This is a genomic window from Streptomyces sp. BRA346, from assembly GCF_052851135.1.
Window position 1 is genome coordinate 173014 of the sequence record NZ_JAIWIH010000002.1, and the last position, 57671, is coordinate 230684.

A 57671-nucleotide genomic window follows, 5' to 3' on the forward strand; every position below is an offset into this window, starting at 1 on the left:
CCGGGGGCCAGCCGGGAGGCGAAGGGGTCGGGGCCGGGGCCCGGCAGGCGCTCGATCGTCGAGTGGACCCGCCAGTTCAGCAGGAGCGTGACGGGGTTGAACAGCAGCGCGGACAGCGGATGCCACCACCCCTGCCACAGTGTCATGGCGGTGTGCTTCCGGAGCAGCGCCGTGCCACAGGTCCGGCAGAAGTGTCCCTTCCGCTTCCGGAACAGCATGAAGACGACCAGGCCCTGGTGGTGGCGGATCGCCATCTCGGCCGCGGGCGACCCGCCGCACATCCGGCAGGCGAGCTGCTCCGGCGCGGCATACGGGGCCTCCGGCCCGGCCTGGCGCGCCGAGGGGGCTGGGCGAAGGGGATACCCCGGCAGCGGCGGCCGATCGGTCACGGGTGAGCCCGTTCCGTACCCCGTACCGGGAACCGCGCCATAAGGGTTGCTGCCGGGCAGTGTCGGCGGCGACAGAGACTTCCTCACGGTGCAACCCTATGCGACGCGCCGCGGGGGTGGCCGAGGTTGCCCGTACGGGGCCGGACGCACCGGCCCCGTACGGGTGTTGTCGTCACTTGGGGGCGGCGTCCGCGCGCATCATCACGCAGTCGAACTCCACCACGCGTCCCGTGGTGTCCTCGCGTGTCACCGGGTACATGCCCGTGATCCCGAAGCCGCTGTCCTCGTACGCGGCGATGGCCTCGCTCATCGCGGGGCTCCCCTCGTAGAGACGCAGCACCGCGACCTCCGACTGCAACCCCACGAACTCCTCGATCCGGTCCCCGGCGCCCGCGAACACCTCCAGGTCGTAGCCCTGGGTGTCCATCTTCAGATAGGGGCGGGGGTCGGTGAGTCCGGCCAGCGCCTTGTCCATCACGCTGTCCAGCCTGCGGATCTCGATCTCCTCCGTACGGTCCTTGGCGAACCGCCGGTAGCGCTCCTTGCCGTAGTCGCTGGCGCCGAGCAGGGAGTTCATGGTGGCCCAGCCCACGTGCATGGACTGGGTGGCCTCCTCGCGCCCGAGCGCGAAGGGGAACACCCACCACTCGGGGTCGTCCTTGGCGGCCTTCTCCAGCTTCGCGAAGGCTTCCTCGGTGGGCTCGAAGGAAACGATTCTGCCCGTATAGCCGAGCCGGCGGAGGCGCCTGCCGTACTGACCGGCGTTGGCCCCCACGTCGAAGACGCAGTTCACCTGGTATTTCTCCAGCAGCCCGGCCACATGGTGGCCGCACAGATACGTGGCGGCCGCCAGCTGGAGCGTCCGTTCGTCGGAGCCGGCGTCGTAGAGCAGATGGGCACCGGTGTCGCCGAGGCGCACGTTCGTCCACGCGTCGGAGGGGTCGCCCCGGCCACGGGCCACCACCCAGGTATCAGGCCGCACCTTCGTCACGGCATAGCGGCCGCCGCCGCGTGTCACCAGATCGGCCTCCCGGTCCACCGCGACGCGCTTCCGCTTGCCGCGCCGGGAGAGCACCGCGGTGCCCGAGCCGAGGTCGAGCACCTGCACGCCGAGCCGGGGAAGCACATTCAGCAGACTTCTGTAAAGGGTTTGCATCCAGACAGCCTCGCAGGTCTCAGCCGTCTCGGCTTCCCCTTACGGCCAATTGATTGATTTCTCTCTCGCTTCCTGGGATCGGCCTGCTGTTTTTTAAGAAAAAGTGTGCCAAGCGGCTCGTCCGCCGAGAGCGGCCGGGCCGTGCTCGGGTTAACGGGAAGTGGCCGAAATTGGCCGGGATCGGGCAGCCGCGGCCGCTGCCCGATGTGCCCCGACGGTGGTGGTCGCCCGGACGGTGGTGGTCGTCCGGGCCGTGGTGGTCAGAGCGCCGGGCCCACCCGGAACCAGTCGAACTCCGCCGCACTGCTCCGGCGGCCGCCGGTCCGGTGGCGCAGAGTCCCACGGTCGCCCCGATCCAGGTGCCCGCGGTCGCCGTGAACGGCGCGCCGAGCGGAGCGAACCCCCGGCCGTCCGTGTCGACCGCGAACCGGCACACCGCGCCCGGACCCACGGTCACCCGCAGCCGCACCGCGGCGCGCCCCTTCCCCGGCGGCACCGGCGGGGTGGCGTCCACCTCGGCGGCGTCCTCGTCGGCGGTGCGGCACACCAGGGCGATCCGGTCGCCGTCGTGGCGCAACCCCGCCCAGCAGTACGTCGCACCCAGCATGCCCAGCCCGGCGCGGGCCTCCGCGGTCCTGGCGGACAGGGCCATCGAGGTCGTCGCCGTGAAGGGCTCGGCGGGCAGCCGCTGACCCAGCACGTTCGGCAGCAGCCGGAGAGTCCACGCTGGAGGGGCCGCGCCCAGTACCGCCGACGCGGCCGCCGCGCCGAGGCCGGTCCGTATCACGTGCCTGCGACTGTGCCGGCTCACGGTTGTCTCCGCATCTCGACATCTCGACATCTCGACATCTCGATATCTCGACATCTCGAACGGGGATGAGTGCGTGTACTTGTTCCAGTAGGCGCTTACCGGCGGGAGCGTGGCAGCGGGGGAGTTCATGGGCAAGAAGCCCGGACATCCTGATATCGCGTCAGATCCACCTGGCTGAGCGTCACATGACGCGCACCGGGACAATGGGGCGCGCACGGTCCGCGCAGTCTCGGTCGAAGGAAATCGGATGAACACTCACGACTACGTCATCGTCGGCGCCGGATCCGCGGGGTGTGTGCTGGCGGCCCGGTTGTCGGAGGACCCCGAGGTCAGGGTGGCGCTGATCGAGGCGGGAGGGCCCGACACGGCTGAGGAGATCCATGTGCCCGCCGCCTTCCCCCAGTTGTTCAAGGGCGAGCTCGACTGGGATCTCCATTCGGGCCCCGAACCGGGGCTGGGCGGCCGCCGGACCTATCTGCCCCGCGGCAAGGTGCTGGGCGGATCCAGTTCCATCAACGCGATGATCTATATGCGCGGCAACCGTGCGGATTACGACGGCTGGGCCGCCGCCGGGGCCACCGGCTGGTCGTACGGCGAGGTGCTGCCGTACTTCCGGCGCGCGGAGGACAACGAACGCGGCCAGAACGTGTTCCACTCGGTGGGCGGGCCGCTCGCCGTCAGCGACAGCAGGTCCTGCCACCCGCTCGCCAGCGCGTACATCGAGGCCGCCGTGCAGGCCGGACACCCGCGCAACGAGGACTTCAACGGCCCGACCCAGTTCGGCGTCGGGCGGCACCAGCTGACCCAGCGGGGTGGCATGCGCTGTAGCGCGGCCGTCGCCTATCTGCACCCCGTGCTCGGGCGGCCGAACCTCACCGTGTTCTCGTCGGCCCGGGCCCACCGCGTGCTGATCGAGGGCGGCCGGGCCGGGGGAGTGGTGGTGGAGCGCGGCGGCACGGTCGAGGTGATCCGCGCCGAGCGCGAGGTGATCCTGTCCGCGGGCGCCTACGAGTCCCCGAAGCTGCTGATGCTGTCCGGGATCGGGCCCGCCACCACGCTGTCGTCCTTCGGCGTCGACGTGGTGCGCGACCTCCCGGTGGGGGAGGGCCTCCAGGACCACTACATGGCCCTGCTGAACTTCCGTACCGATGTCGAATCGCTGATGACCGCGGCGACCCCGGAGAACGCCGCACTGCTGGCGAACGAGGGGCGCGGCCCGCTGACGTGCAACATCGGCGAGGCCGGTGGCTTCTTCCGCAGCCGGGACGGACTGGAGGCCCCGGATGTGCAGTTCCACATGGCACCGGTGCTGTTCCACCAGGACGGGCTCGCCCCCGCCACCGAGCACGGTTTCGCGCTGGGCCCGTGCGTGCTCGCCCCGACCAGCCGCGGCCGGGTGACGCTGGGGTCCGCGCAGCCGGACGCCGAGCCCAGGATCGTGCACAACTACCTCACGACGGCCGAGGACCAGCGCTGCATGGTCGAGGGCGTCCGCATCGCCCTGCGGATCGCGGCACAGGACGCGTTGGCCCGGGTCACCACTGGGCCGTTCGACGTGCCGGACTCGGACTCCGACGCGGATCTGCTCGCCTTCGCGCAGCGGGCCGGGCAGACGCTCTACCATCCGACGTCGACCTGCGCCATCGGCTCCGTGGTCGACCCCGAGCTGCGGGTGTTCGACGTGGCGGGGCTGCGGGTCGTCGACGCCTCGGTGTTCCCGACGGTGCCGAGGGGGAACACCAACGCGCCCGTCATCATGGCCGCGGAGAAGGCCGCCGACCTCATACGGGGCTTCCCCGCGGCGATACGCTGACGCCTCCCTCCGCCCGCACCCGTACGGCCCTTCAGCCGTTCCAGCTCTCGTCGTACGGGTCGCGCGGGGCCGGGACCGGTGTGGCGCGGCTGACGTCGATGTACGGGATGACACCCCCGCCCACCGGGTCCTTGGTCCGCTTGCCGGTGTAGGTGCCGGTGACTTCGAGCCAGGTGTCGGGCCGCAGGACCGGGGGAGTCCGCCCGGACAGGCCGACCTTGACGGGCTGTGCGTCGGCGGCGCAGCAGTTGAGCGCCATGCGCACCAGATAGGGCGCGCCACGGCGGTCGAGGGCGACGAAGCCGGTGATCCTGACGTTCCGGTCGCGGAGGGAGCGGCCGTGGTCGTAGACCGCGCGGCCCGCGTAGTCGGCCACGTTGAGGGAGAGCGGGTCGCGGGCGGGGAGGGTGGGGAATCCCCAGGGCGGCCGTTGCAGCGCCGTGCCCGCGTGCATGGCGCTGTAGGAGCCCAGCGCGGGCGGGGCGACCAGGATGAGGGCGAACAGGGGCAGCACCAGCAGCCAGGAGACACGTGGTTCGCGGTGGCCGTGCCCGTCGCCGTGCTCGTGGCCGTCGCGCGGGTGCCGCAGTTCGTACCAGACGGTGGCGACGGCGGTGCCGATCAGGACGACACCGGACGCGAGCAGCAACGGCCGCAACCCGGCCTTGACGTACCGCAGATAGAGGTCGGTGAACCCGGCGTGCAGCACGGCCACGCCGAGGAGGAACAGTACCGCTGCCTGGGCCTGTCGGTTCACAGCAGCACCGCCCCGACCAGGGCCGACGCAACGATGGCCACGGCGAAGGTGGCGGGCGCGAACCGCAGCGCGAACCCGCGGCCGAACGTCCCGGCCTGCATGGCGAACAGCTTCAGGTCGATCATCGGCCCCACGACGAGGAACGCCAGCCGGGCAGTGAGCGAGAACTGCGACAGCGACGCGGCCACGAACGCGTCGGCCTCGGAGCAGATCGACAACACCACCGCGAGGAGCCCCAGGGCGAGGATCGCCACCACGGGATTGCCCGCCGCGGTGTGCAGCCAGCTCGCGGGCACCACGGCCTTGAGGGTGGCCGCGGTCATCGCGCCCACGACCAGGAAGCCACCGGCGTGCATCACGTCGTGCCGTATCGACCCCCAGAACGCCGCCCCCTTGCCCAGGCCGTCGAGCGACGGATGGGCCGGTGGCCGCATCCAGTCGGTGCGGCCCAGCCGCTGCCACAGCCAGCCCATCACGCACGCCACGAGCAGGCTCGCCGCGAACCGGGCGAGAACCATGCGCGGTTCGCCGGGAAACGCCACGGCCGTGGCGGTCAGCACGATCGGGTTGATGGCGGGGGCGGACAGCAGGAACGCCAGCGCCGCCGCGGGGGTGACACCCCGTCGTACAAGCGCCCCGGCCACCGGCACGGAGGCGCATTCGCAGCCGGGCAGCACCGCCCCGGCCACCCCGGCGACCGGCACCGCGAGGGCGGGGCGCCCGGGCAGCGCGCGGGCGAAGAACGACGGCGGCACGAACACCGCGATGACGGCCGACAGCAGCACCCCGAGGACGAGGAACGGCAGGGCCTGCACGACAACCGCCACGAACACGGTCATCCAGCTCTGCATCACCGGCGCGGACAACGCCCCGCGGACCGGCCCCTGGAGCGTCACCACCAGGACCAGCAGCAGGGTCAGCACGAGGGAGGAGTTGACCCGCCGGGCCCGGGGATCGTCCGCGTCGTCCCGGCGGCCGCCCCGGGCCGGGGGCGCTTTGGTGAGGGTCACGGGTGAGGTACCTCCGGCGTGGAAGGGCGTCGAGGGTGGCTTCCCCTCGCCCTTCAGTACGCCGATTCGGGCACGGCGTCTCACTCCGACAGCGGGTGCTCGGCCCAGATGACCTTTCCGTGCGCGGTGTAGCGGGTGCCCCAGCGCCGGGCGAGCTGGGAGACCAGGAACAGGCCCCGCCCACCCTCGTCGGTCAGCTCGGCCCGCCGCAGATGGGGCGAGGTGCTGCTGCCGTCGGACACCTCGCAGATCAGGCTGCGGTCGCGGAGCAGCCGTATCCGTACCGGAGGGCCGCCGTACCGCAGGGCGTTGGTGACCAGCTCGCTGATGACCAGCTCGGCGGCGAAGGCGGCCTCGTCCAGCCCCCAGTCGCGGATCCGCTGGGCGCAGGCGGCGCGGAGCGGGGCGACCGCCGCCGGGTCGGCGGGCACCTCCCACTGGGCCACGTTCTCCGGGGCGAGCCGGTGGGTGCGGGCCACCAGCAGGGCGGCGTCATCGCTCGGCCGGGCCGGGAGGACGGTCGAGAACAGCTCCTGGCAGGTGTCGGCGGGGCCGCGGTCCGGGGCGGCGGCGAGGGTACGGCGCAGCAGGTCCAGGCCGGTGTCGTGGTCCCGGTCGTGGCTGGCGACCAGTCCGTTGGTGTACAGGACCAGGCGGGTGCCCTCGGGCACCGGCAGGTCGGCCGCCTCGAAGGGCTCGCCGCCCAGGCCCAGCGGCGGTGAGGCCGGGACCTCGGGGGTCTGCACGGTGCCGTCCGGGCAGGCCAGTACGGGGCCGGGGTGACCGGCCCGGGCCACGCTGCACCGGGCGGAGACCGGGTCGTAGATCGCGTACAGGCAGGTGGCGCCGGAGATGCGCGCGCTGTCGGGGTCCGTCTCGCGCTCCAGGTCGAGCCGGGCGACCAGCTCGTCCAAGAGGGCGAGCACCTCGTCGGGGGGCAGGTCCAGGGCCGAGAAGTTCTGCACCGCGGTGCGCAGCCGGCCCATCGTGGCCGCCGCGTGCAGCCCCTGCCCGGCCACGTCCCCGACGACGAGGGCGATCCGGGCTCCGGGGAGCGGGAGCACGTCGAACCAGTCCCCGCCCACCCCGGCCCGCGCGGGCAGATAGTGGGACGCCACGTCCACGGCGTCCTGGTCGGGCAGCGCGCCGGGCAGCAGATTGCGCTGGAGCGTGGTGACCATGGTGTGCTCGCGGGTGTAGCGGCGCGCGTTGTCGACACAGACCGCGGTGCGCGCGGCCAGCTCCCCGGCGATCACCAGGTCCTCGTCGTCGAACGGCACGCTCGGCCGGGTCCGGCAGAAGGTGGCCACGCCCAGCGGGACGCCGCGGAATCGCAGCGGAACCGCGATCAGCGAGTGGATCCCCTGGCCGCGCAGGCGCCGGGCCTCGGCCTCGCACGGGGCGGTCCGCTCGGCAGCGTCGTTCAGATCGGCGCACAGGACGGCCTGCCCGCTCTCCAGCGCCTGGTGCTGCGGCGACGACGACGGAGGGACGGCTCTCTCGCCCGAGCGGAAGAGCGGGTGCTCGGGCGGTACGCCGCCGACCGCCGTGCGGTGCAGTACGCCGTGCGGCGCCGCCGGTTCCTCGCCCCGCAGCACCGGCTCCAGCAGTTCGACGGTGGCGATGTCGGCGAACCGGGGGACGACCACCCCCACCAGCTCCTCCGCGGTGCCGCTCAGCTCCAGGGTGGAGCCGATCCGTACCCCGGCCTCGTACAGCAGCCGCAGCCGCTCGCTCGCGGCCTCGGCGCGGCCGGACAGCGCGCGCAGCTCGGTGGTGTCCCGCAGCGTCGCCACGCTCCCGGCGGGGCCGCCCGCCCGGTCGGTGGATCGGATGTTGACGGCCAGCAGCCGGTTCCCGGCGGCGTGCACCTCGTCGGTGACGGGCTGCCCGGCGGCCAGCAGCCGGGCCAGCCGCGGTTCGAGGCCGAGTGCGGTGGCGGGCCGTCCGTCGATGTCGGGGGTCAGCTGGAGCAGCCGCCGGGCCTCGTCGTTGACCAGCAGCAGCCGCCCGTCGACGTCCATGATCAGCACGCCTTCCCGGACCGAGTGCAGCACCGCGTCGTGGTGGGCGTACATGCGCGTCATCTCGGCGGGCCCCAGGCCGTGCGTCTGCCGCCGCAGCCGCCTGCTGGTCAGCGCCGTCCCGGCCGTCGCCAGGGCGAGGGCTGCGCCGCCCGCCCCGAGCAGCAGCGGCAGTTGGCGGTGCACCTCGCCGTTGACGCTGTCGATCCGGACCCCGACCGAGACCCCGCCGGCCAGGGCGCCGTCGGCCGTGGTGACGGGGACCGCCGAGATCACGGAGGGGCCCTGGCTCGCGCGGAAGGTCCGGGCGACCGTCTTCCCGGCGAGTTCCTCCCGTATCACCTCGTCGGGGCCGATGATCCGCTTGCCGATCAGCGCCGTCTCGGGGTGGGTGAGGCGCATCCCTTGCCGGTCGAAGACCACGACGCTGTCGACGCCGGTGCTCTTGCGCACCTCCTCGGCGCGGGGCTGGAGCAGCGCCGTCGGGTGGTCACCGGTCATGGCCTGGGCGATCCCGGGTCCCTCCGCGAAGGTTCTGGCGACGGCCAGCGACCGCTGGCGCGCTTCTCCGGTGGCGTGGCTCCGGGCTTCCAGCGCGAGGGCCGTCACCGCCAGGGAGACGAGGACGAGGGTGAGGAGGACCTGAAGGATGAAGGCCTGTCCGGCGAGGCTCGGCGCCCGTGACAGCGTCCGTATTCGGCCCCGGACCATACGAGCAAAATTGCTCATGTCGGCATTTATAACATTCCCCTCCGGCCACTCGGCAGGGCCAAGATCATGCGGCGTCGTCCGCCCGCCGTCCCTGCGCGGGGGATCATGTTCCGGCCGATCCGTGGCCGAGCGCAATACCTGGTCACCGGGTAGTCCGGCGCCGGTGTTCCGGTTGTGACCCGGAGGAGTGCGTGTCGTGTGCGAGATGTGTCTGGCTTGTTAACGACATGTTCCTGAGCGGTGTCGCAGCGTGGCCGTGCGCAACGCATAGGATCACCGCATGGTCACGGCCCGGTCGCGTTTTGGCATCCGGTGGGCTCGCTTGGTGGCGAGCCCGCTGCGTCTGCTGTGCCTGGCCGCGCTCCTGCTGGGCTTCGTCTCCCTGCACGCGGTGAGCGCCGAAGCCGTATCCGGCCATCTGGCCGGCTGCGCGTCCTCTCCGATGGCGTCGCCCGTGGTGTCGCCCATGGCGTCCGCCGCGCATGGCGAGACCCCGGACGAGACCGCGGAGCCCAAGGGCGCGGAGCCCGGGTCCGTGGGGCATCATCACGACGGCGAGGCGTCCCACTCCGCGCACGAATGCGTCCTCGCGCAGCCCGAGCAGGGGCCCGAGGTGGCGGCCCCGTGCCCGGCCCTCCCGGCCGAGGGTGCGCCCGGTGCCGCCGGGCACATGCCGTCCTCGCGCACGTCCGCGGCCACGGCGGCCGATGCCACGCCGCCCGATCTCCGACGGACCGCGCTGCTGCGCATCTAGTACGGGCCGGTATCGGACCTCGTCGACGCCCCCACACCTCTTCCGGTGACCGCGGTCACCCGTCATCGGTATGCGGCGCGTCCCGCGCCGTGATGGCGCCGTCGTTTCCTTGCCGATTCCAGCCCGCCACCTCCCGCGCCACGCGGCGGGAGGGCGGCCGCCGTGCGGAGAAACCGTGCCGATCCCTGCCTCATGCCCCCCTGCCCGGGCCGCTCGCCGCCCGTTGTGGCCCCGCCGCCTCCTGGCGTTCGTGCTGGGCGCGCTGCTGCTGACCGGACCCACCTGCCTCGGCCACGCCCTCGACGCGGGCCACGCCCACGGCCAGCGCGTCGCCCACGACTCCCGGCAGTCCCCGGCCGCCGAAATCGCCGAGACCGCCGGGCAGCCGAACGCCGACGGTCCGGAGGGGCCCGAGCACTGTGCGCCGACGCCCCGGGAAAAGTCCGGCCGGGCCGCGCAGCCGTCGGTGCGTGCCCTTCCCGCCACCGCCACCACCACCGCCGTCTGCCGGACCGTGGTCCTCGCGGTGGCCCCGGACCGCCCGCACGCGCTCTCCCCACGAGCGCCGACGGTCAGATCCACCCTCTGCTCGACCAGTCGGTGGCGCCTATAGGAGCGGTCGTCGTGGCCCGCACCCCGGTTGCCGCCCCCGGCGACCGGACGCGGATCGGTGCAGGCCCATGGGGCCGCACCGTGCCCGAGACGAGCATCCGACGAGCCATCAACCACCGAAAGCGGACAGATGCGATCTCTGACCCTCAACGATGCCACCCCCACCGTCCCCGGACTGTCCGGGCTGGTCGGCAACACGCCCGTCCTGCGGGTGTCCGAGCCCCTGGCCCCGGCAGGCCGCGGCTTCTGGGCCAAGCTGGAGGGCTTCAACCCCGGCGGCATCAAGGACCGGCCCGGGCTGCACATGGTCGAACGGGCCCGCGCCCGCGGAGACCTGCGTCCCGGCGGCGCGATCGTCGAGTCGACCAGCGGCACGCTGGGGCTCGGCCTCGCCCTGGCCGGTCTGGTGTACGGCCATCCCGTCACCCTCGTCACCGACCCCGGCCTGGAGCCGTCGATGACCCGGCTGCTGACCGCCTACGGCGCCTGGGTCGACATGGTCACCGAACCCCATCCGGAGGGCGGGTGGCAGCAGGCCCGCCGCGACCGGGTGAACGAACTCCTCGCCCGCAACGCCGGGTCCTGGTGCCCCGACCAGTACAACAACCCCGACAACACCGCCGCCTACACCCCGCTCGCCCTCGAACTGGCCTCCCGGTTCGGCCACATCGACATCGTGGTGTGCAGCGTCGGCACCGGCGGCCACTCCGCGGGCGTCTCCCGCGTGCTGCGCCAGCTCTACCCCGAGATCACCGTGGTCGGGGTGGACACCATCGGTTCGACCATCTTCGGGCAGCCCGCCCGCACCCGGCTGATGCGCGGCCTGGGGTCGAGCATCTACCCCCGCAACGTCGCCTACGAGAACTTCAGCGAGGTGCACTGGGTCGCCCCGCACGAGGCCGTGTGGACCTGCCGCCAACTGGCCTCGTCGCACTACGCCACCGGCGGCTGGAGCGTGGGCGCGGTCGCGCTGGTCGCCGGGTGGCTGGCCCGTACCCACCCTTCGGACGCCCGGATCGTCGCGGTGTTCCCGGACGGGCCGCAGCGCTATCTGGACACCGTGTACAACGACGACTACTGCGCCGCCAACGGCCTCCTGGACCAGCCGCCCGCGTCCGAACCGGACACGCTGGGACACCCCGCCGAGCGGGAAGTGGCCCGCTGGACCCGTTGCACCTCCGTGGTCGACCCGCTCGACCCGGGCGACCCGGCCGGTCCGTCGCGGTCCGCCGCCCCGGCCGCACCGGAGGCCGCCCGATGAAGGCCACGTTCACCCAGGTGCGGTCGTACGAGCGCAGCGTCCAGCTGCTGATGGTGAACCAGTTCACCATCAACCTCGGCTTCTACATGCTCATGCCCTATCTGGCCGCGCATCTGTCCGGGACCCTCGGGCTCGCCGGATGGCTGGTCGGACTCGTGCTGGGCGTGCGGAACTTCAGCCAGCAGGGCATGTTCCTGGTCGGCGGCGCCCTGGCCGACCGGTTCGGCTACAAGCCGCTGATCGTGGCCGGGTGTGTGCTGCGCACCGCCGGTTTCGCGACGCTCGGGCTCGTGGAGTCGCTGCCCGCGCTGCTGGCCGCCTCCGCGGCCACCGGACTCGCCGGGGCCCTGTTCAACCCGGCGGTCCGGGCCTATCTGGCCGCGGACGCGGGGGAGCGCCGGGTGGAGGCGTTCGCCCTGTTCAACATCTTCTACCAGGCCGGGATCCTGCTCGGCCCGCTGGTGGGCATGGTGCTGACGGGCGTCGACTTCCAGGTCACCTGCCTGGTCTCGGCCGCGATCTTCGCCGTGCTGAGCGTCGTACAGATCCGGTCGCTCCCGGCCCGCCGCGCCGATGACGGCCCGGAGCCCGGGCGGGAGAGCCGCGAGCGGGTGCTGACCCAGTGGCGCGGGATCCTGGCCAACCGTCCGTTCCTGCTGTTCTCCGCCGCCATGATCGGCTCGTACGTGCTGTCGTTCCAGGTCTATCTGGCCCTGCCGCTGGAGGTACGACGGCTCGGCGGCGAAGGGGAGTTCGGCACCGCGGCGGTGGCGCTGCTCTTCGCCGTCTCCGGGCTGAGCACCATCGTCGGCCAGACCCGGGTGACCGCGTGGTGCAAGGCCCGCATGGCGCCCGGCCGGGCCCTGGGCTGGGGGCTGGCCCTCATGGGGGTGGCGTTCCTGCCGCTGCTGGTGGCGACCGCGGTGCCCGTGCCGGACGGCGGGCCCGGACGGTGGTTCCTCGCGGCCGTGCCGCCCGCGCTCGCCGCGTTCCTGCTGGCGCTGGGCACGATGATCGCGTACCCGTTCGAGATGGACACCATCGTCCGGCTCTCGGGGGAGCGGCTCGTGGCCACCCATTACGGGCTGTACAACACCATCTGCGGGGTCGGCATCACCCTCGGGAACCTGCTCACCGGCGCGTCGCTGGACGCGGCACGCGAGGCGGGCATGCCCGCCGTCCCGTGGATCGTGCTGCTCGCGCTCGGTCTGGCCTGCGCGGCGGCGCTGTTCGGACTGCACCGCACGGGCCGGCTGGCACCGGCGGTGCCCGAACCCCGCCCCGCGGCGGCCTGACCCGGTCGAGACGCAGGGGGGCACCCCCGCCGGTGGCCATGACCGGCCACCGGCGGGGGCAAGACGCTCTCCAGCGCCGCCGAACAGGTGCCGCCGCCCGGTGGCCGCGGCGGTGATCGCGCCGCGGCCCGGGCCCGGCCCGTACGGTCGCATCACCCGCCCTACGACCCGGGAGCGCCACCGTGCGGAACCCCAGCCCCCTGACCGGACGCCTCGCCGTCGTGACTGGTGCCGCCCGCGGACTGGGCGCGGCCATGGTCCGGGAACTGGCGGGGCGCGGCGCACGGGTCGTCCTCCTCGGCCGCGAAGAGGAAACCCTCGCGCAGGTGGCCGACTCGCTCGCCGCGGAAACCCACTGCTACGCGGTGGACGTGGCCGACGACGCGGCGATGACCCGGGTGGCCGGGCTGATCCACGACCGCGTCGGGCGGCCGTCGGTCGTCGTCGCCAACGCGGGTGTGGCCGAGGGCGGGCCCTTCGGGGAATCGCCCCCGGCCACGTGGCGGCGCGTCGTCGAGGTGAACCTCATCGGCAGCGCGAACACCGCGCGGGCCTTTCTGCCCGGACTGCTCGCCACCCGCGGCTACTTCCTCCAGATCGCCTCGACGGCCGCCTTCGGTTCCGCGCCCATGATGAGCGCGTACTGCGCCTCGAAGGCGGGCGCCGAATCCTTCGCCCAGTCCCTGCGCGCCGAACTCGCCCACCAGGGGGTCGGTGTCGGCATCGGGTATCTGAGCTGGACCGCCACCGACATGATCCGCGACGTGGACCGGTACGGGGTGCTGAGGGAACTGCGCGCCCATATGCCGCCACCGGCCCGACGCGTCCACCCCGTCGCCACGGTGGCCGCGCGCATGGTGACCGCCGTCGAACGGCGCGCCGCCACCGTCTACGCACCGCCCTGGCTGCGCCTCGCCCAGCCGGTCCGCCCCCTGCTGCCGCCGCTGGTCACCTGGTTCTCCGCGCGGGAGCTGCCCCGGCTGGCCGAGCGGACCCGCTTCGAGGCCACCGGGCTCCTCGGGGCCGGTGGCCGCGCGGACCAGTCGGCCGCCGAGGGCTGATACGTCATGGGGTCAGCCGTTGTCGTGGAGGGTGCCGTGCTCGTCCATGGTCGGGTGCATCTTCATGGGGCCGTAGTCGTCGAGGTCCGAGGGGCGCGGCGGCTCCGGCCCGTCGCGGCCGCTGCGCACCATCCGCTCGATGCGGCAGATCCGGAACAGGCGGCCGTCCACGCGGGCCTCGTCGGCCCGGCGGGCGCGTCTGAATTCCTCGGCGGCCCGTGCGTACACCGCCCTCTTGCGCTCGCCGAACTCGTAGAGCAGCGGCCACATTTCGGCCATCCCCTGGTAGAGCAGCCGCCGCGCGTCGTGCGGCGTGGGCATCAGGGCGCTCTGCGGCCGCCACCGCTGCCCGGCGCGCTCGGCCACGCCGAAGCCGACGGGCAGCAGGATGATGTCGGGATGGGTGGTGACGGCCCGCTCGGAGTGCTTGCGCACGACGGCGGGGAACCGGGATCCGGAGTAGGCGAAGGTGCTCAGCGCCAGCTTCATGGCGCCCGCCATCAGCCCGGCGTCGTCCTGCTCGGGGTCCAGGACGAAGCCGGTGTCGGGCGACCGGGCCTCGTGCCGTCCGTCCCAGGAGATGAGGGACGGTTCCGGGTCGGTGGGCCGCGGCGGCTCCAGGCTGTGCTCGCCGGTGCGGGCGAACTCGTCCCCGCGCACCACCCGGTAGCGCACGCCGAGCACGGACACCTCGTTCAGCGGCTTCTTCTCGAGCCGGGCCACCGCGGCGAGCAGGGCGCGGCGGGTGGCGGGGTCGTCGGTGTCGTCCTTGGCCTTGAACCACAGGAGCGAGTTCAGCTCGTCCCGGGCCTCCTGGGGCGTGCCGCCGGTCACCGGCTTCACCAGCCGCCAGTGCTCCCCGGCGGCGGGGTCATGAACGGCCAGGCCGAAGACGGGTCCGCGGAGGGCGAGATGCGGATAGCGGGAGGACGCGTCCACGGCGTCGGCTTCGGTGACCCATGCGGCGGGGTCGTCGCGCCGCACCAGATCCGCGTGGAGCCGGTCCAGCTTTCGCTTCCAGTGTTCGGCCATGCGCACAGTGTCGGGGCTTCCGGGTGGAACACGGGCGGGAACGCCCCAAGTGATCAAAAGCCTTAAATCCGATGTCAGTACTGTCTGTCCGCCGGTCGCCGGGCGGTCGGCGGGCGCTCGGGCAGCGACCGGAGGGCGGTGCGTGGCGCGTCGTGGACGGACGGGCGGCCGCAGCGCATAGCCTGACATTTCGGTGTCCGCGGGAAGGCGTTCGCACCATGACGACACGGACGACACGTCAGCACTGGCTCTTCGGCGATCAGCTCGGCCCGCACTTCGCCGACCACCGCCACCACGGCCCCGACGCCCAGGCCCCCCTGATCATGATCGAGGCGCGGTCGGTGCTGAGCCGCCGCCGCTTCCACCGGGCCAAGGCACATCTGCTGCTGTCGGCGATGCGCCACCGGGCCGCCGAACTCGGCGACCGCGTGCGGTATGTCCGGGCCCGGACCTACCGCGAGGGGCTGGCCGAGGCCGCCGGACGGGACCGGGTGACGGTCTGCCACCCGACCTCCCGCCGGGCGCTGGAGCTGGTCGGGTCGCTCGGCCAGGTCGACGTGCTGCCCGCGAAGGGCTTCCTGGTGACGATGGCGGACTTCGCCACCTGGGCCGGGGAGCACAGCCGCGGGCGGCTGCGGATGGAGGACTTCTACCGCTGGGTGCGCCGCGAGCACGAACTGCTGATGGAGGGCGACCAACCCGCGGGCGGCCGGTGGAACTTCGACGACCGGAACCGCGAACCGCCGCCGCGCGGCGCCCACACCCTCGGCACCCCCGGCCCCTGGCGCCCCGACGAGGACGAGATCGACGACCGGGTGCGGCACGACCTGGACCGCTGGGAACGCGACGGCACGGTCTCCTTCGTCGGCCGCGACGGCCCGCGGCGCTTCCCCGCCACCCGGCGCGAGGCGCTGGCGTCGCTGCGCCACTTCGTGACCCACCGGCTGCCCTGCTTCGGGCCGTACGAGGACGCGATGCTCGCGGCGGACCCGGTCATGTGCCACAGCCTGCTGTCGGCACCGCTCAACCTCGGGCTGCTGCACCCGGCCGAGTGCGTGGACCGGGCGGAGCGCGCATGGCGCGACGGCGCCGCGCCGCTGGCCGGTGCCGAGGGGTTCGTACGGCAGATCGCCGGATGGCGGGAGTACGTCTGGCATCTGTACTGGCACTTCGGCGAGGACTACCGCGGCCGCAACGCCCTGCGCCACACCGCCCCGCTGCCCGGCTGGTTCCTGGACCTGGACGCCGACGCGGTGACCGCGCGCTGCCTGGCCACGGTGCTGGCCCAGGTCCGGGACACCGGGTGGACCCACCACATCCCGCGGCTGATGGTGCTCGGCAGCCGCGCCCTCCAGGACGGCTGGGACCCGGCCGCGGTCACCGACTGGTTCCACCGCTGCTTCGTCGACGGCTACGACTGGGTGATGCTGCCGAACGTCGTCGGCATGTCGCAGTACGCCGACGGCGGGCTCATGACGACCAAGCCGTACACCTCCGGCGGGGCGTACATCAACAGCATGAGCGACCTGTGCGGCCCCTGCGCCTACCGCCCGGGGGACCGGACCGGCGAGCGGGCCTGCCCCTACACCACCGGCTACTGGTCCTTTCTGCACCGGCACCGGGAGCGCCTGGCCGGGAACCACCGCATGACCCAGGCGGTCCGCGGGCTGGACCGGCTGGGCGATCTGCCGGAGGTGCTCGCGCAGGCCACGGAGCGGGGCGACGCCGCGCCGTGAGGCGATGCGGACTCTTCTTTCCCGAGGCGTACTCGCGCGCTTTCTGAATTCCTGTCCGGGGGAGAGGTGAACGAACGCTTTACGGCGCGTGAAGGGGGCCGCAGGTCCGCGGGGTGGGACGGCTGTGCGGGGTGGACATCCCCGTACGGCCGCACCCCCGGCAGGCGTTCGCCACCGGCCCGCTGCCCGCCCTGCCCGGCGGCCTACCGCTCGCCGTCGGCATGGCCAGTGGCGCGTATGTGCACCCCGAGGCGGCCGGGACGGCGATCGTCGGCGGCAACGACCGCGACGCGCCCAGCAGCGAACGGGCGACGGTGGACTGGTCGCGGGTCGAGTCCCTGGCCGATGCGCTGTCCCACCGCTTCCCCTCGCTGGAAGGGCTGGAGGTCACCCGGGGCTGGGCCGGGCTGCGGGAGATGACCGCCGACGACCACGCGATCGTCGGCCCGGTCGACGAGGTGCCCGGGCTGTGGGTCGCGGCGGGCTTCTCCGGCCACGGCTTCATGCAGTCCCCGGCGGTCGGCGCGGCGCTCGCCGAGTGGTGGCTGACGGGCGCCCCGCCCCTGGACCTCTCCGCGCTGCGGCTGTCCCGCTTCACCGACCGGGCGCTCGAACTCGAAACCGCCGTCTTCTGAGCTGTCTTCCGACGCGCTCTCCACGCAGTCGTCCGCGCTGTCTTCCGATCCGTCTTCCGATTCGTCTTCCGAACGGAGCCCGCCATGGCTTGCGATACGAATCCGACCGGGGCCGAACTGCTCGTCGCGACGCTCGTCCGGCACGGCGTCGACATCGTCTTCGGCGTCCCCGGCGACACCGGCGAACGTCCTGTACGACGTGTTCGCACGGCACACCGACGCCCCGCGCCACATACTCGCCCGGGACGAACGGCACGCGGGCTACATGGCCGACGGCTACGCCAGGACCCACCGGCGGATCGGCGTGTGCGAGGCGTCCAGCGGCGGCGGCGCCGTCTACCTGGCCGGTGACCTGGGCGAGGCGTACGCCTCCAGCGTGCCGGTCCTGGCGATCACCACCTGGCGGCACGCCGCCATCCGGGTCGCGACACCCGGCGAGCTGCGCCGGGCCGGTCAGATCTTCGCCGCCCTCGGGATGTGCCCGGTCGGCGCCTACGCCCCGGGGGACGCGGCGGCCCGCCCGGCCCCGGTCGTCTCGACCCTGTTCCGGCCGGTCGCCCCCGGGGATCTGGCCCGCGCTCCCTTCCGGGTGTTCACCTCCGTCCTCGTCCCCGGCGACCGGCGGCCCTTCACCGCCGAACGCCCACAGCGAGACTTCCCGCCGGAGCTGCTTCGACTCGCCGCACGCGCCGAGGCCGAACTCGGGTTGCCGCCCGAGGGCGCGCGGCGGTTCCTCGACCTCGCCACCGCCGCCTTCCGGCCCTCCGGCGCACCGGTGGACCTCACACCCCGGGTCCTCGACCTCGACGAGCTGCACCGGCGCATGGCGGACCGCGGCGTCGCGATGACCGGCGGGATCCAGGGCCCGCCGCACTGGGACGGCCCGGACGTCCTGCCGCGCCGTACGTCCTTCGGCCCGCGCTGCGCGGTGGAGGCCCGTGGCATCGCGCTCACCCCCGCCGGGCGGGCCCGCTACGACGCGATGACGGCCGAGACCGACCGGCTGCTCGCCATCGACCCGGTGCTCTCCCGCCAGGAGGCCGCCGCCAAGATCTGGGCCATGTGCCTGCCCGCCACGGAGGCCGCACTCGCCCGGCAGGACCTCGCGTACTTCACCTACCACGCCACCGACCCCGCGACCCGCCGCCGCGACGGTCTGGGGCCGCCCGCCGGGCTGGCCGGGCTGCTCCACGGCGGCTGGATCACGGCGGAGCCGATCGTCTACGAGGACGTCCTGCCCCGCCCGGTGGCCGACCCCGGTACGGCCGAGCCGCCCCTTGACGCCGACTGGCCGGCCGGGGTACTCGACCGCCCCGTGGCCGACCCCATGGAGCACTACGCCCGGCAGCGCCGGGACTCCCTGGACGAGGCGGCCCGGGCCCTGGGCATCGCCCCCATCGCCCCGCCGCCACCCCCGGACTAGTGCCGCGTCAGCCAAGGTTCACCCCGCTCGCCGCCCTGGCACGGCCATCTGCGGCGTTGCCGAATCGACCGAGTAGGCCCACTACGAGGCCGATCAACCTTGACTGACGCGGCACTAGGCGCGGGACGCGGTGCCGTTCAGGAAGCGCAGGAGGAGGTTGCGGCCGACCGCGCCCGCGATGCTGTGGTACGTGTCGTCGAAGGCGTGGTCGCTGTAGGGGATGGCGTTGAACCGGACGTCGTCCTGGGCCTGCCGCAGCCGGTCGGCGAGGCCGCGGACCCGGGACTCCCGGATGAGGTGGTCGGAGGCGCCGGTGACCAGGAGGGACGGCATCAGACCGGGGCGGATGCGGTTGATGGCGGAGGCGTAAGCGTAGCGCTCGGGGTACTGGGCGGGGGTGCCGCCGGTGTAGCCCTCGGTGATCTCGCGTCCGTAGCCCAGCAGGCCGTTGTCCTGCCAGGTGCCCTTGAGGTCCGCGGCCGGGTAGAACCCGGCGACGGCGACCGGCGGCGCGGGCAGCCGCGCGGTGCAGCTGCTGGCGATGCGTCCGGTTTTCAGTCCGTACGCGACGTTCAGCGCGAGGCTCCCGCCCGCGGAGCCGCCCACCAGCACGGTGCGGGAGGTGTCGACGCCGTACGGGCGGGCCAGCCTGGCGAGCCGGGACATGGCGCAGACGACGTCGTCGGAGGCGTCCTTCCAGCGGGGTGGCGGCGTGAGCCGGTAGTCGATGGACAGGACGGGGTAGCCGTGGTTCGCGAGCCAGCGGTAGTCGCCCGCCCGCTGGTACCGGCTGCCGGTGGCGAACCCGCCGCCGTGGATCCACACCACCATGGGCTTGTCGCCCTGCGGATGTGCCGCGCGCGGCGCCCACAGCCCGGCCCTGAGCGTGCGGCCCTCGACGCGGTCGAAGTTGATCACATGGTCCGGCGGCGCCGTGGGCTGGTCGACGGCCAGGACGTCGGCGGTGGACACCGGCACGTTCTGGGCGTGGGCGTAGAGCAGCTGCGTGATCAGGACGGTGGCCGCGCCGATGGCGGTGACCGCCGAGGTGGCGGTGGTCCACACCGCCGTCCTGCGCGTCCCGCGCTTCCACGCCACCACCGCGCCCACGGCGATGAGCAGACCGAAGACCACGTACCACAGCGGGCGCGGCCCGACCCAGGTGGTCGCGTAGTAGCCGAGGACGGGAACGGCCGGAACGATCGCACCGAGGGTGATGAGCGCCACCAGCCCCGACACCACCAGCCCCAGGCCGAGGGCCGTGCGGCGCACCCATCGGGGCACGGCGCTGCGTGAGGATGTGCGGACACGGGCGTTCATGTCGGGCCGTTCTCCTGTCGCTGTCGTCGGTGTGGCTCAGGCGCCGTCAGCAGTGAGGAGGGCCCAGCTCGGGAATTCAGGGTAGCCAGGAGGTGAACCGGCCCGGCCATGCGGGTCGCCGGGCCGGGTCGGGTCGCCACGTGGTCACGTGGCGTACAGGCCGTGTGGTCACGTGGCGTACAGCAGGGTGCCGAAGCCGGTCTGGTCGAAGCCGCCGCTGGTCGAGCCGTGGTCACCGCCGCCGCCCTCGGGCCGGACGCTCTCGGCGATGGCCCAGGCGCCCATCTGGCCCATGCCCATCATGGTGTGGCCCTGGTCCCGGCCGGACTCCTGCCACTGGCCGAGGGCGTAGCCGTCGACGTTGTCGTACACAAACGGGACGGCGTGGCGGAGGGAGCCGTTGCCCGCGCGTTCTTGAAGTTGTTCACCGCCTGGTCGTACTTCGCGGCGTCGTCGCACAGGATCCCGAAGGCCAGGATCGCGTTCATGGTGCACAGGTCCCAGTTGGCCCAGTAGTTGGTGATGCAGGCGTCGTTGTGTCCGTTGCGGAACTGGTTGTTGAGCGGGTAGAAGACGTTGCGCATCATCGCCACGGAAGCGGCCCAGGTCGAATCCGCTGTAGCCGCACATGAGTTCGGCAGCGTTGGCGAACTGGTAGCCGTAGAGCCCGGCGGCCAGGAAGCGGTCCGCGTTGCCGGTGAGGGTGGTGAGGGTGGCCGACCAGGCGTTGAGGATCCTGACGGCGGTGTCGCCGTGGGCGGTGGCGGTCAGGCGGTTCCACCCGGACAGCCACGGCTCGGTGCCCGCGGCGACCCGCACCTTGGCGCGGTTGAGTTCGCCGTAGGCGTGCAGCATGCCCGGGTGGGTGAAGGTGGCAGGCGCGGCGCCCGCGCTGCCGCCGGTGGCGGCGGCCGTTCCAGGCCGCCTGAAGGGTGGCGCGACGGGACAAGGGTGGGTTCAGGGCTGACTCCCTGCGCAGTGGAAAACGGAAACCGGTTACTGCGCCCACGTGGCCAGAGCTTCCGCCCAGTCCGGAAACGGAGTCAAGCGCCCGCGTGCACTTTCGAAAGGATCGGTAGCCCCGGCGGTGTACGGCTTGCAGATTGACCCGCCTCCCCGTCAGATCTACGTTAGAAGGCGCTTTCTGGAAGTTTTTCTACAAGAGTGTTTCCCCGGCGCCTCAGGAGAGTCATGCCCAGTGCCCAGCCGCTGAGAGCCGTGTTCGCCATGGACCCGGTGCACCTCCCGCTGCTCTTCCCGCCGCCGCTCATGGACCGGCTCCGGCAGGTGGCCGAGATCGACACCGCGCTCGTCGTACGGGACCTCACCGACCCCGCCGCCGCCCCCGCGCTGGCCCGGGCCGAGGTGCTGATCACCGGCTGGGGCTGCCCCCGCCTCGATGCCTCCGCCCTCGTGGCGGCGCCGAAGCTGCGCACCGTCCTGCACGCCGCGGGCTCCGTGCGCTCACTGATCGGCGACGCCCTGTGGGACGGCGGCATCACCGTGTCCAGCGCGGTCACCAACAACGCGCTGCCGGTCGCGGAGTACACCCTCGCCATGATCCTGCTCGCGGGCAAGGACGCCCTCGCCCACCGCGAACGCTTCCGGGACACCCACGCCCACCCGACCCCCGCCGAGACCGCCGCCATCGGCAACCTCGGCCGCCGGGTGGGCGTCATCGGCGCCTCCCGGGTGGGCCGCCGACTCCTCGAACTGCTGCGGCCGTTCGACTTCGCCGTCTCGCTGTACGACCCCTACGTGGACGCCGCCGAAGCCGCCGCCCTCGGCGCCGAACCGCTGCCGCTGGAGGAGCTGCTGCGCCGCAGCGACATCGTGAGCCTCCACGCCCCCGACATCCCCGAGACACACCGCATGCTGGACCGCGCGAGACTCGCCCTCATCAGGGACGGCGGCGTGCTGATCAACACCTCCCGGGGCGCGCTGGTCGACACCCGGGCCCTCACCGAGGAGCTGGTCGCGGGCCGCCTGAGCGCGGTACTGGACGTCACCGACCCCGAACCGCTGCCCGCCGGATCCCCGCTGTACACGCTGCCGAACGTGTTCCTCACCCCGCACATCGCGGGTTCGCTCGGCAACGAGCTGGCCCGCCTCGGCCGCGTGGTCGCCGAGGAGCTGGAACGCACGGCGGCGGGGCTGCCGTTGGCCCACGAGGTGCGCCATGCGGACCTGGCCCGCGTCGCCTGAGACCCGCCCCGGAGGCCCGCCCCCGCGGAGTAACGATGGGATACGGTTTCCGTCACCGGTGCAGGGCGGGGCCCGGCCCGTCCTTGGGGGCGTCGCAACGGTGAAGGAGCCGCAACGGTGAGCGAGCGCAAGGTGTCGGGTGGCGCCGGACGGGCCACCATTCGCGACGTGGCGGAGCGCGCGGGCGTCTCCGTCGCCAGCGTCTCGCGCGTCCTGTCCGGCAACTACCCGGTGTCGGACGAGCTGCGCCGCCGGGTGATGAAGGTCGTACGGGACCTGGACTACGTCACCAACGCCCACGCCCGCTCGCTGGCAGGGGGCGGCACACCCACCGTGGCCATCCTCATCAACAACATCACCGGCGCCGCCTTCGCCCACGTGGCCAAGGGAGTCGAGGGCGCGGCCTCGCTGCGCGGCTGGCTCTCGCTGGTGGGCACCACGGGCGACGACCCGGAGCGGGAACTGGCGCTGGTGAACCTCATGCGCCAGCAGGGCGTCGCCGCGGTGGTCCTGCTCGGCGGCGCGTACGACTTCGACGAATACCAGTTGCGCATGGCCCGGTTCGCCCGCTCCCTCGACGCGGCCGGATCACACCTCGTCCTGGTCGGCAGGCCGCCGCTGGAGGGCGACGTGGCGGCCACCACGGTCGACTACGACAACGAGGGTGGCGCCTACGCCATGGCCAGCCACCTGCTGTCCGCCGGGCACCGCCGCGTCCTCGTCCTGCCGGGCCACGCCGAACTCACCACGGCCCAGGGCCGGTTGCGGGGCGCCCGGCGGGCCTTCGAGGCGTACGGCATCCCGTTCGACCCGGGCACGGTGCTCCACGGCCCGTACGACTACGGCCACGGATACGACGCGGTCGAGGAGAGCCTGCGCCGCGAGCTGGACTTCACGGCGGTGCTGGCGGGGACCGACGTGGTCGCCGCGGGTGCCATGCAGGCACTGCGCGGCGCCGGGCTCAGGGTCCCCGAGGACATCTCGATCGTCGGCTACGACGACATCCCGCTGGCCTCCCAGCTCACCCCGCAGCTGACGTCCGTTCATGTGCCGTACGAGGAGATGGGCCGGGCCGCGCTGCGCGCGGTGGCCGACCGGCGCGAGGGCGGCGCGGGCCGCCGTGGGGGCGGCGACGGTGCCCATCTGGTGCTGGGCACCCATGTCGTCGTACGGAACTCCGTCCAGCCCCCGGCCCGCCGTTCCTGACCGCCGCGCCGCACCGCGCGACGTGATGACCGCGATGCGCCGCTACTGGCGCACCGGCGTCACCCTGGGCGCCCTCAAGTAAGCACGTGGCTGCCCACCGGGCCCGGCGGGACCGTGCGGACATCCCCTAGGATCGCCCGGTGAAGGAGGTGAACCCGCCGCTGTGCCGGGCCACTTCGCGCCCATCGGCCCACACCGTGGCGTCGTGGTCGACCGCCCCGAAGTGCAGCAGCACCCGTCGCCCGGCCCAGGACGCCGGAACCCGCACCGTACGCCGGTACCAGACGGCGGGGTGGAAGTCGGTGTCCCCGATCCCCGACAGCTCGGACTCCGGACAGAACGGGACCAGGATCCGCCCCTCCAACTCCTGGTGGACCAGGCCGCGTTCGAGGCCGCTGTCGCCGGGGTCGAAGGCGAACTGCCAGGTGCCGTTGAGGGTCAGACAGTCCGCACGGACGAAGCCGGGACGCGGATATTCGGCTCGTGGAACATCGTTCGATATATCGGGCGGCGGTGTGTCCGTGCGAGGCATGGTCAACTCCGGGGCACGGGCGAGCGGTTCAGCGGGCAGGGGTATGCCGTCACCCGCTTACATCGTTGTAAAGACCTGATGCACCTTGTGTTTCTTGAGCCGGAAGAGGCGTGCCCGGCGGGGTTCATGGACACTCGGCGGCTGCCGACGCAGACTGATCCAGAGTTCCAGGACCACCCCGCACACCCCGGGGGCTCGCCCCGGGCCGACCCGCTGGAGGCGCCGTGGCCGTGCAGATCTGTTCGTTGATCGTCGCCGAGCCGCAGGTGATCCCGCCCGGCGGGTATCGCGTGGTGCGGTTCCCCTTCGGCACCGCCGAGTCCTACGACGCGAGGGGCATGCACCAGGTGGTCCAGCCCGACGGGTACAGGATCAAGAACTGGCGCACCGATGACCGCGCGGGGCTGATATGGCCCTCGACCGGCGGATGGGGCGCGCTGACGGCGATGATCCAGTGGGAGGCCGGCGGGGGCTACAGCGAATTACGGGACCGCTTCGTGCGGGATCCGCTCGGGCTGTCGACGGGCCCGGACTCGACCGCCACCGATCACCGGCCGCCGAGCCGCGGCATGCAGTGCTTCACCAAGCACCACGAGATCTTCGTGCATCCGCAGACGCCGCTGGCGCTGATGGTCTCGCACAACAGCGGCTCCTCGGTGCGGCTGGTGCTCGCCGAGTTCAAGCTGGCCATCCATCAGGTCTGAGGGGTCACAGCTCGCCCTTCTTCACCTTGTGCAGCTCGATGTCCTCGTTCGCGAACAGATGCACATAGCCGCAGTTCCAGCAGATCAGCCCGATCGCGGACTCATTGGCCCAGGCGAGGTTCATGAGCTCCATTCCGGTGCTGTTCAGCTTCACCCGGCGGTTCCGGAAAAGATCGCCCTGGCAGAACACGCACGTGATCCATCGGTCCCCGATGGCCGCACGCACAGGCTTGGACACGTTCCGCCCCTCCCGCCACCGAAGTGGCCTGCTCTCGCGCACATCAGCGCATGATCGGCATAGTCAGGCGTCGGTCTTCCGTATATCGGCAATTTGGCCAACGAAATTGTTGACCATCTTGGTGGCCTGGATTTACCTGCGACACGCACTCACTCAGGGAGAGCTCGATGCCGAAGGAAGCCCGTCCAGGCACCGGAGAACAGGCCAAGCAACCTGCGCTGACCCGGCTGCGGCAGGCGATTCTGGGCGGTGAGATGGCACCGGCTCAGCGGCTGGTGGAGAACGAACTCGCCGAGCAGTTCGGGGTGACCCGGGCCGGCATCCGCGCGGCACTGATCGCCCTGGCCTCGGAAGGGCTGGTGGAACGGATCCGCAACCGCGGATCGCGGGTGCGGGTGGTGTCCGTCGAGGAGGCGGTGGCCATCACCGAATGCCGCATGGTCCTCGAAGGGCTGTGCGCGGCCGAGGCGGCCGTCGCGGCCAGTGAGGAGGAGCTGACCGAACTGGCTGACCTGGGCACGGCGATGTCCAAGGCGGTCGCCGACGGCGAACCGATGACGTACTCCCGGCTCAACCACGAGCTGCACGGCCGGATCGGGGAGATCTCCGGTCAGCAGGTGGCCGTGGAACTGCTGGAGCGGCTCAACGCGCAGCTGGTGCGCCACCGTTTCCAGCTCGCGCTGCGGCCGGGGCGTCCCCAGCAGTCCCTGAGCGAACATCTGGCCATGATCGAAGCGATCAGGGCCCGGGACCCGCAGGCGGCCGAGGCGGCCGTCCGCACCCACCTCGCGGGCGTGATCGACGCATTGCGCGCATGACGCGTTGCGCACAGGGCGCGCTCGAGGTGGGTCACCGACCCGTCCACCGAGGGGATGCCAGCTGTGACGCACGGCACGGCGCCCCCGGCCCGGCACCAGGCGGCCGGTCCCGCTCTGTGAACCGATGGCCGGGGCGTTCGGCATAGCCGACCGGGCGCTAAAAATGCGATAGGGCGCCTCATGACTCTCGATTGCGCCGCGGGTACACCTTAGGGTATATGCCGATATGTCAATGGATCCGGCAGGTCGCGTCCGTACCTGGTGCGACGAGCGGCTTCCCCTGCTCTCGGCGGTCGGTGCCCAGCTCACGGACCGCGAGGTGATGGAGTACGCGCTGACGCAGGCGGTGTCCGAGCTGGGCGGTATCGCCGGAGCGGTGCACTGGTCGTGCGGACCCGCGGGCAGCCACGAACTCCGCCTGGTGCTCGCCGGAGGGCTGCCCCCGTCCGCCCTCCCGGAGTGGGAGGAGATCCGGGAGGACGACCCGGCGCTCGCCCCCGCCCGGGCCGTACTGGAGGGCGCGTTCGTCTGGATGCCCGCCGCCGACGGGCGTGTTCCGGAGGCGCGCCACCCGGACGCGGAACGTGTCCGTACGCACACCCACGGGAGGCTGCCCGAGGCGACCATGGTGGCCGCCGTCCCCCTCTTCGCCGAGGACACCCCCGTCGGCGCGCTGTCCGTGTTCACCGGGCCCGGCGCGCCCACCACCGAGCAGCGCGGCTTCCTGATGGAGATGGCCCGCTGGGCCTCCGGGCGGCTGTCCGGCCCCTCGCCCGCGGCGGGCCGGGGCCATCCGTGGTGGCAGGAGCAGCCGGCCGGCTCCGGGCTCCGCCAGGCCCTGGTGGCGGCGAAGGTCGGTTCCTGGGAGTGGGACATCCGTACCGGCGAGATGGTCTGGGACGCGGCCGGGCTCAGGCTGCTGGGCATCCCGGAGGACTACGAACGCCGCATCGAGAGCTGGGTCGCCCTGATCCACCCCGAGGACCTGCCGCGGGTCATGGCCGCCACCCAGGAGGCGCTGCACCGGCACGGCGTGTACGAGGCCGAGTACCGGGTGTGCCGCCCGGACGGTACCACCGGCTGGGTCCAGAGCCGCGCCCACCTGGCGCTCAACGGGCACGGCGACCCAGTCCGCATGATCGGCCGGGTGTGGGACACCACCGAGAGCCGCATCGCGCGGGAGTCCGTGGGACAGGCGCTGCGCTTCATGAGCGACGCGTTCTGGGCGGTGAACCGGGAGTGGCGGATCACCTTCCTCAACGTCGAGGCCGAGCGCCTCGTCGGGCCGTCCGTGGACGTGCTGGGCGGGCCGCTGTGGGACGGTCCCGCGGGCCTGGTCCCCGATCTGGAGGCCCGCTGCCGCCACGCCGCGCTCGACGGCTCACCGACCGGGTTCGACATCCAGTGGCCCACCGACGGCCGCTGGTACCACATCCGGCTGGTCCCCGTGCCCGACGGGCTGACCGCCTACCTCACCGACGTCACCGACACCCGCAACCGGGCCGCGCGGCGCGAGGCGGCCGAACGGTCCGCCGCCGAGCAGGCGGCGCGGATCCGCGGGCTGACGGGCGCGCTCGCCGAGGCGGTCACCACCCATGACGTCGTCGACGTGGCCGCCGCCCACATGCTGGCCCCGTTCGGCGCCTCGGGCCTGCTGATCCAGGTGCTGGAGGGCGAGCGGCTGCACGTGGTCGGGGCCGTCGGCTATCCCCAGGCGTTCCTGCGGACGATCGACGGGATCGCCGCGGCCGACGGCCACCCGCTGCTCCACGATGTGATCGCCTCGCGCCACCCCCGCTTCATCGCCTCGGCCACCGAGTACGTCGAGCTGGCTCCCGCCCTCGCCGACTACCCGGCCCTCGCCGAGAAGAACGCCTGGGCCATCCTGCCCCTCATCGCCTCCGGCGAGCCCAACGGCGTGTGCATCGTCTCCTTCGCCGAACCCCGCCGTTTCACCGCCGACGAGCGCACCCTGCTGACCGCCCTCAGCGGCATGGTCGCCCACGCCCTCGCGCGGGCCCGGCTCTACGACGCCGAGCACGCCCGCGCCCAGGCGCTCCAGCGCGGACTGCTGCCCCAGGACCTGCCCACGCCGTCCGCCGTCACCGCGGCCGTACGGTACCTGCCCGCCAGCACCGGCACGGAGGTCGGCGGCGACTGGTACGACATCATCCCGCTGTCCGCGGAGCGGGTGGCGCTCGTCATCGGCGATGTGATGGGCCACGGCCTGGCCGAGGCCGCCACCATGGGACGCCTGCGCACCGCCGTGCACACGCTGGCCCACCTGGAGCTGCCGCCCGAAGAGGTCCTCGCCCACCTCAACGACATCGTCAGCGACCTCGGCGACGACTCCTTCGCCACCTGCCTGTACGCCGTCTACGACCCGGTCTCCGGGGTCTGCTCCATGGCGCGCGCCGGTCATCCCCCGCCGCTCCTGGTGAGACCCGACGGAACGGTGGAGTGCCTGGACATCGAGCCCGACCCGCCCCTGGGCGCCGCCGAACCCCCGTTCAGCACGGCCGGACTGCGGCTGCCCGGCCACGGGCTGCTGGTGCTGTACACCGACGGCCTGGTCGAGTCCGCCTCCCGCGACATCGACGTGGGCATCGCCGAGTGCTCCCGGGTCCTCACCACCGACCCCGGACGGAGCCTCGCGTGCCCCGGCGGGCCACCCCCGGCCTGCGGCCCCGGCGAGGACCACCGCGCGGACCGCAAGCGGCTGGACCGCCTCTGCGACACCCTCCTCGACGTCATGGTGCCCGCCCAGCAACTGACCGCGGACGACACCGCCGTGCTCGTCGCCCGGCTGCACCGCACCGCCCCCGGGAACATCGCCGTCTGGGGGCTCCCCGACGAGCCGGTGGCGGCCTCCCTCGCGCGCGACCACGTCCGCGGCCAACTGGAGGAGTGGCAGCTGAACGAGCTGGTCACGACCACCGAACTTCTCGCCAGCGAGCTGGTCGGCAACGTCGTCCGGCATGCCAGGGGCCCCGTCCATCTGCGCCTGATCCGAGGTCGGACCCTCATCTGCGAGGTCTCCGACGGCAGCGCCACGACACCCCGGATCCGCCGGGCCGCCGAAATGGACGAGGGCGGACGCGGCCTGCAACTGGTCGCCGCGCTCTCCCAGCGCTGGGGGACGCGCTACACCGCCGACGGCAAGTGCATCTGGACGGAGCAGCCCATAGCGCCCCAGCGATCCTGAACGCCCCCTCCGCAGAGGGCAGTTGACGTTAGTCTCCTGGTTGACATTCCGCCCGTGCCTCACGAGGTCAACCAGGAGGACGCAGTGCACAGAAACTCGCGCATCCGCAAGGTCTCGTTCGTCCTCGGCAGCGCCATCGCCCTGGTCGTCGCCTTACCCGGAAGCGCTCTCGCGGACCCGCCGAAGGCCCTGCCCGGCAACGCGGAGGCGCTGGAGCAGACGTTCCAGCCCGCCTACGACTACGACACCGACGGCTGCTACCCCACCCCCGCCATCGGCCCCGACGGCACGCTGAACGGTGGCCTCAAACCGTCCGGCGCGCCGGGCGGGCAGTGCCGCGACGCCCCGGACCTCGACAACACCAACGGATACGCGCGCTCCACGTGCAACAACGGCTGGTGCGCGGTCATGTACGGCCTCTACTTCGAGAAGGACCAGGCGTCGGTCGGCGGACACCGCCACGACTGGGAGCACGTCGTGGTGTGGGTGCAGAACAACCAGGCCCGGTACGTCTCCACCTCCGCCCACGGCGGATTCACCATCTACGGCCGCGACCAGATCCGCTGGGACGGAAACCACCCGAAGATCGTCTACCACAAGGACGGGCTGAGCACCCACGCGTTCCGCCCCGCGAACACCAACGACGAACCGCCCGAGAACCACTACGGCACCTGGCAGTTCCCCACCCTGGTCGGCTGGAACGGCTACCCCGCGGGCCTGCGCGACAAGCTGAGCCAGGCCGATTTCGGCAGCGCCACCTTCGGCCTCAAGGACGGCAACTTCGCCGCCCACCTCCAGAAGGCCAAGCCGTCGGGCATCCCCTTCGACCCCAACGCCTGAGCATTCGCCCCGTGTACGACTGCCCCCAGGTCACCCCAGGGCACGGTCCAGGTTGAACGCGGCGCTGATGAGCGCGAGATGGGTGAACGCCTGCGGGAAGTTGCCGATCTGCTCACCGGTGCGGCCGATCTCCTCGGCGTACAGCCCGCAGTGGTTGGCGTACGTCAGCATCTTCTCGAACGCGAGCCGCGCCTCGTCCAGCCTCCCGGCCCGGGACAGCGCCTCGACGTACCAGAACGAGCAGATCGAGAAGGTGCCCTCTTCTCCGCGCAGCCCGTCCGGGCTGGCCTGGGGGTCGTAGCGGTAGACCAGCGAGTCGGACACCAGCTCCTCGCCCAGCGCGTCCAGGGTGGACAGCCACTTGGGGTCGGCGGGGGAGATGAACTTGGCCAGCGGCATCATCAGTACGGAGGCGTCGAGCACATCGTCGCCCTCGTGCTGCACGAACGCGTGCCGCTTCGGGGACCAGCCGCGCCGCATGATCCGGCGGTAGATCTGGTCGCGGGTGCGCGACCAGCGGGGCATGTTCGCGGGCAGCCCGCGGTGGGTGGCGATGCGCATCGCGCGCTCGATCGCGACCCAGCACATCAGCCGTGAGTACAGGAAGCACTGGGGTCCTGCACGGGTCTCCCAGACGCTCATGTCCGGCTGGTCCCAGTGCTCACAGACCCAGTCGACCAGTTCGCAGACGGTGTCCCAGTGGTCGCTCGCCAGTGGCTTTCCCCACTTGTCGTAAAGATAGAGGGAGTCCACCAGCGCACCGTAGATGTCCAGTTGGAGCTGGTCGACGGCCCCGTTGCCGGACCGGACCGGGGCCGAGCCCAGATGGCCCTCCAGATGGGACAGTTCCTGCTCGGTGAGTTCGCTGCGGCCGTCGATGCCGTACATGATCTGGAGCGGCCCGCCGGGGCCGTCCCGCAGCCGGATGTCCTCGGACAGGAAGCGCACGAACGCCTCGGCCTCGTCGGTGAAACCGAGCCGCAGCAGCGCGTAGATGCAGAACGCGGCGTCGCGGATCCAGACGTACCGGTAGTCCCAGTTGCGTTCCCCGCCGATCTGCTCGGGCAGACTGGCCGTCGGGGCCGCCACGATGGCGCCGGTCGGCGCGTAGGTGAGCAGCTTGAGGGTGAGCGCCGAGCGGTGCACCATCTCCCGCCACCGTCCGCGGTACCGGGACTGCGAGAGCCAGCGGCGCCAGTACCGCACCGTGGCGTTGAACAGCGCCTCCGCCTCGGCCAGCGGACACGGCCGCGGCCGCACCTCGCCGCCGATCCGGTCGAGCGCGAAGACCGCCACCTCGCCCTCGATCAGCTTGAACGAGGACACCGCGTCACGGCCGTCGGTCTCCACCGTGACGCTGGACGTCAGCGCGAGGGACAGACCCGGGGAGTCGAACACCGTGAGACCGCCCTGCCGGACGCTCACCGTGTGCGTCTGCCGCCCGTAGTCGAAGCGCGGCGCCACCCGCGCGGTGAACGGCAGCGACCCGCGGACGCACAGCACCCGGCGGATCAGCCGGTGCCGGTCGGCCTCGCGGGAGTCGTCCTCGACCGGCATGAAGTCCTGGACCTCGGCGACACCGTCGTCCGCGAAGAAGCGGGTGATGAGGATGTTGGTGTCGGGGAAGTAGAACTGCTTCGTCCGGGCGGGCGCGTCCGGGGCCAGCCCGAACGCACCGCCGCGGTCGGCGTCCAGGATCGACGCGAAGACGCTGGGCGCGTCGAAGCGGGTGGGGCAGTACCAGTCGATCGTGCCGTTCGTGCCCACGAGCGCGGCCGTCCGCAGATCGCCGATCAGGCCGTGCTCCGCGATGGGCAGATACCGGGGCGTGTCCGCCTTGCAGGGGCGGAGGCTCTCGGCGACGGTCATCGCAACCTCCCGCGCTCACCGGTCGCGGTACCTCAGCTTCAGGATACGTCCGTGAGCCACCGCCCCGCGCGGGCGCTACGAGGCGTCCGAGCCGATGGCCTTCAGCATCGGTACGCGCGCGGCCTGGCGCCCCGGCCACAGCGAGGCGAGCACACCGATCACGGCGGCCGCCACGAAGAACAGGGCCGCCCTGTCCCAGGGGATGACCAGCGGCATACTCTCCTGGCCGCGGACGGCCACCGCGCCGATGACGCTGCCGACGGCGACGCCGAGCGCGGAGCCGAAGAGGGAGATGGTCACCGCTTCGATGCGCAGGACGGAGGCCACACCCCGGCGGTCCAGCCCGATGGCGCGGAGCATGCCGATTTCCCGGACCCGTTCGAAGACGGCCATGCCCATGGTGTTCACCACTCCGAGGGCGCCGATCAGCACGGTGACGCTCAGCATGGCGTACATGATGTTCAGGAACGGGCCGGTCCGCGCGGTGGCCGCCACCCGCGCGTCGGCGCGGTCCTGGACCAGCAGCGCGGGGTTGTCCAGGGTGCGCCGGATCTCCCGCTGGAGCGCCGCCGTACGGCCCGGAGCGGCCTTGACCAGGACCGATTCGACGGAGAACCGGCGCTCGCCACCGGCCGGGCGCGGCAGGGACCGGTCGGACACGAGGGTGGGCGTCATGCTCTCCGGGCCGTCGTAGATCGCGACGACGGGCAGGCTGGTCCGCTCATCCGTGCCGGTGAAGGCGCCGCTGACGCGGGAGCCGAGCCGCCATCCGCGGTCGGCGGCCAGCTCCTCGGTGATGGCGATGCCGTGGTCGAGGCGGTCCAGCGAGCCCTTCCGGACGGTGATCGGCGCCAGCCGTTCCACCGTGGCCGGGTTGACGGCGGTGACCGGGACGGTGTCGTGGCCGGACAGGTCGAAGTAGGTCTGCACGAGGGCGGTGACGGCGTCGGCGTCCGCGAGCCGTGCCACCCGCGCGGCGGTGTCGTCGCCGACCTCCGCGAAGTCGACGGCCGTGACGCGCAGGTCCGAGGTCATGGAGCGGTCGACCTCCTGTTCCTCCAGGCGATTCACCGAGGCCACGGCCACCGTGACCGCGGTGGCCATCGCGAGGCCGACCATGAGGGTGGTCGCGGTGGCCGCCGTACGCCGGGGGTTGCGGCGGGCGTTCTCCACGGCGAGCTTGCCGCGGATGCCCGCCAGCCGGGTCAGCGGGCGGCGCAGCAGCGCGGTGACGCCCAGAGCGAGCAGCGGGGTGAGGACGATCAGGCCGATGAGCAGGACGGGTACGGCGCCGAAGAGGACATCCGTCTCGCCGACGGCGGCACCCAGCAGCAGCACACCGCACACCGTGACGGCCACGCCGAGGAGGGTGCGGCGGCGCAGCGAGGTGGCCGTGGACGGCTCGACCGTGCGCAGCGCCGCCACCGGGGGTACGGCCGCGGCGCGACGGGCCGGAAGCCAGGCCGACAGGACGGTGACGCCGATGCCCACCGCGAACGCCGCGACCAGGGGCGTGACGGACAGCAGCCGCAGCGGGGCGGCCGGTCCTCCGGTGACGCCGAACAGGTCGCCCAGCAGCGTCGCGACGCCGGTGCCCAGCGCGTATCCGGCGATCGAGGCGGCCGTTCCGACCAGGGCGGCTTCCGTCAGCACCCGGCGCATCACCTGGCCCCGGCTCGCGCCGACGGCCCGCAGCAGCGCGTGTTCCCGGGCGCGGGCGGCGCTGAGCATGGTGAAGGTGTTGGCGACCAGGAAGGTGGAGACGAACAGGGCGACACCGGCGAAGCTCAGCAGCAGCGTCGTGAGCTTGTCCCCGTCCCCGGAGGCGTCCGTGGCCAGGGACTCCAGCTCCGCCCGGGTGGCCGCCTCGACACCGGACGGCAGCACCTTCCGTACGGCATCGGCGAGTTGCGCGTCCGACGTGCCGTCCGCCGCGGTCAGGGTGATCGCCGAGTAGCTGCCCGGGGCGGGGGCGAAGTACCGCTGGGCGGTGGCGGCGTCGAAGGCGGTGAGGGTGCCGCCCGCGTCCAACCGGCTGTCGTGGGCGGTGAAGGCCCCGACCAGCCGGACGCTGCGGGCCGTGCCGCCCACCACGACGCGCGCCCGGCCGCCCACCCGGTACCCGGCCCGCTCGACCGTCCGCCGGTCCATGGCGACTTCCCCGGCCGTACGGGGGCCATGGCCCGAGACGAGCGGATACCGGACGTCCTCGCCACGGTCGCCGGGAACGTAGGTGACGCCCGCGGCCCTGGACAGCTCACCCACCAGGGAGCCGTCGGAGCCCGCGACGAAGGAGGGGCCCTCCACCTCACCGCGGGCCGCGGCCGCCGAGGGCAGCTGCCGCAGCCGTCGCAGCAGGGTGCCGTCGAGCCGGGAGGCCTCGTCGGGGGAGTCCGGCTCGACCTTCACCGACACATCGGGCTGGGAGTTGGTCTGTGCCCGGGCGACGGCCGCCTTCACCGAGTCGCCGTAGAGCAGCGAGCCGGTCACGAACGCCACGCCGAGCAGCACGGCGAGGGCGGGCATCGCGAAGCGGAGCCGGTGGGAGCGGAGGGTGCGCAGAGCGGTGCGGAGCATCGGCGGGCCTTCGGAAGGGGAAGTGTACGAGCGGGTTCGATCCTTCCGGCGCGGCACGGTCCGGCGGATCCACTGGATGACCGAAACGGGCCGCGGCCCTCCCTCGGCCGAAAGGCTGATGTGGCGCGGGCGGCACGGCCGTACCGTGAAGGGCCATGATCACCGAGTTCCGGGCCCGCTCCCGCCTCCGGCAAGTCCAGCTGTGCGTGGTCGGCGCCGTGTCCGTCGTCCTCGTGGCCCTGGAGGGGCTGAACGCCCCCTATCCGCTGGTGGCCTTGGCGACGACGGTGTCCGGGACGCTGTGCCTGGCCGCCCTCGCCGTGCCGCACCGCCTCTTCATCCGGTGCACCCTGCTCGCGACGGCCGTCTCCTGCGCGCTGACCCTCGTGGACACGGGGCTGCCCCGGCGTCCCGAGAACACCCCGGGACTGGTGGAGCTGAGCGTCCTGCTGTGGCTCATCACCCGCGCCGTGCGGCGCTGTTCCCCGCTGTCGGCCACCCTGCTCCCCGCGGCCCCGGCCTTCGCCGCCGTCGTTCTTCCGCTGCGCATCGCCGAACGGGGCGAAAACCTCGGCAGCGTGATCGGCCTGATCGTGGCCTGTGTGCCGTTCATGGTGGTGCTGGGGCTGTGCCTGCGCCTCTACGACGCGCTGCGGGCCCGCGAGCGCGAGGCCCTCCTCCAGACCCAACGACTCGAACACGCACGGGAGTTGCACGACTTCGTGGCGCACCACGTCACCGCGATCGTCGCCCAGACCAAGGCCGCGCGCTTCACCGCCGCGGCCGGTCACACCCAGTCCCCGGAGGACCTGGACCAGATGCTCGCCCACATCGAGCGGGCCGGATCGCAGGCGCTCGGGTCGATGCGCGCCATGGTCTCCAGCCTGCGGGACCCCTCCGCCCCCGCCGCCACCAGCCCCACCGGCGGCCTGGCCGGACTACGGGCCCTCACCCGGGACTTCTCCGCGGCGGGACCCTCCGCCGGACTGACCCTCGACCCGCGGCTCACCGACCGCCCGCTGCCGCCCGAGATCACCACCGCGGTCCACCGCGTGGTGCAGGAGTCCCTGACCAACGTCCGCAAACACGCCGCGGGAGCCGGGCGGGTCGAGGTGCGGGTCACGCTGTGCCCCGGCGACCCGGAGCAACTGGAGGTGTCGGTGGCCGACGACGGCCGCGGCGGTGCCGAGACGGGCGGCGGCGCGTGGAACGGGGGCGGCTACGGCCTGGTCGGGCTGACCGAACGGATCGAGCGGGCCGGGGGCCGATTCACCACCGGCCCGCGGGACGGCGGCGGCTGGCACGTGCAGGCCGTCCTGCCGCTGGCCTAGGGTTCTCCACACGACAGTCCGGGCGCCTGCGATCATGTCGGGTATGACGATCCGGGTGCTCCTCGCCGACGACCAGGAGATGGTCCGCGCCGCGTTCCGCATGATCATCGACTCCCAGCCGGACATGCGGGTCGTGGCCCAGGCGGCGGACGGCACCGAGGCGGTCGACCAGGCCCGCGAGCTGCGCCCCGACGTCTGCCTCCTGGACATCCGCATGCCCCGGCTGGACGGTCTGGAGGCCACCCGGCTGCTCGCCGGGCCCGACGTTCCCGACCCGCTGAACGTCCTCATCGCCACCACCTTCGACCTCGACGAATACGTCTACCGCGCGCTGCGCAACGGCGCGTGCGGCTTCCTCCTCAAGGACGGGGCCCCCGGGCTGCTCACCGAAGCGGTGCGGGCCGCCGCGGCGGGCAACTCGCTGATCTCCCCCTCGGTGACCGTCCGCCTCCTCGCGCAGATGGCGCCCTACCGCCGAGCCCCCGCCCCCTCCGAGGCCCGGCCGGACCGTACGGCGGGGGGCGGGCGCCCGGACGCGCTGACCGAGCCGCTGACCCAGCGCGAACTGGACGTCGTACGCCGGGTGGCCCGGGGCCGTACCAACGAGGAAGTGGCCGCCGACCTCTACGTCACCCTCTCCACGGTCAAGACCCACCTCGGCAACGTGCAGCGCAAGCTCGCCGCCCGCAACCGCGTCGAAATCGCCGCCTGGGCCTGGGAGAACGGGATCTGCCAGGACTGACCACGCCACCGCCCCGCCCGTCAGGCGCGGGAGAGCGCGTGCGCGGGCGGAACGCGCAGCGCCTGACGGGTCGGCAGCTCGACGGTGAGGAACGCGATGCCCGCCAACACGACCGCGACGACCGGCGCGAGCCACGGCGGACCCGCGGGCCACGGGCGGTGGAGGAAACCGGCGGACAGCAGCGCCAGGGGGACGACGGACAGCACCAGCCCGGTGGCCAGCGCCAGCCCGGAGATCAGCGCCGCCTCGCGGCGCATCATCGCCCGGATCTGGCGCGGTGTGGCGCCGATCAGCCGCAGCGCGGCGAGTTCGGTGCGCCGCTGGGTGGTGGTGGCGATCAGCTTGTTGGCGATCCCGAGCAGGAGGTAGCCGAGCAGCACGGCGAGCACCGCGACGTTGATCCACAGCTCGGGCGCGGTGCCGCCCACCCCGCCGGGCCGGGGTCCGGAACGGTCGTCGTCCAGGGCCAGGCCCGGCCGGTCCGCGGCCAGTGCGGCCACCCGGTGCCGGGCCTCCCCGGTGCCGTCGGTACGGATCAGCACGCTCTGGTCGAGGCCCGCCGTGGTGTGTCCGGTGGCCAGGTCCCTGGAGAGCACCACGGGCCCGAAGCCGAGGCCGCGCGCGTACGTGGCCACCACCCGGGCGGTGACCCGGGCGCCGTCGCCGAGCACCAGCTCCACCTCGCCGCCCCGGGTGCGCCGCGCGACCCGGCGGCATCGGTGGAGACGGCGACGGTGGCGCCCGTCAGCCTCGCCAGGCTGCCGTCGCGCACATCCAGGTCGAGGACGCCCCGCGCCTCCGGGGTCAGCACCAGCGCCCGGGAACGCGCCCGGCTGTCCCGGTGGGGCCCGGAAATCCTCGTCCCGGAGCCCGGTCCGCGGCGGCTGCGGGCCGCCGTCGCGGACCCCGTCGGCGGCTCGTGGTCACCGAAGGCGCCGTCCACAAGCACATCCGCAACATCTTCGCCAAGCTCGGACTGGCCCCCACCGACCGCACCGAGCGGCGCGTGGCCGCCGTGCTCCACTATCTGGACGAGGCCCGGCGCCGGGCCTGAAACCCACCCGGGGTGGGCAGCGTTCCCCCGCACGGTCGTCGAAGAGATCGGAAGGTTCGTATGAGTGGCACGCACCGGTCGCGGCAGTGGTACGAGGGTGACTCCCGCGACGCGTTCATCCACCGTGCCTGGATGCGGCGCGGCCTCCCCGACCACGCCTTCGACGGACGACCGCAGATCGTCATCTGCAACACCTGGTCCGAACTCACCCCCTGCAACAGCCACTTCCGCGAAATAGCCGACCATGTGAAACGGGGCGTGTGGGAGTCCGGCGGGGTGCCGCTGGAGCTTCCGGTGCCGTCGCTGGGGGAGACCCTGCTGCGACCGACCGCGATGTTCTTCCGCGACCTCGCCGCGATGGTGACCGAGGAACTCATCCGGGCCAACCCCGTCGACGGCGTGGTCCTGCTCGGCGGCTGCGACAAGACCGTACCGTCCCTGCTGCTGGGCGCCGCGTCGGTCGACCTGCCCACCCTGATGGTCACCGGCGGCCCCATGCTGAACGGCGCGTGGAAGGGCCGCCCGCTGGGCTGTGGCACCGGGGTGTGGGAGCTGAGCGAGGAGGTGCGGGCGGGCCGCATGGACCGCTCCGAGCTGCGCCGCGCCGAGTCGGCGATGATCCGCAGCCGGGGACACTGCAACACCATGGGCACGGCGTCCACCATGGCCTGTGCCGCCGAGGCGCTGGGCATGACCCTGCCCGGCAACGCGGGGCTCCCCGCCCCCGACAGCCGGCTGCTGGAGCTGTCCCACGCCGCGGGCAACCGCATCGTCGACATGGTGCGCGAGGACCTGCGGCCCAGCGCCGTCCTGACCGCGGAGGCGCTGCGGAACGCGGTGCGCGCGGTGGCCGCCATCGGCGGCTCCACCAACGCGGTCGTCCATCTGCTGGCCCTCGCCCGCCGGGTCGGGGCGGACTTCGGCCTGGACGACATCGACCGCGCGGGCCGCGGGATCCCCCTGCTCGCCGATGTGCAGCCCGCCGGATCCCACCTCATGGAGGACTTCCACCGCGCCGGTGGCCTGGACGCCGTCCTCGGGGAGATCAGGGACCACCTGGAACCGGCGCTCACCGTCTCCGGCCGCCCCCTCACCGAGCAGCTGTCCGGCCTGTCCAGTACCGACACCACCGTCATCCGCACCGCGGACGAGCCGATCGCCCACCGGGCCGGGCTCGCCGTGCTGCGCGGCAACCTCTGTCCCGACGGAGCCGTCATCAAGCCCGCCGCCGCGACACCGGAGCTGCTCAGCCACCGGGGCCGCGCCGTGGTGTTCGACGGGATCGAGGACTTCCGTACCCGGATCGACGACCCGGACCTGGACGTCGACGCGTCGGATGTGCTGGTCCTGCGCGGCTGCGGACCGCGCGGCTACCCCGGCATGCCCGAGGTGGGAAACATGCCCCTGCCGCCCGCGGTGCTCCGGGCCGGAGTGCGGGACATGGTGCGGATCAGCGACGCGCGGATGAGCGGAACCGCCTTCGGCACCGTCGTCCTGCACATCGCGCCCGAGTCGGCGGCGGGCGGCCCGCTCGGGCTGGTACGGACCGGCGACTGGATAGAGCTGGACGTCGAGCGGCGCCTGCTGAGGCTGGACGTCCCCGACGAGGAACTCGCCGCACGGCAACCGGTGACCGCCGCCGCGCCACCGGCCACCGGCGGATGGGAGCAGATCTACCGCGACCACGTCGAACAGGCCGACCGCGGCGCCGGACTGGACTTCCTCACCGGCACCCGCGGATCCTTCGTCGCCCGCGAATCGCACTGACGTGACGCCCACAGCGGGGGCGGACGTGACGCCCACAGCGGGGTCACAGGAACGACCCAGGCCCGGGAAAGGTTCGCCCCCTACTCTCCGGGCATGCCCACGACGCGCTCCACGGACGACGCACTGGCGCAGACCGCCGTACGAGCCCTGATCTCCCAGGCGGAGCTGACCCCCAAACCGGGCCTCGCGGACACCCGCGACCTCCAGGCCCGCGCCACCGGCACCGATCTGCTCGCCCTGCGCTGGTCGGCCAAGTCGCTGGCACCCGGGTTCGCGGCCATGGCCGCCGCCGCCCGGCGCCCCGGCGAGCCGACGCGTGCGCTCCGCGAGGAGCTGGGCGCCATCGGCCGCTGCGCCGAGTGGACCATGGCGCGGGCCGGTGGCGGCCCGGTCACCGGCCGTCTGCACCACGGGGCGCTGTGGGTGCTGGGGCTGCTGGTGGCGGCCGCCGCCCTGGAACCCGGCGCCGCCCCCGGGGATCTGACCGCCACCGCCCGGCAGCTCGCCGCCCACGCCGACCGTGGCGCCCCGCGCAAGGCCTCGGCGGGCTCGCAGGTGTCCGCCACTTACGGGGCGGCGGGCGCGCGCGGTGAGGCGCGGGCCGCGTTCCCGCACGTACGCCGCGCCCTGGACGCCCTGTCCGCGGCGCGGACCGCGGGCGCCACCGAGACACAGGCCCGGCTCGACGCGCTGCTCACCGTGATGAGCACACTCCAGGACACCGGGCCGCTGTACCAGGCGGGGCCGCCCGCCCTGCGGCGGGTGCAGGACGGGGCGCGCGGTGTGTTGGAGGCGGGCGGCGCCGCGACGGAGCGGGGCGCCGACGCCCTCGCCGCCCTCGACGCCGAGCTGCGCGCCCAGGGCATCGCGCCCCGGGGGAGTGCCGCGCTGCTGGCCGGGGCGCTGTTCCTGGACGCGCTCCCGGCCCGGGCCCGCCCCCGGGGCCACGGGGCGAAGGGTTAGCCTGAGGTCGCTCCACCGACACGGGGTGCCCCGCACGGGGCTGAGATCACACCCGTCGAACCTGAACCAGTTAGCACTGGCGGAGGGATGTCATCGATGCCGATGCCGCATGCTGCCACCGACCCGGCGACCACCGGCGCGGAATCCGTCTTCGACGGGCGGATGCCCACCGCGCCCGGCGATCTGCGCGTCGAGGCGCGCGGTATCGCGCCGGTTCCGGAAAACCACCGCTACGGCGGGCCGGGGCGCCTGTTCACCGTGTGGTTCGCCCCGAACCTGACCATGACCGGCGTGTTCACCGGCACCGTCGGCATCTCCCTCGGCCTGGACTTCGCCACCGCGCTGGCCGCCGTCGTCCTGGGCACCCTCATCGGTGCCGTGCGCACCGCGTACCTGGGCGCCTGGGGCAGTCTGACCGGCGCTGGGCAGCTGCCCCTCGCGCGGCTGGCGTTCGGCCGGGCCGTCACCGTGCCCGGCGTCCTCCAGTGGCTGTCGTCCGTCGCCTGGGACGCCCTCATCGGCCTGTTCGGCGGTGACGCGCTGGCCCGGCTGTGCGGGCTGCCGTACCTCGCGTACTACGCCGCCTTCCTCGCGGCGCTCCTCGTCTACGGCCCGCTCAGGATGCGCCGCCGTACGACCCGGTGAGACACGGGCGTTTTCGCCCGTATCCGCACGTCACACGGCATCCGGCGACCGCGCTCCGCGGCGGGCGTGGCACCCTGGGCTCCTGTTGAATCCCGCACCCCCGAGGAGACGTGCCACGTGCCGCAGAACCAGCCAGCGGAGTCCATCGCCGCCCCGGCGGTGCTCGCCGAGGAACGCAGACTCCACAAGGACCTCGGCTTCTGGGGCCTGACCGCGATCGGGTTCTCCAACATCCTCGGCTCCGGCTGGCTGTTCGCGGCCCTGTACGCCGCCCAGACCGCCGGGCCCGCCGCGCTGCTGTCCTGGATCGCGGCGGGTGTGCTGTGCGCCCTGATCGCCCTGGTGATGGTGGAGCTGGGCGCCACCCGCCCGGAGGGCGGCGGCACCGTGCGGTGGCCGCTGTACGCGAGCGGGCGGCTGGTCGGCACGATGGTCGGCTGGTCCGTCGTGCTGTCCGTCGGCGGTACGGCCGCGGAAATCAGCGCGATCATGCAGTACGCCGCGCACTATCTGCCGGGGCTCTACGACAGCGGCCGCCTCACCCTCCCGGGACTCGGCGTGGCCGTCGCGCTGAGCGTCGTGCTCACCGCGCTGAACTGGTTCGCCGTGCGGATATTCGCCCGGCTCAACAACCTGGTGTCGGTGTTCAAGGTCGTCGTCCCCGTGGTCACCGTGATCGCCCTGTTCCTGTCGGGCACCCACTCCGGGCGCCTCACCGAACACGGCGGTTTCGCACCGTACGGCTACGCGGCCTGCCTCACCGCCCTCGCCGGCGGCGGCATCGTGTACTCCGTCAACGGGTTCCAGGCGCCGCTGGACTTCTCCGGCGAGGCCCGCAATCCGCGCCGTTCCGTCCCGGCCGCGGTGCTCACCGGCATCGGCCTCGCCGTGCTGGTCTACCTCGGGCTCCAGCTCGCGTTCCTGTACACGGTGCCGGACTCCGCGCTGGGCGACGGCTGGCAGGGCGTCAACTTCGAGTCGCCCTTCGGTCAGCTCGCCCTCATCCTCAATCTGCACTGGCTGGCCACGCTGCTGTACGCGGACGCCGTGATCTCCCCGGGCGGCTCCGCCTACGTGGGCGTGGCGATCAACGCCCGGCACACCTACGCCCTCGCCAAGAACGGGCTGCTGCCCCGCTTCTTCATGCGCATCGACCCCGCGTCCGGCATGGCGCACCGCGCGCTGCTGCTCAACCTCGCGGTCATCGTCGTCTTCATGCTGCCGTTCGGCGGCTGGCAGGACATCGTGAGCGTGATGGGCGACATGTATCTGCTCATCTACGCGGCCTCGGCGGTGGCCGTCGCGGTGTTCCGGGCGCACGACCGGGAGCGGGGAGTGCCCCGGGCGGAAGGGCAGGTGCCGGGGGTGCGCTGGATCGCACCGCTCAGCTTCGTCGTGGCCAGCGAGTTCGTGTTCTGGTCCGGCTGGGACGACCTGCGGCTCGCGCTGCCCCTCGTCCTGGTCGGCGTCCCGCTCTTCCTGCTCCAGCGGCGCGGCACCGAAAACGGACTCCCCGCGCTCGGCGAGCTGCGGCACGGTGCCTGGCTGGTGTCCCACCTCGCCGCGCTGACGCTGCTGTCGTGGCTCGGCACCTTCGGCGGTTCCGGCCGTCTTCCGGCGCCGTACGACACGATCGCGGTGGGCGCTCTCGCGTTCGGCGTGTTCGGGTGGGCGGTGCGCTCGGGCGCCGCGCACCTCAGGACGGGCGCCGCGGACGCGCCGCCGGCGGCCCAGGCGGTGTGAGCACCTGCCGCCGCAGGCACAGCCGGAAATCCCCTGGCGCGGCGCTGCTCCTTCACCGATGATCGAAAGCCCACCGGCCGTGTACGACCCACCGCATACGGAGGATTGAGACGCGATGAGTGCTCGGAGTGCGCGACCCCTCCCCGAGAGCACACCCGCAGCGAAGGGGGTGGACGCGCGCGGTGTCGGCGCGTTCCTCGACGCGCTGGAGGCGGCGCCCGGCATCGAGCCGCACAGCCTGATGATCGTGCGCCACGGGCAGGTGGTCGCCTCCGGCTGGTGGGCGCCGTACACCCCGGACCGGCCGCATCTGCTCTACTCCATCAGCAAGAGCTTCACGGCGACGGCGGCCGGATTCGCGGTGGCCGAGGGGCTGATGAGCCTCGACGACACGGTGCTGTCCTACTTCCCCGAGTTCGACGCCGACATCACCGACCCCCGCAGCCGGGCCATGCTCGTCCGGCACGTCGCGTCCATGGCCAGCGGCCATCTGACCGAGACCCGGGAGCAGGCGTTCGCCCGCGACCCGGCCGAGCCCGTCCGCGGTTTCCTGCTGACCCCGCCCGACCGCGACCCCGGTACCGTCTTCGCCTACAACCAGCCCGCCACGTACAGCCTCGCCGCGATCGTCCAGCGCGTGACCGGGCAGTCGCTCACGGACTATCTGCGGCCGCGGCTGTTCGACCCGCTGGGGATCGAGGAGACGGCCTGGCTCCAGCGTCCGCCCGGCCGTGACCTCGGTTTCAGCGGCATGTTCGCCACCACGGACGCCCTCGCCCGGCTGGGCCTGCTGTATCTGGGCGACGGGGTCTGGGAGGGCCGCCAACTGCTGCCCGCCTCCTGGGTGGCCGAGGCGACCCGGGTGCACATCACCAACGACGACGGCACGGGCACCAAGCCCGACTGGCAGCAGGGATACGGGTTCCAGTTCTGGCGGTCCCGCCACGGCTACCGGGGCGACGGGGCGTACGGGCAGTTCTGCCTGGTGCTGCCCGAACACGACGCGGTGGTCGCCATGACCGCGGACACCGAGGGGATGCAGGCGGTGCTGGACCTCGTATGGCGGCATCTGCTCCCGGCGTTCGGCCCCGCGCCCCTCGACGGCCGCGAGGACGACGACGCGGCCCTGCGGCGGCGGCTCGACGGCCTCCAACTTCCGCCGACGTACGAGAAGTTCGCGGCGGTGGACCACGGAGCGGCCACGACCTTCACCCCGGCCGGTGGCCTCTGCGCGGACCAGCCCGCGCTGGCGGAGGTGACCGTCGCCGCCGACGGCGACGGTGGGTGGACCCTCTCCCTGGCGGAGGGCGCGTCGAGGCTCGATGTGCGGCTCGACGCCTCGGGGTGGACCGTTCGGGAGGGCACGGACCAGCGGGTCCCGACGGCGGCGAACGGCGGCTGGACCGACCCGGACACCTTCGTGGCCGACATCGGGTTCCTGGAGACCCCGCACCACCTCGACGTGACCTGTTCGCGGGCCGACCGGACCTTCACCGCGCGCTGGCGCACGACGCCGCTGCACCCGGCGCCGCTGCCCGCGATGGGAGTCCCCCGCCGCGCCCAGGGGTGAACCCGGCAACCATTGCCCGCTCGGCGGCGACTGTCGCACGGACGATTCCCCCGAGCTGAGGATGGTGTGGTCATGGCGGCCCAGTGGCGGCGCATACGAGGAAACGGCGGGCGCGGAGCGGGCGCGGTGGTGTGGGCGGTGCCGCTGGCCGTGGCCCTGACGGTCGGTCTCGCCCCCCAGGGGCCCGGCTCTCCGGCGGACACGAGCCCGGCGGACACGAGCCCGGTGGCCGCGGTCTGGGCCGATGGTGTCGCCGACGGGTTCGCGTCGGTCAACGCGCTCGGCCAGAACGGCACGTACGGGGGTCGTGACGGCAAGACCGTGACGGTGCGCACCCTGGCCGACCTGGAGAAGTACGCGACGGCTGCCGAGCCGTACGTCATCGTGGTGGCCGGGGCGATCACCATGGATCCCAAGGGCAAGGAGATCAAGGTCGCTTCGGACAAGACGATCGTGGGCCGGGGGACCGCGGGCGAGATCGTCGGCGGCGGCTTCTTCCTCGGGCAGGGCGTGCACAACGTCATCATCCGCAACCTGACGATCCGCGACTCGTACATGGGCACGTGGAACGACAAGGACCACGACTTCGACGCCATCCAGATGGACGGCGCCCACCATGTGTGGATCGATCACAACGACCTGAAGCACATGGCCGACGGCCTGATCGACAGCCGCAAGGACACGACGTACCTCACGGTCTCCTGGAACCGGCTGCAAACGCACAACAAGACGTTCGGCATCGGCTGGACGGAGAACACCACGGCCGACATCACCATCCACCACAACTGGTTCCGGGAGACGGAGCAGCGCAACCCGTCCACCGACAACGTCGCGCACGCGCACCTGTACAACAACTACCTCCAGGACGCCCCGGGGACGGACATCACCTCCTCCTACGGCAACTACTCGCGCGGCAACACCAAGATGGTGCTGGAGAACAGCTACTTCGAGGGGATGAAGAACCCCGTCATCAAGGACGCCACCGCCTCGATCGTCCGGCGGGGCAACACGTTCGTGGGCACCAGCGGCCGCAACGAGAGCGGGGGCACCGCCTTCGACCCGAAGACGTACTACCCCTACACCCTCGACGCCGCCGCCAAGGTGCCGTCGGTGGTGAAGTCCGGTTCCGGACCCGGCGGCACCCCGGCGCGGTAGCGGGCCGCGGCCCACGAAGAGCGTCAGCCCCGGCGGGCCGGGCCCGTGGACTTCCTGTTCGCAGTGCACCTCGGCCGCGTACGCCGTCCTCCTGCTCGGGATGGGCGGCGAGGGGTGGCACCAGACGGTGCCGGACCGGGTCCTGCTCACCCTGCTGGGCGGGGTGCTCGCGATGCTGGCGTACGTGGCGTTCCCGGCCTGGGAGACACCGCGGATGCTGGACCGGCTCGCGGACTGGCTGGCCGCGAGCGGCCGGTACGCGGCGGCGGTGGTCCGCGGCTACGCCGAGCCCGGCGAGCTGCCCGCCACGGACGTACGGCGCACCCTGCTCGCCGACCGTACGGCACACGCCACGTGGAACGAGGCCCTCGACCGGGTCCCGCTGTGCCACCAGGGCGACCCCGGTCCCCAGCAGCAGCCGTGTGGTGACCGCGGCGATGGTGCTCAGCGTGACGAAGGGGTCGAGGGTGCGGTAGTAGATCTCCGGCAGCTCGCCACCGCCCGGGTAGGGCGAGCGGCGTTCCACCGGGATGTGGCTGTGCTCGGCGATGAAGAGTGAGTCGAACCCCCGCTCGTCGAGGGCGCGCCCCAGGGCGGCGGGCCCGATGCCCTGGTCGGTCACGAAGGTCGATACACCAATCTTCACGGCGACTCCTCGGTCGGCGACTCCACGGTTCGGCATGCGTGTAGGCACAAGGGTGCTCGGCGGATACCCCCGGGACCGCTCATCACACGTGGCGGATCGACGAGCCGCCGACGGTCGTGAAATGCGACCGGAGGTCGACAGGTCTTCAAGTGATCGGCACATCCATTCCACAGAAGTCGCGTGTAGCGCATGTCGTCGGCGCCCCGCGGTCACGGGGTGCGGCGGCTGCGCCCGGGAATGCGCGGATTTCCACACGGAGGCGGAGGGCGGTGCCGCGCGAGTGGTGACGCTCGTGTGCAGAGGTGGTGCCGGTGACGTGGGCACGTGTGCACGCCATGTGATCGGAAACTTGGCGGAATGCGTAGTTCCGAATGCGTCTCGATTCGATGGAGGCCAGCCCACGTGGTTACATCCTTCCGCGCCGAGACGTTCCCGGGAACCCGGTTTCCGGGAAGCGCGGGAACGTGCCGCGGTTGGCCGACGTGAGCCGAATGCCATTCGGCAACTACCGGCCGTTACAAGCTCATTTCGAGATATGTATCCAAGGGAGACGCAGTAATGAACAACGCACCCAAGGTCGCGACCCAGGAGATCTCCGACGCTGAGCTGGACAACGTGGCCGGCGGTCTCGGCGCTGTGGGCGACGCCCTGGGCACCGTGCAGTCCGTCACCGGTCCCGTCACCGGCCCGGTCACCGGCGCCGTGGGCACCGTCACCGGCACCGTCGACGGCGCGACCGGCCTGAACACCTCCGGCATCGTCGGCACGGTCGCGGGTCTCTGAGACCACCGCGTCCACCCCATGCCCCGGGCCTGTCTGGCCCGGGGCATGCGCGGTCCCCGGCACCCGTCGTACGGGCCGCCCGGGGCCGCACACCCGACCCGTTCCCACGCGTCCCCTCCGGCCGGTTGAGGAAAGACTCCCGTGCAGTTCCGCCAGCAGGCCCTTTCCAAGCTCCAGTCGGCAGACGACATCGACCTGCCGGTCCGCTACGCCCGCCCCCAGGGCTGGCTCGCGCTGACGGTCACCCTCGTCGCCATGGCCGCGGCCGCCGTCTGGGCCGTCACCGGAACCGTGGGGGACACCCTGGGCGCCTCCGGCATCCTCACCCACGGCCAGGGCAGCTATGTCCTCCAGAGCCCGGTCAGGGGACAGGTCACCGCCGTGCTCGCCGAGGAGGGCAGCACGGTGCGGGCGGGCGCACCGCTGGTGAAGGTCCGTAACCCCGGCGGAGGAACCACGGTCGTGCGCGCCCTCGCCGCCGGCCGGCTCACCACCGTGTCCGTCTCGATCGGCTCCGTCCTCGACACCGGCGCCGACGTGGCCTCCGTGGAGCGCGTCCGCAATTCCCGCGACCCGCTGACCGCGACCCTGTACGTACCGGCGGACCGGGCGGCATCGGTGCCCGCGGGCGCCACGGTCGACCTCGATGTGCAGTCGGCGCCCTCCGGGACGTACGGCGTGCTGCGCGGCCATGTCCAGGCGGTCGGCCGGACCGCCCAGTCGCGCCAGCAGATCGGCTCCTTCCTCGGCAGCGCACAGCTCGGCGAGGAGTTCTCGAAGGACGGCCCACCGGTCGCGGTGGCGGTACGCCTCGACCGTTCCTCCGCTACCCGCTCCGGCTACCGCTGGTCCTCGCCGAAGGGCCCGCCGTTCGCCCTCGGCTCCATGACCCTGGCCTCCGGCACCATCCACCTGGCCGACCGTCACCCCGTCGATTGGCTGCTCCCGTGACCGCGACGAACCCGACGAATCCGCCGAACGGGGCTGACGCGACGACCCCGGCGGACGCCACGCACGAGAGCGGCGGACCGCCCCGCCCCGCACCCGCCGGGACCAGCGGACGCCGCCGCCCCGAACCGGCCCGTGGACGGCGGCGCGCCCCGCGGCGCGGGAGCGGGCCGAAGAAGACCGGGCGGCGGACCGTACGCACCCCCACCGTGCTCCAGATGGAGGCGCTGGAGTGCGGCGCCGCGTCGCTCGCCATGGTGCTGGCCCACTACGGACGCCACGTACCGCTGGAGGAGCTGCGGATCGCCTGCGGCGTCTCCCGCGACGGGTCGCGCGCCAGCAACGTGCTGAAGGCCGCCCGCAGTTACGGGCTGCGCGCCAAGGGCATGCAGATGGAGCCGGAGGCGCTGGCCGAGGTCCAGGCCCCGGCGATCCTGTTCTGGGAGTTCAACCACTACGTCGTCTACGACGGCATGGGACGGCGGTTCGGCAAGCGCGGCGTCCACATCAACGACCCCGACAAGGGGCGCCGCTTCGTCTCCGCCGAGGAGTTCGGATCGAGCTTCACCGGGATCTGCCTGGTCTTCGAGCCCGACGACTCCTTCCGCCGCGGCGGACGGAAGCCCGGCATCCTGAACGCCCTGCCCGCGCGGCTGCGCGGCACCGGCGGCACCCTGCTGGCCTCGCTGCTGGCCAGCCTGCTGCTGGTGGCGGTGGGCGCGGCGGTGCCCGCGCTCAGCCGCACCTTCATCGACACCTTCATCGTCGGCGGCCAGACGTCGATGCTGCCGCCGCTGTTCGCGTCCATGGCCGTGGCGGTGGTGCTGACCGCGGTGCTGACCGGCGTCCAGCAGGCGAACCTGCTGCGTGGACGCATCATCTCCTCCACCCTCGGCAGCGCCCGGTTCCTGCGCCATCTGCTGCGGCTGCCCGTCACGTTCTTCGCCCAGCGCAGCCCCGCCGACCTGGTGCAGCGCCTGCGGTCCAACGACACCGTCGCCGAAACCCTCGCCCGCGACCTGGCCGCGGCGGCGGTCGACGGGATCGTGGTGGTGCTGTACGCCCTGCTGCTGTGGACGTACGACCCGCAGCTCACCCTGGTGGGCGTCGGGCTCGCGCTGCTCAACGTGGTCGCGATGCGCATCGTGATACGGCTGCGCGCCACCCGCACCCAGAAGCTGCGCGCCGACACTGCGCGGCTGACCACCACCGCGTACACCGGGCTCCAGCTCATCGAGACCATGAAGGCCACCGGCGGCGAGAGCGGCTACTTCCGCCGCTGGGCCGGTCAGCACGCCATCACGCTGGAGGAACAGCAGCGCCTCGGCGTGCCGAGCGCGGTCCTGGGCGTCGTGGCGCCCACTCTCGCCACCCTCAACAGCGCGCTCATCCTGTGGATCGGCGGGCTGCGGGCCGTCGAGGGCCATCTGTCGGTCGGGCTGCTGGTGGCCTTCCAGGCGCTGGTCACCCGCTTCACCGCGCCCATCACCCGGCTCAACGGGGTGGCCGGGCGCATCCAGGACTTCTCCGCGGACGTGGCCCGGCTGGGGGACGTGGAGCGCTTCCCCGCGGACACCCTCCACACCCGCGACGAGGGGCAGCCGGACGCCGACGGCGCCCGCCGCCTCACCGGCCACGTGACCCTGGAGGACATCACCTTCGGCTACAACCCGCTGGACGAACCGCTGCTGCGCGGCTTCTCGCTGTCCGTCGGCCCCGGCCGCCAAGTGGCGCTGGTCGGCGGCTCCGGCAGCGGCAAGTCCACCGTGTCCCGGCTGGTCTCCGGCCTCTACAGCCCGTGGGAGGGGGCCATCCGCATCGACGGCCAGCGGCTGGAGGACATCCCCCGCGGGCGGCTCGCCGCCTCGGTGTCCTTCGTCGACCAGGACGTCTTCCTGTTCGAGGGGACGGTGCGGGACAACGTGGCGCTGTGGGACCCGTCGATCCCGGACGAAGCGGTGGTGGCCGCCCTGCGGGACGCCGCCCTCTACGACGACGTCATCGCCCGCCGCCCCGGCGGGATCCACTGCCGGGTCGAGCAGGACGGCCGCAACTTCTCGGGCGGACAGCGGCAGCGGCTGGAGATCGCCCGGGCCCTGGTCCGGCGCCCCAGCGTGCTGGTCCTGGACGAGGTGACCAGCGCCCTGGACGCGCAGACCGAACAGACCGTCATGGACAGCCTGCGCCGCCGCGGTTGCGCGTGCGTGGTGATCGCCCACCGGCTCAGCACCGTCCGGGACAGCGACGAGATCCTCGTCCTGGACCGCGGGACGGTCGTGGAACGCGGACGGCACGAGGACCTCGCGGTCGCCGGAGGCCCGTACGCCGAGCTGATGAAGGAGCACTGACATGGCGTCCGTACACCCGCCCGCGGCCGTGGACGCCGACGGCGGCGACGCGGTGGTGCGGGCGCTGGGCGCCCTCGGCACGCCGGTCGACGGCGCCGGGCTGCGCAGCCTGCCGCTGGAGGGCCCGCAGGTGCTCTGGCTCGTCGCCGCGGGCGCCATGGACCTCTTCGCGGTCGACGCCGCCGAGGCGGGGCAGTGGCACTTCCTCGGCCGCCTGGAGGCGGGCGCCGCGCTCCCCGGGCCCGTCGAGGGCCCGCGCCACACCCTGCTGGGGCGGCCCTCGCAGGACTGCGCGCTGCGCCGCATCCCGCTGCGCGAGCTGTACCGGCCGGAGCGGTACGACGCGTACGGCACCCCGTACGACACCACGTACGGGACCGAGGGCGCGTACGCGGACGAGGGCGGGTTCCACGAAGCCCCGACGCCACTGGAACACGCCGTGGCCCTCGGCATCAGCCGCAGCCTCGGCGTGCTGTTCCAGGCACCGCTGGACGGGGGAATGCCACCCGGCGAGGAGGCGGCAGACGAGGATCTGCTGTGGCTCCCGGTGCCGCCCGGCAGCGTGTGCTACGGCGCCGAGTACAGCGCCCAGGCCGCCGGAGACCTGCTGATCGACGGCGCGCTGTGGCAGCGGATGGTCAACCAGCAGTACCGGCTGGGCACCGCAGTCGACCGCTGGATCGACGCCCTGGAACGGGCCCACGCCGACCGGACGGCCGCCGGTATCCGGGCCGGTGAGGCCGTGCGCTCGCGCGCCGATGAGGCGCTCATCGCGTCCATCGGAGGCCCGCGGCGCTCTCCCGGGGCCGCGGACGACAGCACCGACGACGCCGTGCACGCGGTGTGCCGGGCGGTGGCGGACGCCACCGGGATCACCCTCCCCGAACCGACCAAGGGCCCCGCCCCCGACGACCGTACGGACCCCGTGGAGCGCATCGCGGCCCACGCGCGCATCCGCACCCGCGCCGTCCGGCTGGATGGCCGCTGGTGGCGAGAGGACGCCGGACCGCTGGTGGGCTACCGCGCCCTGTCCGGGGCGCCGGTGGCGCTGCTGTGGCGGCGCGGCCGGTACGAGGCCGTCAACCCGGCCTCGGGCCTGCGGATACGCATCGGCCGCGGCACCGCGGAGGAGTTCGAGCCGCGCGCCGTGATGTTCTACCGCCCGCTGCCCGAGCGGCCGATGACGATGTGGCGGCTGCTGCGCTTCACGGCCCGCGGCGCCGCGCCGGACCTGCGCAGCCTGTTCGCCGCCGGTCTTGTGACGGTGGCGCTGGGCGCGCTGGTGCCGATCGCCACCGGTCAGGTGCTCGGCGGGTTCGTCCCCCGCGCCGAGAAGAGCCCCATCGTCCAGATCGCCCTGGCGCTGATCGTCTCCAGTGTCGTCGCCGCGTCCTTCCTGCTGGTCCAGAACCTGACCCTGCTGCGGCTGGAGGGACGGCTGGAGAGCACGCTCCAGCCCGCCGTCTGGGACCGGCTGCTGCGGCTGCCCACCACGTTCTTCGCGGAGCGCTCCACCGGCGAACTCGCCAGCGCGGCCATGGGCATCAGCACCATGCGCCGGGTGCTGTCCGGCACCGCCCCCGTGGTGCTCCAAGCGGGCACCGTCGGGGCGATGAACCTCGCCCTGCTGCTGTTCTTCAGCGTGCCGCTCGCGCTCGCCGTGATGGGCATGCTGCTCGTCGTGTGCGGCATCTTCTTCGCCATGGGCCTGTGGCAGGTGCGCTGGCAGCGACGGCTGGTGGAGACCGAGAACAAGCTCAACAACCAGGCGTACCAGACCCTGCGCGGACTGCCCAAGCTGCGCGTCGCCGCGGCCGAGAACTACGCCTACGCGGCCTGGGCCCGCGGCTTCGCCCGCTCCCGCGACCTGCACCAGCGCACCGGGCGCATCAAGAACCTCACCCAGGTCCTCGACGCCGTCTACCTTCCGCTGTGCTCGCTGGTGGTGTTCCTGCTGCTGGCCGGTCCGGCGCGGGGCAGCATGTCGGCGGGCGGCTTCCTGACGTTCAACACCTCCGTCACCATGCTGCTGACCTCCCTCACCCAGCTCACCAACTCGCTGGTCTCGGTGGTCGCCGTGCTGCCCATGTTCGAGGAGGTCAAGCCGATCCTGGACGAGCCGCCCGAGGTGCGCGGCGGCAGCGCCCAGCCCGGCCCCCTCTCCGGCGCCCTCCAGGCCAGAAACCTCACCTTCCGGTACGGCACCGACGGGCCGCTGGTCCTCGACGACGTGTCCCTGGAGATCCGGCCGGGCGAGTTCGTGGCCGTCGTCGGCCCCAGTGGCTGCGGCAAGTCCACGCTGCTGCGGCTCCTCATCGGCTTCGAGCGGCCGGTGTCCGGCAGTGTGCTCTACGACGGCCAGGACCTGACCGCCCTCGACCAGGCCGCCGTGCGCCGCCAGTGCGGTGTGGTGCTCCAGAACGCGCAGCCGCTGGGCGGCACCGTGCTCGACTGCATCCGTGGCGCCGAGCCGTTCACCCCCGAGGAGGCCATGGCGGCCGCCGAACTCGCGGGCCTGGCCGAGGACATCCGCCAGATGCCCATGGGACTCCACACGATGATCTCCGGCAGTGGCGCCATCTCGGGCGGCCAGCGCCAGCGCCTGATGATCGCCCAGGCGCTCATCCGCCGCCCGCGCATCCTCTTCTTCGACGAGGCCACCAGCGCCCTCGACAACGAGACCCAGCGCATCGTCATCGACAGCACCCGCCGCCTCAACGCGAGCCGACTGGTGATCGCCCACCGGCTGTCGACCGTCATGGACGCCGACCGCGTGCTCGTCATGGAGGAGGGCCGGGTCGTCGAACAGGGCGCCCCGGCCGAGCTGATGGCCAGGCAGGGCGGAAAACTGCACGAGTTGGTGCGGCGCCAGCTGACGTAGGTGCGGTCGTCAGCCCCGGCCGCGCCGGAAGACCGCGTCACCGGCCGCGCCCACGATGAGCCCGAGGACGACCATCACGATGTACGCGTAGATCTCGTAGCCACCGGGGGCGAGGAACCGCACGAACCCCAGGACGCGGATCTTCACGCCGAGCCATTCGTACAGCAGGCCGCTGCCACCGCCGACGACGAGGACGAAGCAGAGCAGATCGGTCACGGCCGCGAGGGGCGGTTTGGAGGAAGTCGAGGTCATGTCCCGACCGTAGGAGCGCGCCCGGTGGCACGGGATCGGGCCGAGGTCGGCCGGGCGGTGACCGAAGTCGGCCATACGCCGCCCCGGCGTCGTACTTAAGTATGCGGCCGCCGCACGGAGGCCCGTTCCCCGGCCGGGGCCGCGTACATTGCCGGGATATGCGCCGTATCCACCGCACCCGCCGGGACTGGGCCGCCGACCTGGGGCTGTTCCTCTTCGCCGCCTGCTTCGCCGTCTTCAGCTCGCCGTCCATACCGGTCCCGGACGATATGAGCCCCGCGTGGCGGGCCGCAGAACAGGCGGCCGGCGGGCTGGGATGCGCGGCGCTGCTGCTGCGGCGCAGGTGGCCCGTAGCGCTGGCGGTGGTGCTGCTGCTGGCGGGCGGCCAGCTGTCGCACTACATGACCGGCCCCGCGATGGTGGCGGTGTTCACGGTGGCCGCCACCCGGCCCTGGCGCGCCACGGCCTGGGTGGCGGCCGTGGCCTTCGCCCCGCTCCCCGTGTTCCTGGCGGAGCTGCCGGAGCTTCCCGAGGACCGGGCGAGCTCCGCCGTGACGTACTTCGCGCTCCTGGCCGGGACCATCGGCTGGGGGCTGTTCCGGCGGTCCCGTCGGCAGCTCATCGCCTCGCTGCGGGAACGCGCCGAACTGGCCGAGGCAGACGCGGAGTTGCGCGCCGAACAGGCCCGGCGGGAGGCGCGGGAGGAAATCGCCCGCGAGATGCACGACGCGCTCGGCCACCGGCTGACGCTGCTGAGCGTGCACGCCGGGGCGCTGGAGTTCCACACGAGCGCGCCCCGCGCCGAGATCGCACGGGCCGCCGCGGTGATCCGGGAGAGCGCCGGTCTGGCCTTGAGCGATCTGCGCGAAGTGATCGGGGTGCTGCGCGCCGGTCCCGAGGACGAGCGGCCCCAGCCCCAACTGGCCGACCTGGAAAGGCTGGTGACCGAGGCGCGCGCGGCGGGCGGCCGGGTCGAGCTGACCGGGCCGCCGGACGGACCGGCGCCACCCCCGGTGGTGGGGCGCACCGCGTACCGCATCGTGCAGGAGTGCCTGACCAACGCGCGCAAGCACGCGCCCGGCGCGACCGTCACGATACGGGTGGCCGGGACCCCGGAGGACCGGCTGACGGTCGAGGTCCACAACACCCCGCCACCCGGCCCCGCCCCGGACTTCCGCGGCGGCGCGGGCGGCGGACAGGGGCTGGTCGGGCTCGCGGAACGGGCCCGGCTGGCGGGCGGCGAGCTGACCGCCGGACCCGACGCTGGCGGCTTCCGGGTGCGCGCCTGGCTACCCTGGCCCGCGGCGGACACCGTGGCCGCCGCCAATCAGGGGTGACGGAGGAAAGGGGGACGCTCTGGTGATCCGCGTCCTGCTCGTCGACGACGACGCGATCGTACGGGCCGGGCTGCGCCTGATGCTGGGCGGCGCCCCGGACCTCGAGATCGTGTCGGAGGCCGCCGACGGGGCCGAGGTGCCCGCGCTGGTCGACCGTCACGGGCCCGACCTGGTGCTGATGGACATCCGGATGCCGGGCGTCGACGGGCTGACGGCCACCCGGACCCTGCGGGCCCGGCCCGGCGCCCCGGAGGTCCTGGTGCTGACCACCTTCCACACCGACGCCCATGTGCTGCGGGCGCTGCGCGCCGGAGCGGCCGGATTCCTCCTCAAGGACACCCCGCCGCAGGACATCGTCACCGCCATCCGGACCGTGGCCGCCGGGGACCCGGTGCTCTCACCCGCCGTCACCCGCCGCCTCATCGAGCAGGTGACGGGTGACGGCGGGCAGGAGGCCCGGGCGGCCACCGCCCGGGCCCGGCTGGCGCTCCTGGGCGAGCGCGAGCGCGAGGTGGCCCGGGCGGTCGGACGCGGGTGCTCCAACGCGGAGATCGCACGCGAACTGCACCTCGCGCTGCCGACGGTGAAAGCCCATGTGTCGCGGATCCTCACCCGGCTCGACCTCAACAACCGCGTCCAGATCGCGCTGCTCGTCCACGACGCCGAGGGCTGAATCGGCTGCCCCCTACGGCTTGCGGGCCACCGCCCCGTACATCGCGATGTCCTCGTCCTTGATCCCCTCGCCGCTCCTGGCGTCCGGATGCCACTTGTGCACCTGGGCGACACCGGGCGCGACCAGGTCGAGCCCGTCGAAGAACCGCGCGGCCTCGGCCTCGGTGCGCAGCCGCATCGGCATGTCCCGCGCCGCGTACTCGCGGGCCACGCGGCCCACTTCCTCCGGCGCGAAGTCGGCGGTGCCGACGGACATCGCCAGATAACTGCCCGAGGGCAGCGGCTCCAGCAGGCGGTTGACGATGCCGTACGCGTCGTCCTCGTCGAGCACGAAGTGGACGATCGCGATCACCGTCAGGGCGACCGGTTTGCCGAGGTCCAGGGTGTCGCGCAGCTCCGGTGCGCTCAGGATCGCGGCGGGGTCGCGCATGTCCGCCTCGACGTACGTGGTCTTCCCCTCGGGCGTGCTGGACAGCAGGCCCTGGGACAGGGTGAGGACGATGGGGTCGTTGTCCACGTACACGACCCGGGAGTCCGGGGCGACCGCCTGGGCGATCTCATGCAGGTTGGGGGAGGTGGGGATGCCGGTTCCGATGTCGAGGAACTGCCGGATGCCCGCCTCCTCCGCCAGAAAGCGCACGGCCCGGTTCATGAAGTCCCGGTTGGCCCGCATGTGGATCGGCAGCGCCGGCCACTCCCGGGCCATGGCGTCGCCCGCCTCCTTGTCGGCGGGGTAGTAGTCCTTGCCACCGATGATGTAGTCGTAGATCCGCGCCGAATGTGCGTTCTCGGTGTCAATCCGTTCGGCCGGCCATCCGTTGTCGCGCAACGCCCGCCCCTCCCATCAGATCGTCGGTCAACTGTCCAGGCCCACGTCACAGCTCCTTGCGGATCTCGCCGAGCAGGGCCTCGGTCTTCTGGGCGGGCGCCGACTGGGCGCTCACCCGGTCCAGTGCCTCGCGGTACACCACCACGTCGTCCGTCTTGTCCAGGTAGACCGCCCCGATCAGCCCGCCCAGGTAGACGATGTCAGGCAACTCGGAGGCCCGGAACCGGAAGACATGGAACGCGCCCGCCGTCATCGCCGGATGCGGGCCGTTGCCGAACGGCATGATCTGGAGGGTCACATGCGGCAGCGCGTTCACCGCGATGAGGTGGTCGATCTGGGCGCGCATCACGGCCGCGCCCCCGACCGGCCACCGCAGCACGGTCTCGTCCATCACGACCCACAGCCGGGGCGGGGACTCGCGGGACAGCAACTCCTGGCGCCGCATGCGCAGGGCGATCCGGCGCTCGGTGGCCTCGGCGGGAACGTGCGGATTGCCCGCGCTCAGCAGGGCGCGGGCGTAGTCCTCGGTCTGGAGCAGGCCGTGGACGAACTGCGGCTCGTACGCGCGGATCTGGAGCGCCGCCTGTTCCAGGCTCAGATACGCGGCGAACCAGTCCGGCATCACATCGCGGTAGACGTGCCACCAGCCGCGCTTGTTGGCCTCGCGCACCGATTTCAGAAAGGTGTCGATCTCGTGCTGGTCCGTGACGCCGTACGTCTGGAGCAGCTTCTCCACGTCCGCGAGCCGTAGCCGGGCGACCTTCGCGGCTTCCATCCTGCGGATCGTCGAATGGCTGACGCCGATCGCCGCGCCCGCCTCGTCGTAGCTGAGCCCGGTCCGGGTCCGCAGCTCCTCCAGCTGCTTGCCGAGGATCATGCGGAGGACGGAGGGAGCGCCGCCCCATGCGGATTCCGCCGCCACTCCCTGCCTCCTCACACCGCGTTCCACGGTTGCAGTCTGTCATGATCAACCGCTGCTGACGCACCTGCATCCAACGACTTGCAAATTTCAAGTTACCTCTTGCAACTCGTTCATAGCAGATGACACAGTGGACATGCCGTCACCGACTGTGTGACTCCGCGGCAGTTGGCCCGCGGTGCCGGGGGAAACGTCGGATGGGCCGGACCGATCCGCGGCCCGGCGACGGCGGAACGTTCGCGTGTGTACGTCGGTAGGCACCGGGCAGTGCAGGACCGGCGCTGCCCACAGTGCGCAGGCAGACGAAAGGCGACCGATCGTGGTTCCCCCCACCCTCCCCCTGCCTTCGGCTCACATGCCGCGGAAGAAGTCCCCGCATGCCGCGAGCGGCCCGCCCGGGCTGCCGCGTGGCGCGCGCCGTGGACGGCTGGCGCTCCCCGCGGGGCTGTCCGCCGGGCTGGGCTACGACGCGGTCGGGATGTCCGCGGACCACGGGAAGCGGGTCATGGACCGGCTGCCCCGCGTCGGCTGTGTCTTCGCCTGCGATGAGCACTGGTGGTGGATCGTGCCCGCCGGATCGCACATCGGGCTGGTGTGGCCCGCCGTCACCAGTTATGCGGTCGGGGCGTACGTGGGGCCGCCGAGCGGTCCGCGCGCCGCCAGGGCGTCCCGCGCCCCCCGCCTCATCCACCGACCCGAGGGCGACTCCCCGTACACGCCGCCGATTCCGCTGTACTTCATGGCCTGCCACATCGCCGGTGTCATGCCGTGCTGGTCGGTCACGGAGTAGGTCCCCGGCCTCCGGTGCGGTAGTCCGCCACCGCGTCCTGGGCGAGCTTCTGGGAGATCTGGAGCGCCGCGCGCACCGACTTCTTTCCGGCGATGGCCGCGCTGATCTGAGCGGACACCTTGGTGCCGAGATCGGCGAACTGCGGGATGCCGACGAACGAGATGCCCTGGTAGGGGCGCGGGCCGACGCCCGGGTTCTTGGGGTCGGCGGAGTTCTTCACCGACGCGTACTCCTGCCGGTACCAAGCGGCCGCCGCGCGCTGGTAGTTGGGGTTGGAGTAGAGCGACTGCCGGCTGCCCGCC

General features: G+C 72.7%; 43 protein-coding genes, 7 pseudogenes and 1 riboswitch (2 of these 51 only partly in view). Of the genes and pseudogenes, 31 read left to right on the forward strand and 19 right to left on the reverse strand.

Translation table 11 applies throughout. The features are described 5' to 3' along the window. From LCH29_RS02420 to LCH29_RS02430, 3 genes are all read right to left on the reverse strand, one after another. Positions 1 to 389 carry the 5' portion of a hypothetical protein gene (locus LCH29_RS02420; protein WP_446459995.1) on the reverse strand. Its footprint begins 91 nt before the window's first position, so only the first 389 of its 480 coding nucleotides appear in the window; its start codon is at positions 387 to 389; the stop codon falls past the left edge of the window. A 172-nt stretch (positions 390 to 561) separates the two neighbouring features. Continuing rightward, positions 562 to 1545, reverse strand: coding sequence for an FkbM family methyltransferase (locus LCH29_RS02425; protein WP_446459996.1), 984 nt, complete (start codon positions 1543 to 1545; stop codon positions 562 to 564). 19 nt (positions 1546 to 1564) lie between these two features. After that, positions 1565 to 2485, reverse strand: a complete 921-nt coding sequence (locus LCH29_RS02430; RefSeq protein ID WP_446460280.1) for a beta-xylosidase family glycoside hydrolase — start codon at positions 2483 to 2485, stop codon at positions 1565 to 1567. Between the two features lie 118 nt (positions 2486 to 2603). Between LCH29_RS02430 and LCH29_RS02435 the strand changes: the two genes are divergently transcribed. Continuing rightward, the gene (locus LCH29_RS02435) at positions 2604 to 4169 is read left to right on the forward strand and encodes a GMC family oxidoreductase (RefSeq protein WP_446459997.1); all 1566 of its coding nucleotides are present in this window, start codon (positions 2604 to 2606) and stop codon (positions 4167 to 4169) included. Between the two features lie 31 nt (positions 4170 to 4200). Here the strand turns inward: LCH29_RS02435 and LCH29_RS02440 are convergent, their stop codons facing one another. From LCH29_RS02440 to LCH29_RS02450, 3 genes are all read right to left on the reverse strand, one after another. After that, positions 4201 to 4926 (reverse strand): TIGR03943 family putative permease subunit, encoded by a 726-nt coding sequence (locus LCH29_RS02440; RefSeq protein WP_446459998.1) that lies wholly within the window; start codon positions 4924 to 4926, stop codon positions 4201 to 4203. Then, the gene (locus LCH29_RS02445; RefSeq protein WP_446459999.1) at positions 4923 to 5936 is read right to left on the reverse strand and encodes a permease; all 1014 of its coding nucleotides are present in this window, start codon (positions 5934 to 5936) and stop codon (positions 4923 to 4925) included. The genes LCH29_RS02440 and LCH29_RS02445 overlap by 4 nt, the downstream gene beginning before the upstream one ends. 80 nt (positions 5937 to 6016) lie before the next feature. After that, positions 6017 to 8689, reverse strand: a complete 2673-nt coding sequence (locus LCH29_RS02450) for a SpoIIE family protein phosphatase (protein WP_446460000.1) — start codon at positions 8687 to 8689, stop codon at positions 6017 to 6019. Positions 8690 to 8996: 307 nt separating this feature from the next. On the opposite strand from LCH29_RS02450, the gene LCH29_RS02455 reads away from it, so the two are divergent. The 5 genes from LCH29_RS02455 to LCH29_RS02475 all read left to right on the forward strand — a co-directional run bounded on the left by LCH29_RS02455 (position 8997) and on the right by LCH29_RS02475 (position 13654). Then, on the forward strand, positions 8997 to 9425 hold the full coding sequence (locus tag LCH29_RS02455; protein ID WP_446460001.1) for a hypothetical protein: 429 nt from the start codon (positions 8997 to 8999) through the stop codon (positions 9423 to 9425). A gap of 250 nt (positions 9426 to 9675) precedes the next feature. Continuing rightward, positions 9676 to 10038, forward strand: a complete 363-nt coding sequence (locus LCH29_RS02460; RefSeq protein ID WP_446460002.1) for a hypothetical protein — start codon at positions 9676 to 9678, stop codon at positions 10036 to 10038. Positions 10039 to 10167: 129 nt separating this feature from the next. Next, entirely contained in the window at positions 10168 to 11298 is a 1131-nt protein-coding gene (locus LCH29_RS02465; protein WP_446460003.1) for a PLP-dependent cysteine synthase family protein, read from the forward strand. Next, the gene (locus tag LCH29_RS02470) at positions 11295 to 12593 is read left to right on the forward strand and encodes an MFS transporter (protein WP_446460004.1); all 1299 of its coding nucleotides are present in this window, start codon (positions 11295 to 11297) and stop codon (positions 12591 to 12593) included. The genes LCH29_RS02465 and LCH29_RS02470 overlap by 4 nt, the downstream gene beginning before the upstream one ends. A gap of 182 nt (positions 12594 to 12775) precedes the next feature. Further along, a complete protein-coding gene (locus tag LCH29_RS02475; RefSeq protein ID WP_446460005.1) occupies positions 12776 to 13654 on the forward strand; it encodes an SDR family oxidoreductase in 879 nt (292 codons plus the stop codon). A gap of 12 nt (positions 13655 to 13666) precedes the next feature. Here LCH29_RS02475 and LCH29_RS02480 read toward each other — a convergent pair whose 3' ends face one another. Beyond that, complete coding sequence (locus LCH29_RS02480; protein WP_446460006.1) at positions 13667 to 14686, reverse strand: DUF5954 family protein; 1020 nt, start codon at positions 14684 to 14686, stop codon at positions 13667 to 13669. 218 nt (positions 14687 to 14904) lie between these two features. On the opposite strand from LCH29_RS02480, the gene LCH29_RS02485 reads away from it, so the two are divergent. The 3 genes and pseudogenes from LCH29_RS02485 to LCH29_RS02495 all read left to right on the forward strand — a co-directional run bounded on the left by LCH29_RS02485 (position 14905) and on the right by LCH29_RS02495 (position 18480). After that, positions 14905 to 16422, forward strand: coding sequence for a cryptochrome/photolyase family protein (locus LCH29_RS02485; RefSeq protein WP_446460007.1), 1518 nt, complete (start codon positions 14905 to 14907; stop codon positions 16420 to 16422). A 107-nt stretch (positions 16423 to 16529) separates the two neighbouring features. After that, positions 16530 to 17057: pseudogene (locus tag LCH29_RS02490) on the forward strand (NAD(P)/FAD-dependent oxidoreductase); the annotation flags it as partial. A 100-nt stretch (positions 17058 to 17157) separates the two neighbouring features. Beyond that, positions 17158 to 18480, forward strand: a complete 1323-nt coding sequence (locus LCH29_RS02495) for a 2-oxoadipate dioxygenase/decarboxylase family protein (protein ID WP_446460281.1) — start codon at positions 17158 to 17160, stop codon at positions 18478 to 18480. A gap of 114 nt (positions 18481 to 18594) precedes the next feature. Here the strand turns inward: LCH29_RS02495 and LCH29_RS02500 are convergent, their stop codons facing one another. Together LCH29_RS02500 and LCH29_RS02505 are read right to left on the reverse strand one after the other, a co-directional pair. Continuing rightward, entirely contained in the window at positions 18595 to 19800 is a 1206-nt protein-coding gene (locus LCH29_RS02500) for an alpha/beta hydrolase (protein WP_446460008.1), read from the reverse strand. A gap of 168 nt (positions 19801 to 19968) precedes the next feature. Next, positions 19969 to 20712, reverse strand: a pseudogene (locus tag LCH29_RS02505) (hypothetical protein); the annotation flags it as partial. Between the two features lie 279 nt (positions 20713 to 20991). On the opposite strand from LCH29_RS02505, the gene LCH29_RS02510 reads away from it, so the two are divergent. Both LCH29_RS02510 and LCH29_RS02515 read left to right on the forward strand, forming a co-directional pair. Further along, positions 20992 to 22005: a hydroxyacid dehydrogenase gene (locus tag LCH29_RS02510; RefSeq protein WP_446460009.1), complete on the forward strand. Its 1014-nt coding sequence runs from the start codon at positions 20992 to 20994 to the stop codon at positions 22003 to 22005. 117 nt (positions 22006 to 22122) lie between these two features. Beyond that, positions 22123 to 23211, forward strand: a complete 1089-nt coding sequence (locus LCH29_RS02515; protein WP_446460010.1) for a LacI family DNA-binding transcriptional regulator — start codon at positions 22123 to 22125, stop codon at positions 23209 to 23211. 139 nt (positions 23212 to 23350) lie between these two features. On the opposite strand, the pseudogene LCH29_RS02520 reads toward LCH29_RS02515, so the two are convergent. Next, positions 23351 to 23743, reverse strand: a pseudogene (locus tag LCH29_RS02520) (sugar-binding domain-containing protein); the annotation flags it as partial. A 224-nt stretch (positions 23744 to 23967) separates the two neighbouring features. On the opposite strand from LCH29_RS02520, the gene LCH29_RS02525 reads away from it, so the two are divergent. Continuing rightward, positions 23968 to 24447 carry a hypothetical protein gene (locus LCH29_RS02525; protein WP_446460011.1) on the forward strand — a complete coding sequence of 160 codons (480 nt, stop codon included), beginning with the start codon at positions 23968 to 23970 and terminating at the stop codon, positions 24445 to 24447. 4 nt (positions 24448 to 24451) lie between these two features. On the opposite strand, the gene LCH29_RS02530 is transcribed toward LCH29_RS02525, so the two are convergent. After that, a complete protein-coding gene (locus LCH29_RS02530; protein WP_446460012.1) occupies positions 24452 to 24685 on the reverse strand; it encodes a hypothetical protein in 234 nt (77 codons plus the stop codon). 167 nt (positions 24686 to 24852) lie between these two features. Here LCH29_RS02530 and LCH29_RS02535 point away from each other — a divergent pair, with 167 nt between their 5' ends. The 3 genes from LCH29_RS02535 (at position 24853) to LCH29_RS02545 (ending at position 29548) form a co-directional block, all read left to right on the forward strand. After that, positions 24853 to 25503, forward strand: a complete 651-nt coding sequence (locus LCH29_RS02535; RefSeq protein ID WP_446460013.1) for a GntR family transcriptional regulator — start codon at positions 24853 to 24855, stop codon at positions 25501 to 25503. A gap of 232 nt (positions 25504 to 25735) precedes the next feature. After that, positions 25736 to 28708, forward strand: coding sequence for a SpoIIE family protein phosphatase (locus LCH29_RS02540; RefSeq protein ID WP_446460014.1), 2973 nt, complete (start codon positions 25736 to 25738; stop codon positions 28706 to 28708). Positions 28709 to 28792: 84 nt separating this feature from the next. Further along, entirely contained in the window at positions 28793 to 29548 is a 756-nt protein-coding gene (locus tag LCH29_RS02545; RefSeq protein WP_446460015.1) for an NPP1 family protein, read from the forward strand. Positions 29549 to 29578: 30 nt separating this feature from the next. Here LCH29_RS02545 and LCH29_RS02550 read toward each other — a convergent pair whose 3' ends face one another. Continuing rightward, complete coding sequence (locus LCH29_RS02550; protein WP_446460016.1) at positions 29579 to 31417, reverse strand: glycoside hydrolase family 15 protein; 1839 nt, start codon at positions 31415 to 31417, stop codon at positions 29579 to 29581. A 75-nt stretch (positions 31418 to 31492) separates the two neighbouring features. Next, a complete protein-coding gene (locus tag LCH29_RS02555; protein WP_446460017.1) occupies positions 31493 to 33994 on the reverse strand; it encodes an ABC transporter permease in 2502 nt (833 codons plus the stop codon). Positions 33995 to 34149: 155 nt separating this feature from the next. Here LCH29_RS02555 and LCH29_RS02560 point away from each other — a divergent pair, with 155 nt between their 5' ends. Both LCH29_RS02560 and LCH29_RS02565 read left to right on the forward strand, forming a co-directional pair. Beyond that, positions 34150 to 35325: a sensor histidine kinase gene (locus LCH29_RS02560; protein WP_446460018.1), complete on the forward strand. Its 1176-nt coding sequence runs from the start codon at positions 34150 to 34152 to the stop codon at positions 35323 to 35325. A gap of 34 nt (positions 35326 to 35359) precedes the next feature. Then, positions 35360 to 36067: a response regulator gene (locus LCH29_RS02565; protein ID WP_446460019.1), complete on the forward strand. Its 708-nt coding sequence runs from the start codon at positions 35360 to 35362 to the stop codon at positions 36065 to 36067. 20 nt (positions 36068 to 36087) lie between these two features. On the opposite strand, the gene LCH29_RS02570 is transcribed toward LCH29_RS02565, so the two are convergent. Further along, positions 36088 to 36738: an ABC transporter permease gene (locus tag LCH29_RS02570; protein WP_446460020.1), complete on the reverse strand. Its 651-nt coding sequence runs from the start codon at positions 36736 to 36738 to the stop codon at positions 36088 to 36090. A 242-nt stretch (positions 36739 to 36980) separates the two neighbouring features. On the opposite strand from LCH29_RS02570, the pseudogene LCH29_RS02575 reads away from it, so the two are divergent. The 7 genes and pseudogenes from LCH29_RS02575 to LCH29_RS02605 form a co-directional block, all read left to right on the forward strand. Next, positions 36981 to 37121: pseudogene (locus LCH29_RS02575) on the forward strand (DNA-binding response regulator); the annotation flags it as partial. A 60-nt stretch (positions 37122 to 37181) separates the two neighbouring features. Beyond that, entirely contained in the window at positions 37182 to 38888 is a 1707-nt protein-coding gene (locus tag LCH29_RS02580) for an IlvD/Edd family dehydratase (protein WP_446460021.1), read from the forward strand. 93 nt (positions 38889 to 38981) lie between these two features. Next, positions 38982 to 39851: a triphosphoribosyl-dephospho-CoA synthase gene (locus LCH29_RS02585; protein ID WP_446460022.1), complete on the forward strand. Its 870-nt coding sequence runs from the start codon at positions 38982 to 38984 to the stop codon at positions 39849 to 39851. An 11-nt stretch (positions 39852 to 39862) separates the two neighbouring features. After that, positions 39863 to 39956: riboswitch (TPP riboswitch) on the forward strand. Next, positions 39948 to 40469: pseudogene (locus LCH29_RS02590) on the forward strand (cytosine permease); the annotation flags it as partial. It overlaps the preceding riboswitch by 9 nt. A gap of 144 nt (positions 40470 to 40613) precedes the next feature. Next, positions 40614 to 42239 (forward strand): APC family permease, encoded by a 1626-nt coding sequence (locus LCH29_RS02595; RefSeq protein WP_446460023.1) that lies wholly within the window; start codon positions 40614 to 40616, stop codon positions 42237 to 42239. A gap of 115 nt (positions 42240 to 42354) precedes the next feature. After that, a complete protein-coding gene (locus LCH29_RS02600; RefSeq protein ID WP_446460024.1) occupies positions 42355 to 43809 on the forward strand; it encodes a serine hydrolase domain-containing protein in 1455 nt (484 codons plus the stop codon). Positions 43810 to 43881: 72 nt separating this feature from the next. Continuing rightward, positions 43882 to 44952 (forward strand): annotated as a pseudogene (locus LCH29_RS02605) (pectate lyase family protein); the annotation flags it as partial. Positions 44953 to 45334: 382 nt separating this feature from the next. On the opposite strand, the pseudogene LCH29_RS02610 reads toward LCH29_RS02605, so the two are convergent. Continuing rightward, positions 45335 to 45610: pseudogene (locus LCH29_RS02610) on the reverse strand (LLM class flavin-dependent oxidoreductase); the annotation flags it as partial. A gap of 558 nt (positions 45611 to 46168) precedes the next feature. Here LCH29_RS02610 and LCH29_RS02615 point away from each other — a divergent pair. The 4 genes from LCH29_RS02615 (at position 46169) to LCH29_RS02630 (ending at position 52570) form a co-directional block, all read left to right on the forward strand. Further along, a complete protein-coding gene (locus tag LCH29_RS02615) occupies positions 46169 to 46393 on the forward strand; it encodes a hypothetical protein (RefSeq protein ID WP_009720215.1) in 225 nt (74 codons plus the stop codon). Between the two features lie 141 nt (positions 46394 to 46534). Then, a complete protein-coding gene (locus LCH29_RS02620; protein WP_446460025.1) occupies positions 46535 to 47344 on the forward strand; it encodes an HlyD family efflux transporter periplasmic adaptor subunit in 810 nt (269 codons plus the stop codon). Further along, positions 47341 to 49689, forward strand: a complete 2349-nt coding sequence (locus tag LCH29_RS02625) for an NHLP family bacteriocin export ABC transporter peptidase/permease/ATPase subunit (RefSeq protein WP_446460026.1) — start codon at positions 47341 to 47343, stop codon at positions 49687 to 49689. The genes LCH29_RS02620 and LCH29_RS02625 overlap by 4 nt, the downstream gene beginning before the upstream one ends. Position 49690: 1 nt before the next feature. Further along, positions 49691 to 52570 carry an NHLP bacteriocin export ABC transporter permease/ATPase subunit gene (locus LCH29_RS02630; protein ID WP_446460027.1) on the forward strand — a complete coding sequence of 960 codons (2880 nt, stop codon included), beginning with the start codon at positions 49691 to 49693 and terminating at the stop codon, positions 52568 to 52570. Between the two features lie 9 nt (positions 52571 to 52579). On the opposite strand, the gene LCH29_RS02635 is transcribed toward LCH29_RS02630, so the two are convergent. Next, on the reverse strand, positions 52580 to 52822 hold the full coding sequence (locus tag LCH29_RS02635; protein WP_039942598.1) for a hypothetical protein: 243 nt from the start codon (positions 52820 to 52822) through the stop codon (positions 52580 to 52582). Between the two features lie 158 nt (positions 52823 to 52980). Between LCH29_RS02635 and LCH29_RS02640 the strand changes: the two genes are divergently transcribed. Both LCH29_RS02640 and LCH29_RS02645 read left to right on the forward strand, forming a co-directional pair. Beyond that, positions 52981 to 54159, forward strand: a complete 1179-nt coding sequence (locus LCH29_RS02640) for a sensor histidine kinase (RefSeq protein WP_446460028.1) — start codon at positions 52981 to 52983, stop codon at positions 54157 to 54159. A 79-nt stretch (positions 54160 to 54238) separates the two neighbouring features. Then, positions 54239 to 54832: a response regulator gene (locus LCH29_RS02645; RefSeq protein WP_446460282.1), complete on the forward strand. Its 594-nt coding sequence runs from the start codon at positions 54239 to 54241 to the stop codon at positions 54830 to 54832. A gap of 12 nt (positions 54833 to 54844) precedes the next feature. Here the strand turns inward: LCH29_RS02645 and LCH29_RS02650 are convergent, their stop codons facing one another. Next, positions 54845 to 55660, reverse strand: a complete 816-nt coding sequence (locus tag LCH29_RS02650) for an SAM-dependent methyltransferase (RefSeq protein WP_446460029.1) — start codon at positions 55658 to 55660, stop codon at positions 54845 to 54847. Between the two features lie 46 nt (positions 55661 to 55706). Then, positions 55707 to 56582, reverse strand: coding sequence for a helix-turn-helix domain-containing protein (locus tag LCH29_RS02655; RefSeq protein WP_446460030.1), 876 nt, complete (start codon positions 56580 to 56582; stop codon positions 55707 to 55709). A 352-nt stretch (positions 56583 to 56934) separates the two neighbouring features. Here LCH29_RS02655 and LCH29_RS02660 point away from each other — a divergent pair, with 352 nt between their 5' ends. Continuing rightward, positions 56935 to 57369, forward strand: coding sequence for a hypothetical protein (locus LCH29_RS02660; RefSeq protein ID WP_446460031.1), 435 nt, complete (start codon positions 56935 to 56937; stop codon positions 57367 to 57369). Here the strand turns inward: LCH29_RS02660 and LCH29_RS02665 are convergent. Beyond that, a protein-coding gene (locus tag LCH29_RS02665) for an ABC transporter substrate-binding protein (RefSeq protein WP_446460032.1) crosses the window boundary here: on the reverse strand, positions 57359 to 57671 show its 3' end. The gene runs 1064 nt beyond the window's last position; the window shows 313 of its 1377 coding nt (coding positions 1065–1377); its start codon lies beyond the right edge, outside the window; its stop codon occupies positions 57359 to 57361. The two genes, LCH29_RS02660 and LCH29_RS02665, sit on opposite strands and share 11 nt — an antisense overlap.

What these genes read in the sequence shown, in the direction of transcription:
- LCH29_RS02480 (WP_446460006.1), bottom strand. Translation starts at nt 14,686, where the DNA reads ATGGCCGAACACTGGAAGCGAAAGCTGGACCGGCTCCACGCGGATCTG.
- LCH29_RS02560 (WP_446460018.1), top strand. Translation starts at nt 34,150, where the DNA reads ATGATCACCGAGTTCCGGGCCCGCTCCCGCCTCCGGCAAGTCCAGCTG.
- LCH29_RS02640 (WP_446460028.1), top strand. Translation starts at nt 52,981, where the DNA reads ATGCGCCGTATCCACCGCACCCGCCGGGACTGGGCCGCCGACCTGGGG.
- LCH29_RS02485 (WP_446460007.1), top strand. Translation starts at nt 14,905, where the DNA reads ATGACGACACGGACGACACGTCAGCACTGGCTCTTCGGCGATCAGCTC.
- LCH29_RS02645 (WP_446460282.1), top strand. Translation starts at nt 54,239, where the DNA reads ATGCTGGGCGGCGCCCCGGACCTCGAGATCGTGTCGGAGGCCGCCGAC.
- LCH29_RS02585 (WP_446460022.1), top strand. Translation starts at nt 38,982, where the DNA reads ATGCCCACGACGCGCTCCACGGACGACGCACTGGCGCAGACCGCCGTA.
- LCH29_RS02465 (WP_446460003.1), top strand. Translation starts at nt 10,168, where the DNA reads ATGCGATCTCTGACCCTCAACGATGCCACCCCCACCGTCCCCGGACTG.
- LCH29_RS02430 (WP_446460280.1), bottom strand. Translation starts at nt 2,485, where the DNA reads ATGAACTCCCCCGCTGCCACGCTCCCGCCGGTAAGCGCCTACTGGAAC.
- LCH29_RS02470 (WP_446460004.1), top strand. Translation starts at nt 11,295, where the DNA reads ATGAAGGCCACGTTCACCCAGGTGCGGTCGTACGAGCGCAGCGTCCAG.
- LCH29_RS02435 (WP_446459997.1), top strand. Translation starts at nt 2,604, where the DNA reads ATGAACACTCACGACTACGTCATCGTCGGCGCCGGATCCGCGGGGTGT.
- LCH29_RS02600 (WP_446460024.1), top strand. Translation starts at nt 42,355, where the DNA reads ATGAGTGCTCGGAGTGCGCGACCCCTCCCCGAGAGCACACCCGCAGCG.
- LCH29_RS02540 (WP_446460014.1), top strand. Translation starts at nt 25,736, where the DNA reads ATGGATCCGGCAGGTCGCGTCCGTACCTGGTGCGACGAGCGGCTTCCC.
- LCH29_RS02660 (WP_446460031.1), top strand. Translation starts at nt 56,935, where the DNA reads ATGCCGCGGAAGAAGTCCCCGCATGCCGCGAGCGGCCCGCCCGGGCTG.
- LCH29_RS02580 (WP_446460021.1), top strand. Translation starts at nt 37,182, where the DNA reads ATGAGTGGCACGCACCGGTCGCGGCAGTGGTACGAGGGTGACTCCCGC.
- LCH29_RS02510 (WP_446460009.1), top strand. Translation starts at nt 20,992, where the DNA reads ATGCCCAGTGCCCAGCCGCTGAGAGCCGTGTTCGCCATGGACCCGGTG.
- LCH29_RS02500 (WP_446460008.1), bottom strand. Translation starts at nt 19,800, where the DNA reads ATGAACGCCCGTGTCCGCACATCCTCACGCAGCGCCGTGCCCCGATGG.
- LCH29_RS02635 (WP_039942598.1), bottom strand. Translation starts at nt 52,822, where the DNA reads ATGACCTCGACTTCCTCCAAACCGCCCCTCGCGGCCGTGACCGATCTG.
- LCH29_RS02630 (WP_446460027.1), top strand. Translation starts at nt 49,691, where the DNA reads ATGGCGTCCGTACACCCGCCCGCGGCCGTGGACGCCGACGGCGGCGAC.
- LCH29_RS02615 (WP_009720215.1), top strand. Translation starts at nt 46,169, where the DNA reads ATGAACAACGCACCCAAGGTCGCGACCCAGGAGATCTCCGACGCTGAG.
- LCH29_RS02550 (WP_446460016.1), bottom strand. Translation starts at nt 31,417, where the DNA reads ATGACCGTCGCCGAGAGCCTCCGCCCCTGCAAGGCGGACACGCCCCGG.
- LCH29_RS02555 (WP_446460017.1), bottom strand. Translation starts at nt 33,994, where the DNA reads ATGCTCCGCACCGCTCTGCGCACCCTCCGCTCCCACCGGCTCCGCTTC.
- LCH29_RS02535 (WP_446460013.1), top strand. Translation starts at nt 24,853, where the DNA reads ATGCCGAAGGAAGCCCGTCCAGGCACCGGAGAACAGGCCAAGCAACCT.
- LCH29_RS02450 (WP_446460000.1), bottom strand. Translation starts at nt 8,689, where the DNA reads ATGAGCAATTTTGCTCGTATGGTCCGGGGCCGAATACGGACGCTGTCA.
- LCH29_RS02425 (WP_446459996.1), bottom strand. Translation starts at nt 1,545, where the DNA reads ATGCAAACCCTTTACAGAAGTCTGCTGAATGTGCTTCCCCGGCTCGGC.
- LCH29_RS02565 (WP_446460019.1), top strand. Translation starts at nt 35,360, where the DNA reads ATGTCGGGTATGACGATCCGGGTGCTCCTCGCCGACGACCAGGAGATG.